We start from the raw sequence: 57,671 nt of genomic DNA, 5'->3' as shown, positions 1-57,671 counted from the left end.
GAAGTTCCACACCACCGCCTATTTCACACCGTCCCGCGACTTCAACGCCGACGACGTGGTGTTCACCTTCAACCGCATGCTCGATCCCGCGCAGCCGTTTCGCAAGGCCTACCCCACCGAGTTTCCGTACTTCAGCGGGATGAGCCTGAACAAGAACATTGCCAAGGTCGAAAAGACCGGGCCGCTGACCGTGGTCATGACCCTCAATTCGGTCGATGCCGCGTTCATCCAGAATATCGCCATGAGCTTCGCCGCGATTCTTTCCGCCGAATACGCCGACCAGTTGCTCGCCGCCGGCAGACCCAGCGAGATCAACCAGAAGCCCATCGGTACCGGACCGTACGTGTTCCAGCGTTATCAGAAAGACGCGCAGATCCGCTACGTGGCCAACAAGCAGTATTGGGACCCGGACAAGGTCCAGCTCGACCAGCTGATTTTCGCCATCAACACCGATGCCTCGGTGCGGGTGCAGAAACTCAAGCGCGGTGAATGCCAGATCACCCTGCACCCGCGCCCCGCCGATGTCGACGGGCTGAAGAAAGACCCCAAGCTGCAGGTCATCCAGAAGCCCGGTTTCAACCTCGGCTATATCGCCTACAACGTGCAGCACAAACCCTTCGACCAGCTCCAGGTCCGCCAGGCGCTGGACATGGCGGTGAACAAGCCGAGCATTCTCAATGCCGTCTACCAGGGCGCCGGGCAACTGGCGGTCAACGCCATGCCGCCGAGCCAGTGGTCCTACGACGAGAGCATCAAGGACGCGCCATACAATCCGGAAAAAGCCCGCCAGCTGCTCAAGGCCGCCGGCGTCAAGGAAGGCACCGAGATCACCCTCTGGGCCATGCCGGTGCAACGCCCGTACAACCCCAACGCCAAGCTGATGGCTGAAATGCTCCAGGCCGACTGGGCGAAGATCGGCCTGAAGGTGAAGATCGTCAGCTATGAATGGGGCGAGTACGTCAAACGGACCAAGAATGGCGAGCACGACATCAGCCTGATCGGCTGGACCGGCGACAATGGCGACCCGGACAACTGGCTCGGTACCCTCTACGGTTGCGACGCGATTGGCGGCAACAACTATTCAATGTGGTGCAACCCGCAATACGACAAGCTGATCAAACAGGCCAAACTCATCACCGACCACGATCAACGCGTGGCGCTCTACCAACAGGCCCAGCAGTTGCTCAAGCAACAGGTGCCGATTACACCCATCGCCCATTCGACGGTCAGCCAGCCGCTGAGCACCAGAGTCGAAGGTTTCAAGGTCAGTCCCTTTGGCCGGAACACATTCTCGGGCGTCAGTATCGAACAATAAAACCGTGACCCGCGCTGTGGGGGCGAATTTCGCCCCTACACAAACTTGCAGCCGAAATTCGGCAAAACTCTGCCAAGCAAACGATTGCGCAAGCAAATAATGTGTCCACCAAAAAAGCCGGACCAGCCTAGAAGGCCGGTATTAAAAAAAGAAAATAAGGAGCTTTAACCTTGAAACTCTCTCAAAAAGCGTTGTTGGCTTTAGCGATCAGCAGCGCCACCGTGATGGCCCACGCTGAAACCCAGAGTCAGGATTTCGTACCGACGAGCCTGAGTTCGACCAATGCCCAGGAACAGACCAAGGGCTTTTTCGAAGATCAGAGCCTGAGCGGCCTGACCCGCAACTGGTATGCCAACGAGCAACTCAAGCGTGGTGGCAAGTTCCACTACAACGACCATGGTGTATTGACCCCTACCGACCGTCGTATCAACTGGCTGCAAGGCACCATCGTCAAGTACAACTCCGGCTTCACCGAGGGTACTGTTGGGGTCAGCACTGAAGTGGCGGTGTATAACGTCGTCGCCCTGGAACGCGATACCGAACGCCTGGCTTCGGCCAATGGTGGCGCACCGATTCCAGGTGTCGGCGGCCTGGGCAACAACCGTACCTTGACCAAAGATGGCGGCGACGCGCAGGGCCAGTGGAGCAAGCTCGGCCTGGCCAACGTCAAGTTCCGCGTGTCGAACACCACCGTGACCGCCGGCCGGCAGAGCTACAGCACGCCGATCGTCGATGTGATGCCCAACCGCGTACTGCCCTCGAGCTTCGAAGGCGTGAGCATCCATAGCGAAGAGTTCAACAACCTGTCGTTCGACGCCGCCACCTTTGACCGGGTGTCGCCAAGAACCGAAGAGAGCCTGTCGAAATTCCGCTCCGAGTACACCAACATCGATGTCGAGACCGATCACGTCAACATGGCGGGGCTCAACTATCAGCCGTTCAAGAGCCTGAAAACCAGCCTCTACGTGTCCAACGTCGAAGACTTCTGGAACCAGTACTACTTCGGTGCCACCCATGAACTGGGCGACAGCTCGATCCTGGGCCTGACCACGGGCCTGAACTACTACAAGACCCTCGACACCGGCAAAAAGAAGATGGGTGAAATCAACAACGACGCCTACTCGCTGTCGTTCGGACTGACCCACCAGGCCCACAGCCTGACCTTCTCCTACCAGGAAATCGACGGTAACGAGTACTTCGACTACCTGCACGAAACCAACGGTATCTACCTGGCCAACTCCCTGCTGTCGGACTTCAACGGCCCGAACGAGAAGTCCTTCCAGATCGCCTACGGCCTGAACATGGCCGAGTACGGTGTTCCCGGGCTGAAGTTCAATATCTACCAGGCTCGTGGCTGGGGCATCGACGGGACTCACTACACCGGCACCGCTTACGCCGATGTGAAGAGCATGCATGACGAGAAGCACTACGAATATGGCATCGGCGCGTCCTATGCCATCCAGAGCGGCCCGCTCAAGGCCGCTTCGATCCGCGCCAACTACACCGCGCACCGTGCCACGGCCAACCAGGCCGACGGCAGCATCAACGAGTTCCGCCTGGTCACCACCATTCCATTCAACATTCTCTGACACCTGACTGCGCTGGGACCGATTCGACGAATCGGTCCCAGCGACTAATCTGGCTCAATCGATCAAGGAGGGTTTACATGAAGAAGCTTCCCCTGCGCGCCGCCATCGCGGCCGCCGTATTCAGCGTGGCTATCGGTGTTTCAGCCAAGCCCTTGGTGGTCTGTACCGAAGCCAGCCCGGAAGGTTTCGACCCGGTGCTCTACACCACCGCCGTCACCGCCGACGCCGCCGCTGAAACAATCTTCAACCGTCTGGTGGACTTCAAGCCCGGCACCACCGAGATCCAGCCGGCCCTGGCCGAAAGCTGGGAGATCAGCCCCGATGGCCTGCAATACACCTTTCACCTGAGAAAGGGTGTCAAGTTCCACACCACCGACTACTTCAAGCCGACCCGCGAGCTGAACGCCGACGACGTGGTCTGGAGCTTCCAGCGTCAACTGGACCCCAATAACCCATGGCACAAGGCGTCCACCGTCGGTTTTCCGTATTTCGAGAGCATGGACTTCCAGAACCTGCTCAAAAGCGTCGAGAAAGTCGACGACCTGACCGTGCGCTTCACCCTCAATCGTCCAGAGGCACCGTTCCTGTCCGACCTGGGCATGGCCTTCACCTCGATCCACTCCGCCGAATACGCCGACCAGTTGCTCAAGGCCGGCAAGCTCGACGAACTCAACAGCAAGCCGATCGGCACCGGCCCGTTCATCTTCCAGCGCTATGCCAAGGACGCCCAGGTCCGCTTCAAGGCCAACCCGGAGTATTTCCGTGGCAAGCCGCCGGCGGACAGCCTGATCCTGGCCATCACCGTCGACAACAACACCCGCCTGCAGAAGCTCAAGGCCAACGAGTGCCAGGTCGCCCTGTACCCCAAACCCGATGACGTGCCGAACATCAAGGCTGATCCGAACCTGAAGATCGATGAGATGGCGGCCATGGCCACCGGCTACGTGTCGATCAACACCGAACACAAGTACCTGAGCGATGTGCGGGTGCGCCAGGCCATCGAGCTGGCCCTGGACAAGCAGAACTACGTCGACACCCTGTACGGCAAGGGCAATGCCATCCCCGCAGTGAATCCCTACCCCTCGACCCTGCTGGGCTACAACAACAAGCTGAAGAACCCGGCCCAGGACCTGGACAAGGCTCGCGCCCTGCTCAAGGAAGCCGGCGTCCCCGAAGGCACGGTCTTTACCCTCTATACTCGCAACGGCGGCGGCCCGACCAACCCGAACCCGCAACTCGGCGCGCAACTGATGCAGGCCGACCTGGCCAAGGTCGGCATCAAGCTCGATATCCGCGTCATGGAGTGGGCCGAGATGCTCAAGCGGGCGAAAAAAGGCGAGCACGACATGGTCTCCGCCGGCTGGAGCGGGGACAACGGCGACCCGGATAATTTCCTCAGCCCGCTATTGAGTTGCGAAGCGGCGAAAAACGGCGAAAACTACAGCCGCTGGTGCAATCCTCAGTTCCAGGCGCTGATCGACCAGGCTCGCGCCAAGACTGAACCCGCCCAACGTGCCGCACTCTATGAACAGGCCCTGGAGATCCTGCACAACCAGGTCCTGTGGGTGAACGATGCCCATCCGAAGATGTTTACCGCTATGCGCAAGAACGTAGAGGGCTACCACATGAGCCCGCTATCCACGAATAACTTCGCCACCACCCAGGTGAAGTAGAACAACAAACGCTCGTCGGTACCCGACCCCGGGTACTGATGAGCACGCCTAACCGGCTGATGAGGTACACCACACGATGTTTAGTTTTATTGCCCGCCGACTGGGGTTGCTGATCCCCACGTTCTTCGGCATCACGTTGCTGACTTTCGCGTTGATTCGCATGATCCCGGGCGATCCCGTGGAAGTCATGATGGGCGAGCGCCGGGTCGACCCGGAAATGCACGCCCAGGCGATGGAACGCCTCGGTCTTAACAAGCCGCTTTACGCCCAGTACATCGACTACGTCGGCAAGCTCGCCCATGGCGACCTCGGCGAGTCCCTGCGTACCCGCACCAGCGTGTGGACCGAGTTCACCACGCTGTTCCCCGCCACCCTGGAACTGTCCATGGCCGCCCTGCTGTTCGCCGGGGTCCTCGGACTGCTCGCCGGGGTGATTGCGGCCCTCAAGCGAGGGTCCCTGTTCGACCATGGGGTGATGGGCATCTCCCTGGCCGGTTATTCGATGCCGATCTTCTGGTGGGGCCTGATCCTCATCATGTTCTTCTCCGTGAGCCTGGGCTGGACCCCGGTGTCCGGACGCATCGACCTGCTCTACGACATCGAGCCGAGAACCGGCTTCATGCTGATCGACACCTTGCTCAGCGACCAGCCCGACGCGTTCTGGGATGCGCTGCACCATCTGATCCTGCCGGCCATCGTGCTGGGCACCATCCCGCTGGCGGTGATCGCCCGGATGACCCGCTCCTCGATGCTCGAAGTATTGCGCGAAGACTACATCCGTACCGCCCGGGCCAAGGGCCTGTCGCCGGCTCGCGTGGTGTTCGTCCATGGCCTGCGCAACGCGCTGATTCCGGTGCTGACCGTGGTCGGCCTGCAAGTCGGCACCCTGCTGGCCGGCGCCGTGTTGACCGAAACCATCTTCTCCTGGCCCGGTATCGGCAAATGGCTGATCGAAGCCATCGGCGCCCGGGACTACCCCGTCGTACAAAACGGCATCCTGTTAATCGCCTGCCTGGTGATTGTGGTCAATTTCGTCGTGGACATCCTCTACGGCCTTGTCAATCCACGCATCCGCCACCAGCGCTGAGATCAAGATCATGAGTACTACTATTGCTTCGACCGCCGTCGATCAAAGCCTGCTGTACCCCTCTCCGTACAAGGAATTCTGGCAGCACTTCGCCAAGAACAAGGGCGCTGTCGCCGGCCTGCTGTTCATGTCGCTGGTGGTGTTCTGCGCGATCTTCGCCCCCTGGGTCGCCCCGCACGACCCGAGCGAACAGTTCCGCGACGCCCTGCTGACCCCGCCGTCGTGGCTTGCCAGCGGCCAGATCCAGTACCTGCTGGGCACCGACGAACTGGGCCGCGACCTGCTCTCGCGGCTGATCCACGGTTCGCGCCTGTCGTTGCTGATCGGCCTGTCCTCGGTGGTGATGTCGCTGATCCCGGGCATCTTCATGGGCCTGCTGGCCGGTTTCTTCCCGCGCATCCTCGGTCCGACCATCATGCGCCTGATGGACATCATGCTGGCCCTGCCCTCGCTGCTGCTGGCCGTGGCGATTGTCGCCATCCTCGGCCCTGGCCTGATCAACACCGTGATCGCCATTGCCATCGTCTCGCTGCCATCCTACGTGCGCCTGACCCGGGCCGCCGTCATGGGCGAACTGAACCGTGACTACGTGACCGCCGCACGCCTGGCCGGTGCCAGCCTGCCGCGCCTGATGTTCATCACCGTGCTGCCCAACTGCATGGCACCGCTGATCGTCCAGGCCACCCTGAGTTTCTCCTCGGCGATCCTCGATGCCGCCGCCCTGGGCTTCCTCGGTCTGGGCGTACAACCGCCCACCCCGGAGTGGGGCACCATGCTGGCCTCGGCCCGCGACTACATCGAGCGCGCCTGGTGGGTGGTCAGTCTGCCTGGCTTGACCATTTTGCTCAGCGTGCTGGCAATCAACCTGATGGGCGACGGCCTGCGCGATGCGCTGGACCCGAAACTCAAGAACGCCGCCTGAGGAGATTCCCATGTCACTGCTAGAAATCAAGAATCTCAACGTTCGCTTCGGCGACCAGACCGCCGTGCCGGTTGTCGACGGCCTCGACATAACAGTGGACAAAGGCGAAGTCCTGGCCATCGTTGGCGAGTCGGGCTCGGGTAAATCCGTGACCATGATGGCGCTGATGGGCCTGATCGAGCACCCTGGCATTGTCACCGCCGACGCCCTGCGCTTCGACGGCAAGGACATGCTCAAGCTCAGCGCCCGGCAACGTCGGCAGGTGGTCGGCAAGGACCTGGCGATGGTTTTCCAGGACCCGATGACCGCGCTGAACCCCAGCTACACAGTAGGTTTCCAGATCGAGGAAGTGCTGCGCCTGCACCTGAAGATGTCCGGCAAGGCGGCACGCAAGCGTGCCATCGAGCTGCTGGAAAAAGTCGAGATCCCGGGCGCCGCCAGCCGCATGGACGCCTACCCGCACCAATTGTCCGGCGGCATGAGCCAGCGCGTCGCGATCGCCATGGCGATTGCCGGCGAACCCAAGCTGCTGATCGCCGACGAACCGACCACCGCCCTGGACGTGACCATCCAGGCACAGATCATGGACCTGCTGCTCAGCCTGCAACAAGAGCAGAACATGGGCCTGGTGCTGATCACCCACGACCTCGCGGTCGTTGCCGAAACCGCCCAGCGGGTCTGCGTGATGTACGCCGGCCAGGCCGTGGAAGTCGGCATGGTGCCAGGCCTGTTCGATGTGCCGGCGCATCCCTACAGCGAAGCCCTGCTCAAGGCGATTCCAGAGCACAGCCTCGGGGCCGAGCGCCTGTCGACCTTGCCGGGCATCGTGCCCGGGCGTTATGACCGGCCGGTGGGTTGCCTGCTGTCGCCGCGCTGCCCCTACGTGCAGGAAAGCTGCCGGCAGCAGCGTCCGACCCTGGACCCGAAAGCCAAGAGCCTTGCCCGTTGCTTCTTCCCGCTGAACCAGGAGGTGGCGTAATGGCCGTCGTTCTCACCGCCCGCGACCTCACCCGTCACTACGAAGTCTCCCGTGGCCTGTTCAAGGGCCATGCGCTGGTGCGCGCCCTCAACGGCGTGTCGTTCGAGCTGGAAGCCGGCAAGACCCTCGCCGTGGTCGGCGAGTCGGGTTGCGGCAAATCCACCCTGGCCCGGGCCCTGACGCTGATCGAGGAGCCGTCGTCCGGCTCATTGAAAATCGCCGGGCAGGAAGTCGCCGGCGCCAACAAGGCCCAGCGCAAGCAACTGCGCAAAGACGTGCAGATGGTGTTCCAGAGCCCCTACGCGTCGCTCAACCCTCGGCAGAAGATCGGCGACCAGTTGGGTGAACCGCTGCTGATCAACACCCAGCTGTCCGCCGCCGAGCGTCGGGAAAAAGTCCAGGCGATGATGAAGCAGGTCGGCTTGCGCCCCGAGCACTATCATCGCTACCCGCATATGTTCTCCGGCGGCCAGCGCCAGCGTATCGCCCTGGCGCGGGCAATGATGCTGCAACCGAAAGTGCTGGTGGCGGACGAACCGACCTCGGCGCTGGACGTCTCGATCCAGGCCCAGGTACTGAACCTGTTCATGGACCTGCAGCAGCAGTTCAACACCGCCTACGTATTCATCTCCCACAACCTGGCGGTGGTCCGTCACGTCGCCGACCAGGTGCTGGTGATGTACCTCGGTCGACCGGTGGAAATGGGCCCGAAGGAGGACATCTACGCCCGCCCCCTGCACCCGTACACCCAGGCCCTGCTCTCGGCGACGCCGGCGATCCACCCGGATCCGTTGAAGCCGAAGATCAAGATCGCTGGTGAACTGCCCAACCCGCTCAACCCGCCGTCCGGCTGCGCCTTCCACAAGCGCTGCCCGTACGCCACCGAGCGTTGCAGCACGGAAGAGCCGGCCTTGCGCGAGCTCGACTCGCGTCAGGTGGCCTGCCATTACGCAGAGCAGTTCCTCGGCTGACGGGCAACAAAAAAGCGCTCTCCTGAATAAGCGAGAGCGCTGAAAACGGTAGTACGGCCTCTTTCGTCGAGCGCGTTATTCGCTGGGCGCAAGGGGCTTTTTCATTCGTGCGACTCAGCTATCGCTGTCAGAAGCATCGCCGTCGCTATCGTCCTGATCATCCTGATCCGGGGTTTTCTTTTCCGTGTCATCGGCGTAAAGCGCGTGCACCGCGGATTTCGAAGGAGAAACCGCTCCATGATCCGACACCGCATTACTGGCCCAGGCACTTGAAGCCCCCACCATCAACAACACCAGCACCTTGATCAGCAGCACGCTGCGTTGAAAAATTTTCATCGTCGCTTCCGTCCCTCTGTGGATAGATCACCAGCACCTTGCAGCCGACTTCAAGAAGCCAACGGCAACTTGTCTGAACCTAGACCCGTTGAACGGACTTTTCCATACTGGCTAGATGAAAACTGCTGGCTTGCCATAGAATTATTCCGAATGATAATTAGACTCAAAATGCATAAGTAGTTTTTCGATTGCCCTTCTCAGCGCTGCCCAAGCTATAGCAACGGTCGCTCGACACTCGATTGCCCGTAAATTTTTAGCGCCCTCCCGATCGCCTTCGCGGGCAAGCCCTGCTCCTACAGTGCGTCGTCGTTCACTGATCTTGTGTACGACACAATATTGTAGGAGCAGGGCTTGCCCGCGAAGAGGCCCTTGAGTCCTGCACTCCCCATACGAACGCCGCCGCCGACAAGCCGGCTCCCGCACGGGCAGCGCGCCAAACCTCGGTTTTCGCAACGACCATAAAAAAACCCGCGGCCTGGGCAGCGGGTTTTTTAAGAGTGCGACAAGTATGATCGCGGACGACGCCTTTCCTTTAGTGGTGCTCACGCGTCGCGCGGAATTTCACGTCCGGCCAGCGCTCTTCCATCAGCGCCAGGTTGACCCGGGTCGGCGCCAGGTAGGTCAGGTGACCGCCGCCGTCCAACGCGAGGTTTTCCACGGCCTTGACCCGAAGCTCGTCGAGCTTCTTCTTGTCGCTGCAATCAATCCAGCGCGCGGACCACACGGTGATCGGCTCATAGGAGCACTCGACCTTGTATTCCTCTTTCAAGCGGCTGGCGACCACATCGAACTGCAGCACACCGACGGCGCCGAGGATGATGTCGTTGCTGCGCTCGGGGAAGAACACCTGGGTCGCGCCCTCTTCCGCCAACTGCTGCAAACCCTGGCGCAGTTGCTTGGACTTGAGCGGGTCACGCAGGCGCACGCGACGGAACAGTTCCGGGGCGAAGTGCGGGATACCGGTAAAGCCCAGGGCCTCGCCTTCGGTAAAGGTATCGCCGATCTGGATGGTGCCGTGGTTGTGCAAGCCGATGATGTCGCCGGCATAGGCCTCTTCCAACTGCTCGCGCTCGGAGGAGAAGAAGGTCAGCGCATCACCGATCCGCACATCCTTGCCAGTCCGCACATGGCGCATTTTCATGCCCTTGTCGTACTTGCCTGAACAGATGCGCATAAAGGCGATCCGGTCGCGGTGCTTGGGGTCCATGTTCGCCTGGATCTTGAACACGAAACCGGCGAACTTCTCTTCCACCGGCTCCACGGTGCGTTCGTTGGCGACTCGAGCCAGAGGCATCGGCGCCCAATCAACGACGGCGTCCAGCACATGGTCAACACCGAAGTTGCCCAGGGCGGTGCCGAAGAACACCGGGGTCAGCTGACCGTCGAGGAACTCCTGCTGGTTGAACTCGTGGCAGGCGCCCTGCACCAGCTCCAACTGGTCGACAAAACGGTCGTACTCGTCACCCAGGTGGGCACGGGCTTCGTCGGAGTCGAGCTTCTCGATGATTTTCACATCGGTGCGTTCATGCCCGTGACCGGCGGTGTAGACAATGATGTAGTCGTCGGCCAGGTGGTACACGCCCTTGAAGTCGCGGTAGCAACCGATCGGCCAGGTGATCGGCGCGGCCTTGATTTTCAGGACGGCTTCGATCTCGTCGAGCAGTTCGATCGGATCACGGATATCCCGGTCGAGCTTGTTGATAAAGCTGACGATGGGCGTGTCCCGCAGACGGCAGACGTCCATCAGGGCGATGGTCCGTGGCTCGACGCCCTTACCGCCATCGAGGACCATCAGCGCCGAGTCGACCGCGGTCAGGGTGCGGTAGGTGTCTTCGGAGAAGTCTTCGTGGCCCGGGGTGTCGAGCAGGTTGATCATGTGATCGCGATACGGGAACTGCATGACCGACGTGGTAATCGAGATACCCCGTTGTTTTTCCATTTCCATCCAGTCGGAGGTGGCATGGCGGTCGGATTTACGGGATTTCACCGTGCCGGCCACCGCGATCGCCTTGCCCATCAGCAGGAGCTTCTCGGTGATGGTGGTTTTACCGGCATCGGGGTGGGAAATAATGGCGAAAGTGCGGCGTTTCGCGACTTCGGCGGCCTGGTGGGTCATGGGAAATCGCCTGGCAGGTGAGTCAAAAAAGGGCGGCGAGTATAGCGCAAACCGAGGCCCACGGACCACCGCTCACCCGTTTGCAGTGACTTCAAGGGTGGCTAAATACCGCCAACTATGGAACCTTTTAAAAGGTGGAGGCGTCCACTCCCCTGCTACCTGAATCGTACCGGGGGCTGAAATACCTGCAAGTCAGCCTGACGAGGCTGCGCTTATGGCTCGACCGCCTGCCGCTTTGCCGGCAGTGACGAGCTGCATTTCGCGAACATATTCGCCGACAGCCAGGAATGGCATTGCCGCTCGGGAATGTGCTCGCCGACTGAAATAAAGGAGTCCGCCTGTGGCTATTCGCTATGGCAAAGGGCTGATAGGAGGAGCGGTTGTCGTCGCTCTCCTGGCCCTGCTGGTCCACTGGATTGGCATCAACACGATCGAACTGTACCGCGACGATTTGCTGTTTTACCTGCAAGCTCATCTGATCCTGGTTCTTGTCTCCATGCTTGCCGCCCTGATCGTAGGGATTCCCGCCGGTATCCTGCTGAGCCGACCGAGCATGGTCGGGCGCGCGGAACGCTTCATGCAGATCTTCAATATCGGTAACACCGTCCCGCCCCTGGCCGTACTGGCCATCGCCCTCGGCGTGCTGGGCATCGGCAGCGGCCCGGCGATCTTTGCCCTGTTCCTCGCCTCCCTGCTGCCCATCGTGCGCAACACCTACGAAGGCCTGAAAAACGTCCAGGGTTCCCTGAAAGAAGCCGCTGTCGGCATCGGCATGACCCCGCGCCAGGTGCTCTTGCAGGTGGAACTGCCCAACGCCGTGCCGATCATCATCGGCGGTGTACGGGTGGCCCTGGCGATCAACGTCGGTACCGCGCCCCTGGCGTTCCTGATCGGCGCCAACAGCCTGGGCAGCCTGATCTTCCCCGGCATCGCCCTGAACAATCAGCCGCAACTGCTGCTCGGCGCCGCCTGTACCGCGCTGCTGGCCTTGCTGCTCGACGGCCTGGTGACCATGACCAGCCGCCTCTGGCTGGAACGCGGGTTGCGCCCGTCTTAAGGCTCGGCAAAGGAATCAACATGAAAAGACTGACTGCAATACTGGTCTGCGTCCTGCTGTGCGCAGGAATCGTACAAGCCGCTGAAAAACCGCTGATCCGCATCGGCGCCCGGGTCTTCACCGAACAGACCCTGCTGGCGGAAATCACCGCCCAGTACCTGCGCACCAAGGGCTACAACCCCCAGGTGACCGGCGGCCTGGGCAGCAACCTGGCGCGTAGCGCCCAGGAAAGCGGGCAACTGGACCTGATCTGGGAATACACCGGCGTGTCGCTGGTGGCCTACAACCATGTCGACGAAAAACTCGACAGCGAACAGTCCTACGTAAGGGTCAAGGAACTCGACGCGAAAAAAGGCCTGGTCTGGCTGGCGCCGTCAAAGTTCAGCAACACCTACGCCCTGGCCCTGCCGGAGAAGGTGGCCAAGCAATACCCGCGGATCAACAGCATCAGCGACCTGACCCAGGCCCTGGCCGAAGACAGCCAGGAAAACCGCCTGGTGGCCCTGGACACCGAATTCGCCAACCGTTCCGACGGCATGGTCGGCATGGTCAAGCTGTACCAGATGAACCTGACCCGCAAGAACACCCGGCAGATGGACGCCGGCCTGGTCTACACGGCGCTACGCAACGGCCAGGTATTTGCCGGCCTGGTCTACACCACCGACGGTCGCCTCAACGCCTTCAAATTGAAGCTGCTGGAAGACGACAAGCATTACTTCCCGGACTACACCGCCGCACCGGTGGTGCGCCAGGTCTATCTCGACGCCCATCCGCAACTGGCCGCCGATCTCAAGCCACTGGCGGCGCTGTTCGACAACGACACCATGCGCCAGTTGAATGCGCGGGTCGATGTCGACCATGAAAGCCCGTCCGCCGTGGCCGCCGATTTCCTGCGCCAACATCCGATCAACTGAGGAGAAGACATGGAATTTCTCAACGCCTTTTCCCATCTCGACTGGACACAGGTCCTGCATCTGACCTGGCAGCACATCACCCTGGTGGGCATCGCCGTGATTCTCGCGATTGTCGTCGGCGTCCCCCTGGGCGTGCTGATGACCCGCTTCCCCACCCTGGCCGGGCCACTGCAGGCCAGCGCCACCGTGCTACTGACCGTGCCGTCCATCGCCCTGTTCGGCCTGCTGCTGCCGTTCTACTCCAGGTTCGGCCAGGGCCTGGGACCGCTGCCGGCGATCACCGCCGTGTTTCTCTATTCCCTGCTGCCGATCATGCGCAACACCTACCTGGCCCTGACCGGTGTCGAGCCGGGTATCCGCGAAGCCGCGCGGGGCATCGGCATGACCTTCGGCCAGCGCCTGCGCATGGTCGAGCTGCCCATCGCGGTGCCGGTGATCCTCGCCGGTGTCCGCACCGCCGTGGTGATGAATATCGGTGTCATGACCATCGCCGCCACCATAGGTGCCGGTGGCCTGGGGGTACTGATTCTGGCCGCCATCAGCCGCAGTGACATGTCGATGCTGATCGTCGGTGCCGTCCTGGTCAGCCTCCTGGCCATAGCCGCCGACCTGCTCCTGCAATGGCTGCAACGCACGCTGACTCCAAAAGGACTGCTCAAATGATCGAACTTCAAAACCTGACCAAGACCTTTCAAAGCAACGGCAAGACCATCACCGCCGTTGATTCCGTGAGCCTGACCGTCAACGAAGGCGAGATCTGTGTATTCCTCGGCCCTTCGGGTTGCGGCAAGAGCACCACGCTGAAGATGATCAACCGCCTGATCAAGCCCACCTCGGGCAAGATCCTGATCAACGGCGAAGACACCACCGACCTCGACGAGGTGACCCTGCGGCGCAATATCGGTTATGTGATCCAGCAGATCGGCCTGTTCCCCAACATGACCATCGAGGAAAACATCGTGGTGGTGCCGAAACTGCTGGGCTGGGACAAGCAGAAATGCCACGACCGCGCCCGCGAGTTGATGAGCATGATCAAGTTGGAGCCCAAGCAGTACCTGCATCGCTACCCGCGTGAGTTGTCCGGTGGACAGCAACAGCGGATCGGCGTGATCCGCGCCCTGGCGGCCGATGCGCCATTGCTGCTGATGGATGAACCGTTCGGCGCGGTCGACCCGATCAACCGCGAGATGATCCAGAACGAGTTCTTCGAGATGCAGCGGGCGCTGAACAAGACCGTGATCATGGTCAGCCACGATATCGACGAAGCCATCAAGCTGGGTGACAAGATCGCCATCTTCCGCGCCGGCAAGCTGTTGCAGATCGACCACCCGGACACCCTGCTGGCCCACCCGGCCGACGATTTCGTCAGCAGTTTTGTCGGCCAGGACAGCACCCTCAAGCGCCTGCTGCTGGTGAAAGCCGAAGACGCGGCGGACAACGCGCCCTCGGTAAGCCCGCAGACCCCGGTGGCCGATGCCCTGGAACTGATGGACGAACATGACCGTCGCTACGTGGTGGTCACCGACGCCGGGAACAAGGCACTGGGTTATGTACGACGTCGCGACCTGCACCGTCAGACCGGGACCTGCGCGCAGTTCCTGCGCGAGTTCAACGCCACGGCGGCCTACGACGAGCACCTGCGCATCCTGTTGTCGCGGATGTACGAGTTCAATCGTTCGTGGCTGCCGGTGATGGACGCCGAGCGGGTGTTCCTTGGCGAAGTGACCCAGGAGTCGATTGCCGCCTACCTGAGTTCCGGGCGCTCGCGCGGGGCCAAGACCAGTATCGTCTCGCCTGCTGAAATGGCCATGGCCTGAGACCATCGGTCAGTGATCGGGAACATCAGACTGTCATCCGGGTCGGTTAAACAGGTGACTGATCCGGGCTACGCGACGGGCGCGTGTAAAAACGCGACATTTTTAGTTGATCTCAAGCCCTTCAAGTCCTAAAGTTCGCGCCGAACGTCCATGCTGGAAACGATCCATCCGGCTCAAGTACTGACGACGAGACAGCAAGGCCAAGGGAAGCGGTTGTTCCCATGGCCTTTTTGCTTTCGGCGACATGCCTTGGGAAGTAGGCGAACCAAAGTGGGGATACGGAGGACGTTCATTTGCACCCATTGATCAATCTAGTTTGCCAGTAGGAGTTCCCAGCATGTCGATTCAGGTCGAAGACTATTTCGCGCGCGCCACTTTTGACAAAATGAAGGCGTTCGCCGACCAGCAAGAAACCCCGTTCGTGGTGATCGACACCGCGATGATCAGCCAGGCCTACGATGACCTGCGCGCCGGTTTCGAATTCGCCAAGGTCTATTACGCCGTCAAGGCCAACCCGGCTGTCGAGATCATCGACCTGCTGAACAAGAAAGGCTCCAGCTTCGACATCGCGTCGATCTACGAGCTGGACAAGGTCCTGGGCCAGGGCGTCACCCCCGACCGTATCAGCTACGGCAACACCATCAAGAAATCCAAGGACATCCGCTACTTCTACGAGAAGGGCGTGCGTCTGTTTTCCACCGACTCCGAAGCCGACCTGCGCAATATCGCCAAGGCCGCCCCGGGCTCGAAAGTCTATGTGCGCATCCTCACCGAAGGCTCGACCACCGCTGACTGGCCTCTGTCGCGCAAGTTCGGCTGCCAGACCGACATGGCCATGGACCTGCTGATCCTCGCCCGCGACCTGGGCCTGGTGCCTTACGGCGTGTCCTTCCACGTCGGTTCGCAACAGCGCGATATCAGCGTCTGGGACGCGGCGATCGCCAAGGTCAAGGTGATCTTCGAACGCCTGAAGGAAGAAGACGGCATCCACCTGAAGCTGATCAACATGGGTGGCGGCTTCCCGGCCAACTACATCACCCGTACCAACAGCCTGGAAACCTACGCGGAAGAAATCATCCGTTTCCTCAAGGAAGACTTCGGCGACGACCTGCCGGAAATCATCCTGGAACCGGGCCGTTCGCTGATCGCCAACGCCGGCATCCTGGTCAGCGAAGTGGTACTGGTCGCGCGTAAATCCCGTACCGCCGTCGAGCGATGGGTGTACACCGACGTGGGCAAATTCTCCGGCCTGATCGAAACCATGGACGAGGCGATCAAGTTTCCGATCTGGACCGAGAAGAAAGGCGAGATGGAAGAAGTGGTCATCGCCGGCCCTACCTGCGACAGCGCCGACATCATGTATGAAAACTACAAGTATGGCCTGCCCCTGAACCTGGCCATCGGCGACCGCCTGTACTGGCTGTCCACCGGCGCCTACACCACCAGCTACAGCGCCGTGGAATTCAATGGCTTCCCGCCGCTGAAATCCTTCTACGTGTGATGCGCCGGGCCGCTGAAAGGCGGCCTTGCGGACACCGCGCGTTGCTCCCGAAAGGCCCGTGAACCCTCACGGGCCTTTTCTATTTCACATGCTGCAAAACCTTTCGAAGCGGTGTACTGTTGCCCTGTGGAAGTTGGTGGGTACAGTAACCACCAAACCCCAACGACAAGGAACGTCGTCTTGAATAGCCGACAGCTGATCAGGCTTATCGAAGCGGACGGTTGGTATCTGGTCAGGATCAAGGGCAGTCACCACCATTTCAAGCACCTGTACAAGCCAGGGCTGTTGACCATCCCCCATCCGAAGAAAGACCTACTGACCAAGACAGTCAACAGCATCCTGAAACAAGCACAGTTGCAAGCAGGAGACCATCATGCTTTTCCCCATTGCGATTCAACCCGGTGACGAGCAACACGCCTGGGGCGTAGAGGTTCCGGATATTCCGGGCTGCTTCTCGGCGGGCGAGGACCTGGACGATGCCCTGGCCATGGCCCGTGAAGCCATCGAGGGACACCTGGAAATTCTCGCCGAGGACGACGCGCCCATCCCTCGGGCGGGCACCGTGACCCAGCACGCGAAAAACCCGGACTACGCAGGTTGCATCTGGGCACTGGTGGACATCGATATCACCCAGTACCTGGGCAAGTCGGAAAAACTCAATATCACCTTGCCCGGTTACCTGTTGAGCCGTATCGACGCTTACGTGCGCAATCATCCCGAGCAGAAGAGTCGGTCGGGCTTCCTGGCCACGGCGGCCTTACGCATATTGCAAGGCGCCTGAGCCTTCAACCCACCCGCTCGTGCATCGACCCAAGCCCCGCTCCTGCCCAGGAACGGGGCTTTTGTCCGTTTTGTCACACGAAAAAAACGCCGTTAATATGAATTCGTCGCATTCTCACAAACACACGGCATAATGCGCGTCGTGAGAATCACTTCGAGAAAGCAAGGCGGTCGCCGTGTTGAAGAAAACACTGTTCCAATTGCACTGGCTGTTCGGCATTACTGCCGGGCTGGTGCTGGCTTTCATGGGCATTACCGGAGCCACGGTGTCGTTCCAGGACGAACTGCTAGGCCTGCTCAACCCCGACGTCCTGCAACTCGAAGTACCGGAGCACGCTGAAGCCCTGCCCCCCGCCGAACTGGTGCGCAGGCTCGAAGCCCGCGAAGGCAAGACCGTCGCCATGCTCTGGGTTTCCCCCCATGGCGACAACGCCGCGCGGGTCGCCTTCACACCTGCGCCCGGTGAACGCCGTGGGCAGATGCGCTATTTCGACCCCTACACCGGCGAGTACCAGGGTGAGGCGCAAGGCCAGGACTTCTTCGCCCTGGTATTGCAACTGCACCGCTTTCTCGCCCTGGGCGATACCGGCCGGCAGATCACCGGCGCGTGCACCCTGATGCTGCTGTTCTTCTGCCTCTCCGGGCTCTATCTGCGCTGGCCGCGCCAGGCCCTGAACTGGCGGGTCTGGCTGACCCTCGACCGGGCGAAAAAAGGTCGCGCCTTCAACTGGAACCTGCACGCGGTCGCCGGCACCTGGTGCCTGCTGCTCTACCTGCTGTCGGCGCTGACCGGCCTGTTCTGGTCCTACGAGTGGTACAGCGACGGGCTGAACAAACTGCTGGCCGACTCACCGATCCAGCATCGCGGCGGTGGGCAGCGCAAACCGGCACCCGGCGGCCCGGCGCCGAGCGCCGACTACGACGCGATCTGGGCCAGTATCCAGCGGGCCACGGGCCCCGACCTCAGCGCCTACAACATCCGCATGCCGGCGGTGGCCGGGCAACCGGCGACGGTCTACTACCTGCTCAAGGATTCGCCCCATGAGCGGGCCCTCAACCAGATCAACCTGGACCCGGCCACGGGTGTGATCAGCGACCAGTTGCGCTACGCCGACCAAAGCCTCAAGGCGCAGTTGCTGACCAGCCTCTACGCGCTGCACACCGGCAGCTACTTCGGGATTACCGGGCGAATCCTGCTGACCCTGTCGAGCCTGACCATGCCACTGTTCTTCGTCACCGGCTGGCTGCTGTACCTCGATCGGCGACGCAAGAAACGCCAGGTCAAGCAAGCCCGCCTGGAACTGGAGCCACAAGACGGCGAGACGTCCGCCTGGCTGATCGGTTTTGCCAGCCAGAGCGGTTTCGCCGAACAGATGGCCTGGCAGAGTGCCGGTCAGTTGCAGGCCGCCGGCGTGCCGGTGCGGGTCAGCCCGCTGGCCGACATCAATGAGCGGGACCTGCGCGAGTCGCAGCATGCGCTGTTTGTCGTCAGCACCTTCGGCGACGGCGAGGCACCGGACAGTGCGCGCGGTTTCGAACGCAAGGTACTCGGCCAGCCGCTGTCCCTCGGCACCCTGAACTATTCGGTACTGGCCCTGGGCGACCGGCAGTACCAACACTTCTGCGGTTTCGCCCGACGCCTGCATCGGTGGCTGGAAGCCCGTGGCGGCAATACCCTGTTCGCCCCGGTCGAAGTCGACAACGGCGATCCCTACGCCCTGCGCTATTGGCAACAGCAACTCAACCAACTGACCGGCGGCACGCCTCCGGTGGCCTGGCAGGCACCGGGTTTCGCCAACTGGACCTTGCGCCAGCGCGACCTGCTCAACCCGGGCAGCGCCGGTTCCGCCGTCTACCTGCTGGGCCTGACGGCCGAGACGGCGACCCCATGGCAAGCCGGTGACCTGGTGGAAATCCTCCCACGCCAGAGTGCCCTGGCAGTGGAACGCTTCCTCGCCGGACTCGGACTTGACGCCGACACTCCGGTACAACTCGACGGTTTGCAGGAAAGCCTCGCCCAGGCCCTGGGAGCACGCCAGTTGCCGGAGAACCGGGCTCATCTGGTCGGCCTGCATGCCCAGGCCCTGGTGGATGCGCTGATACCGTTGAGCCCGCGCGAATACTCCATCGCCTCCATTGAAAGCGATGGGCAACTGGAGTTGATCGTGCGCCAGGAGCGCCACGCCGATGGCAGCCTGGGCCTGGGTTCCGGGTGGTTGACCGAGCATGCGGCGCCGGGCGCCGGTATCAGCCTGCGGCTGCGGCGCAACAGTGGTTTCCATTTGCCGACGGCGCCGTGCCCGTTGATTCTGCTGGGCAACGGTACGGGCCTGGCGGGCTTGCGCAGCTTGCTCAAGGCGCGCATTGCCGATGGCCAGCGGGACAACTGGTTGTTGTTCGGCGAGCGCAATATCGCCCATGACTTCCACTGCGGGGAAGAACTGAAAGGCTGGCTGGCCAGCGGTGACCTGGCGCGCCTGGACCTGGCGTTTTCCCGTGACCAGGCAGAAAAGATCTATGTCCAGGATCGCCTGCGCGCAGCGGCGGATGAACTGCGCCAATGGCTGGCGAACGGTGCGGCGATCTATATCTGCGGCAGCTTGCAGGGGATGGCGACGGGGGTCGATCAGGTGCTGCTGGAGTTGCTCGGGGCCGAGGCCGTCGAGCAATTGATCGAGCAAGGGCGTTATCGGCGGGATGTGTACTGAGGCCCACTCGACGCCCCGGCTTGCCAGCGGTGAGGCCCTTGAGCCTCGCATCGTCAGATGCCGACGCTTTCGCGGGCGAGCCCAGCTCCTACAGTTTTGTGTCGTACACAAGGTCAGTGAACGACGACGTACTGTAGGAGCTGGGCTTGCCCGCGAAGAGGCCCTTGAGCCTTGCGCAGCTTATACGAACGCCATCGCCAGCAATCGTACGCAAGGTTTGCGCTCGGCCACATACTGCAGGAGCCGGCTTGCTGATGATCGCGGTGCAACTACCGCCGCGGATCTGAGGCCGAATGCAATCAAGCCCGCACCGGCTCCACCGCCAACTCGACGACTTCCGGCCGCTTGAGCACGGCATAGGCCAGCGCCGTCAGCAGGCTACCGGCGACAATCGCCAGCAGGTACAGCAATGTATGGTTGATCGCATTCGGGATCAGCATCACGAACAAACCGCCGTGGGGCGCCATCAGCTTGCAGCCGAAATACATCGACAAGGCCCCGGTCAGCGCACCACCGGCAATGCTTGCCGGAATCACCCGCAACGGGTCCTTGGCGGCAAACGGAATCGCCCCCTCGGAGATAAAGCACAGCCCCAGCACAAACGCCGCCTTGCCCGCCTCGCGCTCGCTCTGGGCAAACTTGTGCCGCGCAATCAGCGTGGCAATCCCCAGGCCGATCGGCGGCACCATGCCCGCCGCCATGGTCGCCGCCATCGGTGCATAACTCTGCGACGCCAGCAGCCCGACCGAGAATGCATAGGCCGCCTTGTTGATCGGTCCACCCAAGTCGACGCACATCATCCCGCCCAGCAACACCCCGAGCAGAATCGCGTTGGTGGTGCCCATGCTGTCGAGGAAATGGGTCAGCCCTTCGAGCATCCCCGCCACTGGTTTGCCCACCACGTAGATCATCACCAGACCGGTGAACAGGCTCGCCAGCAACGGAATGATCAGGATCGGCTTCAACGCCTCAAGACTGCTGGGCAGCCGCGCATAACGATTGATCGCCTTGGCGCTGTAGCCGGCAAGAAAACCGGCAACGATGCCGCCGATAAAACCCGCGCCCAGGGTGCTCGCCAACAGGCCGCCGATCATCCCCGGGGCCAAGCCCGGACGGTCGGCAATCGAATAGGCGATATAGCCGGCCAGCAACGGCACCATCAACTTGAACGCGCTCTCACCGCCGATCTGCATCAAGGCCGCCGCCAGCGTGCCGGGCTCCTTGAAGGCGGTGATGCCGAAGACGAACGACAAGGCGATCATCAGACCGCCCGCCACCACCATCGGCAACATGAACGAGACACCCGTCAGCAGGTGTTTGTAGACGCCGGTCTTTTCCTGCTTGGCCGGAGCACCGCCGCTGCCCGTCGCGACCTGTTCCGGCTGACCTTCGGCCAGGGCCTTGTCGAGGGTCGCGTCCGGCTGCTTCAAGGCGATGCCGGTACCGCAACGGTAGATTTTCTTGCCGGCGAAACGCTCGGTGGCGACTTCGATATCCGCCGCCAGCAACACCACATCGGCCTCGGCAATCGCCGCCGCGCTCAGCGGGTTGCGGGCGCCGACGGAACCCTGGGTTTCCACCTGCAACTCATAGCCCAGGCGCTTGGCCGACTGCTGCAAGGCTTCGGCGGCCATAAAGGTGTGGGCCACGCCGGTCGGGCAGGCGGTCACCGCCACCAGGCGCGGGGCGCGCTTGGGCGCCGCAACCGGTTCGGCCGCGACCGCAGGGGCGACCTTGGGCGCGACAAACACCTGGGCCTCTTCGGCACCGCGACGCAACACCGCCTCGACATCCTGCAACGCCTGGGCCGGAGTGCTTTGAAACACCCGCTTGCCGACAAACCGCGACATCTCCACCGGCACGCTGCTGACCAGCAGGACCCATTCGGCGGCATCGACCGTGGCCGCCGACAATTGGCGCTCCGGGTGCTGGCTGTCGTGGACTTCGACGCTGGTGCTCCAACCCTGGCGCTGGGCCGCCGCATCGAGCAGGCGGGCGCAGAGCACACTGGTGACCATGCCGTTCGGGCAGGCGGTAACAATGGCTAATTTCATCACTATCCCTCTTATTGTTCTGTCAGGGCGTGCACGCGGACGCCGCTTTCAAGCTGCGCCAACTGCGCCCGGTCGCTAATGCCGAAACCGATCTGGGTCACCGCCTGGGCGGCAATCGCGGTGGCGGTGCGCAGGGTCTGTTCGGCGGAGTGACCGCTGAGCAACCCGTGCAGCATGCCGGCCAGCAACGAGTCGCCGGCCCCCACCGTGCTGGCGACTTTTACCTTCGGCGGCAGGGCCTGCAAAGCCGGCGCGCCGGAAAACCAGTTCACCCCTTCGGCACCGTGGGAAATCACCACGTGCTCGATTCCCTGGGCTTGCAGTCGCGCGGCGGTTTCGGCCTGGCTTTGCAACGAGTTCACGGGAATCTGCAAGGCCTCGGCCAGTTCCTCGCCATTGGGCTTGATCAACCAGGGCGTCGCCGCGAGACCGGCGCGCAACGCCGCGCCGCTGGTGTCCAGGGCGACCTTCAGGCCGAGGCCTTTCAAGCGCAACAGCAGCGCCTGCAACCACTCGGGGCTCACCCCTTGCGGCAGGCTGCCGGCGACCACCACGGCGTCGTGCCCCGGGGCGATCAGGTCGAGTTTATCCAGCAAGGCTTGCCGCGCCTGTTCGTTGACCAAAGGACCGGGACCATTGAGATCGGTGATCCGCCCGTCATGCTCGGCCAGCTTGATATTGCTGCGGGTTTCCCCCGGTACCCGGACAAAGGCATCGACAAAACCGCGCCGCGCCATCAGGGCCTCGAACGCTTGCGGATTGCTGTCGCCGAGAAAGCCGCCCACGGTCAGTTGATGGCCCAGGTCCGCCAGCACCTGGGCGACATTCAGCCCTTTGCCGGCGGCATGGGTCTGCATCGCTTCGCTGCGGTTGACCTGGCCGGGCTCCAGCCGTGCCAACTGCACGGTCAGGTCCAGCGCCGGGTTCAGGGTCAGGGTCAGAATCCGCGCCATTACAAAGCCTCCACCAGGGCACGGACTTCATCGCCGCTGCCCACCGCCAGGGCGGCCTGGGCCAGCGCTTGGGCCTGGGGCAGGCTCAGTTCGCGGACCCGCGCCTTCACTTCGGGAATACTCCGTGCCGAAACGCTCAGCTCATCCACACCCAGCCCTACCAGCACCGGCACCGCCAAAGGATCAGCCGCCAGCTCGCCGCACACGCCGACCCATTTGCCATGGGCATGGGCCGCGCGCACGGTGATATCGATCAGTTGCAGCACGGCCGGGTGCAGGCCATCGGCCTGGGCCGAGAGCGTCGGGTGGCCACGGTCGATGGCCAGGGTGTACTGGGTCAGGTCGTTGGTGCCGACACTGAAGAAGTCCACTTCCTTGGCCAGCACCGGCGCCAGCAACGCCGCCGACGGCACCTCGATCATGATCCCCAGTTGCAGGTCGGCCACCGGGATTTCCAGCCGCAGACGTTCGGTCATCTCCCGCGCCTGGCGCCACTCGGAGACGCTGCCGACCATCGGGAACATGATCCGCAACGGACGGTTGTCGGCGGCCCGCAGCAAGGCACGCAACTGCCCTTCCATGATCTGCGGGCGTTGCAGGGTCAGGCGAATACCGCGCACACCGAGGAAGGGGTTTTCCTCCTTGGCGATCGGCCAGTACGGCAGCGGTTTGTCGCCGCCCACATCGAGGGTCCGCACCACTAGCGGCCGACCCGCCAGGCCATCGAGCACGCGACGGTATTCAGCTTCCTGGGTCGCCTCGTCCGGCGCCTGCTGATGGGCCATGAAAATCAGTTCGGTGCGCAACAGGCCGATGCCTTCGGCGCCCTGCTCCACAGCGCTGGCGACGCCGGCGCTTTCGCCGATATTGGCGAACACCTCGACCGCGTGACCATCGCGGGTCAGCGCCAGTTCGTGGCGTTGCTCCGAGGCCAGGCGCAGGCGTTGCTCGCGGGTGTCACGTTCCTGCAAGGCACGCTGCAGGGTCGCCTCATCCGGCGAGACATGCAGGCGGCCGCGCTGCCCGTCGATCAGCAACGGCGTACCGGGCGCCAGCAGCAGCACCGCCGCGCCGGCACCAACCAGGGCGGGGATGCCCAGGGCCCGGGCCACGATCGCGCTGTGGGCCGTGGCCCCGCCGCGGGCCGTGAGAATCCCGGCAACCCGTGCCGGGTCCAATCGCGCCACATCCGAAGGACCGACCTCATCCATCAGCAGCACATAAGGCTGGTCGGGCTCGGCCAGGGTCTCGACGCCACAGAGTTGCGCCAGCACACGCCGGCCGACATCCCGCAGATCCGCCGCGCGTTCGGCCAGCAAGGCATCCTGCAACGTCTCCTGCTGACGGGCCGCCGCCTCGATCACGGCCATCCAGCCGGCCTCGGCGCTTTCGCCCTGCTTGAGGCGGGCTTCGACGTCGTCGCTGAGTTCCGGGTCGTCGAGCATTTCCTGATGGGTAATGAAGATTTCCCGGATGGCCTTGGCCTTGCTGCGCTGGATCAGCCCTTCAATGTCCGCGCGCACCAGGTCCAGGGCCTGTTGCAGGCGCTGACGCTCAACCAGCGCGGACTCGCCACGCAACGGGTAATCGAACTGCGCCAGCACCTGGACATGGGCCGGGCCGATGGCGATGCCCGGTGCGGCGGCGATGGCCTGGAGTTGGCTGCCGGCGCTCGGCGCCACCAGGGGCACGAGTACTTCTTCCGGCACCGGGCTCGCGACACTGATCGCCGGCAAGGGCTCGACTTCCTCGCCGAGGCCTTCTTCCACTGCTGCCAGAAGCGCCGGCAAGGCATCGGCGGCAATGCTCGGCTCAGCGATAAATTCCAGCACCTGGGCACGCCGTGCGCCCAGGCTGAGCAACTTGCTCAGGCTTTTCACCGACACGGCACTGCCCGTGCCGTCGACGATGCGCACCCGGATATCACCTTCGAAATGCTTCGCCAGTTGCGCCAGGACTTTCGCCGGCCGGGCGTGCAAACCATGGGCATTGGCCAGGGCAATCCGCGCGCTCGGCCAATCGGCCGGCAGCTCACCACCGAGGACTTCGAGCACCGCACGGCTGCTGGTGGCGCGCCCCAGTTCCTGGCCACGGCCTTCGATCAACAGCGCACACAGGCGCTCGAGCAGAGCCTGGTGCGCTTCGCCGAGGCTGGCCAGGCAGAACAGGCCGCTCAGGGGCTGACCGAGGTAGCGGATCGGCTTGTTCGGGGTCACGAAAGCCAGGCCCGGACGCTTGACCGTCTGCTCGCTGTGCAGCCACCAGAGGCCATCGCCCAGGGGCAGGGCTTCGACCTGCTGCAACACGGCGGCAAAACCATTGCTGACGCAATCGGCCTGGCGCAGCAGGCGCGCACCGCGCCAAACCAGCTCTTCGAAATCGTCCGCGGCCACGCCCAGGCCGATCATCTGTGCATCCAGCGCCAGCTCCTGGGGCGCGCCCTGCAACAGCTTGAGCAGCGCTTCAGCGGAACTGGCACGACGCAGGGCCTGGCCCAGATCGGTTTCGCCGAGGGCCCGGGTCAGCAGTTGCAGCAGGCGCAAGTGCTCGTCGGAGCGTGCGGCGATACCGATGGCCAGATAGACGATCTGACCGTCGCCCCAGTCCACACCGTCGGGAAATTGCAGCAGGCGCACACCGGTGGCGAACACCTGGTCGCGGGTTTCCGGCGTGCCATGGGGAATCGCAATACCTTGACCGAGAAAGGTCGAGCCCTGGGCTTCACGCGCCTGCAAACCCGCCAGGTACCCCTCGGCCACCAGGCCGTCGGCCACCAGTCTGTTCGCGAGCAGTTGCAGGGCCGCAGACTTGTCCACGGCCGACTGGCCCATGGAAATCTGCTCTACGGTGAGCTCGAGCATGCCTTTCTCCTATTCAGCGTCATAGGGACGCTAGGTATTGTTTTGAATGAATCAGCTTAGGCGGGTGGCCCGAACAATGTGCAACGGTCTTCTGGCAGGACCATGACACGGGCCGAATGCCGCAAAAATACGCTTGCTGAAACGTTTAATCTAGAGTGTTGGTCACGTTACTCGATTATTGTTCGGTGTTGAAGCCCCAGGGCGTCTTGAAAAACCGCTGGACCATGGCGGGCTGTCGAAGCGTTTGACGGCCCAAAGGCTGCAACATGCGGGTTGTATACAGCCCGATATCTGAAGCTCCGTCGTCTTTTGACAACTGGACGACGAAGGTCGGCTGCCGGAATAGGATACGATCAGCGAAAATGCAGACCTGAACGCTGCAGCAAAATAAGGAACTCCCCGCTTGAAACTCAGTGATATCGCCCAACTGGCCGGTGTGTCCGTCACCACCGCCAGCTACGTGATCAACGGCAAGGCCGCGCAGCAGCGTATCAGCATCAGCACCGTGGAACGGGTGCGGGCGGTGGTCGAGCAACATGGCTTCACGCCCAACCCCCAGGCTGCCGGGCTGCGCAGTCGCAAGACGCGGACCCTGGGTTTCATTCTGCCGGACCTGGAAAACCCCAGTTACGCACGCATCGCCAAGCTGCTGGAGCAAGGCGCCCGCGCCCATGGCTATCAGTTGCTGATCGCCAGTTCCGACGACGCCCCCGACAGCGAGCGGCAACTGCTGCAACTGTTCCGCGCGCGGCGCTGCGATGCCCTGTTCGTCGCCAGTTGCCTGCCCGCCGCCGACGACAGCTATCGCGAGTTGCAGGCCCTGGGGACACCGGTGATTGCCATCGACCGGGAAATGGAACCGGCACACTTCTGCTCGGTGGTCAGCGACGACCGTCGGGCCAGCCTGCAACTGACCCGCAGCCTGCTGCAGCCGTTGCCACGGCATATCGCCCTGATCGGCGCCCGTGCCGAGTTGAGCATCAGCCGCCAGCGCGCCGCCGGATTCGAGGAAGCCTTGAAGGGCTTCAAGGGCGAGGTGCTGATCGAGCATGGCGAGGCCTTCAGCCGCGAGTGCGGGCGCCAGTTGATGGAAGGCCTGATCAAACGCCTGGGCCATCTGCCGGATGCCCTGATCACCACCTCCTATGTCCTGCTGCAAGGCGTGTTCGATGCCCTGCATGATCAGCCGCTCCAGGCGCAGCCGCTGCGCCTGGGCACCTTCGGCGACACCCAGTTGCTGGACTTCCTGCCGTTGCCGGTCAACGCCATGGCCCAACAACATCAGCTGATCGCCGAAAAAGCCCTGGAACTGGCCCTGGCCGCCATCGAGGACAAGAACTACCAGCCGGGCGTCCAGGCCATCGCCCGGACCTTCAAGCAGCGAATCCACGGGGTCTGAAAGTGGAGCTGATCGACACCCATACCCATCTCGACTTTGCCGATTTCGATAACGATCGCGACGAAGTCCTTGAGCGCAGCCGCGCCCTGGGTGTGGGGCGGATGGTGGTGTTGGGGGTTTATCAGAAAAACTGGCAGCGGGTCTGGGACCTGGTGCAAAGCGACTCGCGGTTGCACGCGGCGTTCGGCTTGCACCCGGTGTATCTGGATGAGCACCGCCCGGCCGATCTCAACGAACTGGGCGACTGGCTGACGCGTTGTGCCGGTCATCCGCAGTTGTGCGCGGTGGGCGAGTTCGGCCTGGATTATTTTTTGCCGCAGTTGGATCGTGAACGCCAACAAGCGCTGTTCGAAGCCCAACTGAAACTGGCGGTGGACTTCGCCCTGCCCGCGCTGCTGCATGTGCGCAGAAGCCACGCGGCGACCATTGCCACTCTCAAGCGTTTTCGCCCGGCACGCGGCGGCATCATCCACGCCTTTGCCGGCAGTCGCGAGGAAGCCCGGGAATACCTCAAGCTGGGATTCAAGTTGGGGCTGGGCGGTGCCGGCACCTGGCCGCAGGCCTTGCGCCTGAGCAAGGTCATCGCCGATCTGCCGCTGGACAGCGTGGTACTGGAGACCGATTCACCGGATATGGCGCCGGTGATGTTCGCCGGCCAGCGCAACAGCCCCGAGCATTTGCCGGCGATTTGTGCCGCGCTGGCCGGGCTGATGAGTGTGAACCCGAAGACGCTGGCGAGCGCCAGCACGGCCAATGCCTGTGCGCTGTTCAATTGGCCTGCAGCAACAGCGTGAGCGCCGGCAAGCCTCGCCTCAGACCCTGAACGCACCAATCAATTGCTTGAGTTCCACCACCTGTACCGAGAGCAGGCGGCTGGCACTTTCGGTCTGATGCGCGCCCTCCGCCGTACGCTCACCCGCGCGGTTGATCTCGACGATGTTCTGGTCGATATCGTGGGCCACGGCGGTTTGCTGTTCCACGGCGGCCGCGATCTGCTGGTTCTGGTCGACGATCATGCCCACCGCGCCGAGTATGTTTTCCAAAGCCTGCTGGACCTTTTCCGACTGGCTGACCGTACTGTTCGCCATCCCATGGCTGATGCCCATGGCCTTCACCGCCGCCCCCACGCCGCCATGGAGCCGGCTGATCATCTGCTCGATTTCCCCCGTCGACTGCTGGGTGCGCTTGGCCAGGGTCCGGACCTCGTCGGCCACCACCGCAAAGCCCCGCCCCTGCTCACCGGCCCGGGCCGCCTCGATGGCTGCGTTGAGGGCCAACAGGTTGGTCTGCTCGGCGATGCTCTTGATCACTTCCAGCACCCGGCTGATGGACTGGCTATCGGTGGCCAGTTGATTGATCACCTGCACCGACTGATCGATCTCGCCGGCCAACTGCACAATGCTGTTCTGTTGCGACTCGACCAGACCGCGGCCGCTGAGGGTTTCGCCATTCACGCTGTGGGCGCTGCTCACCGCCGCCGCCGCGCTGCGGGCCACCTCCTGGGCGGTGGCCGACATCTGATTCATGGCCGTCGCCACCTGTTCGATCTGGCTGCGCTGACCGGCCACCGCCAGGTTACTGCGAGCCGATACCGACTCGACCTGTCCGGCCTGGCGCTCGACCTCACTGACGGTCTGCCCGACCCGCTCGATCAGGTCATGGATCTTCGCCACGGTGCCATTGAAGACGCCGCCCAGTTCACCCAGTTCATCGCGGCTATGGGCGACGAAATTGACCGTCATGTCCCCGGCCGCGACCTTGTTCATCATTTCCCCCAGACGCCGCAAGGTGGTCCGGGTCGAAGCGTAGAAACCGCCATACAGATAGACGATGGAGAAAAACACCGCCGCCAGCGCGACCACCAGTGACAGCATATGCAGGCGATTTTGCCCCAGGCGCTGTTCAAGCTCCTGGCCGAGATAGGCCAGGGTCGCGTCATTGAGCTGGTAGGTTTGCGCCATCAGGGCGCTGACCTGATCGTAGAAAGCCGGCCAGGGCGCATCTAGGGTTTCGGCCATGACCACCTGCTCTTCGAACAGCTCGCTGCCTTTTTTCAACGACGCCTTGCTGGCGGCGGCCTGAGAGTCCAGGGCGGCATGGGCATTTTTACTGCCGCCCAGGGCATCCTGGAGTTTCAGGGCGTATTCGGCCTGCAACTTCTCGATCTGCTGCAACAGCTCGTCGAAGCGCGTGCTCGACGCCGAATTGAGAAAGCCCTGGCCCAGGGAATAAGCGCCCATGGAGCGGCCTTCGCCCAAGGTCTGGGTCACTTGCGGCGTGACACTGGTCACCAGTTCGCTCAACTGTCGCAGATCGCTTTGGTTATCACGGCTGAGCCCCGATTGACTGGCAATGATCTGGCTGAAAATCTGCGCCTTGGCCAACAGTTTGGCGATCAGTGCGCTTTTGCTTTGCAAGGAAGTTTCGGCCTGCTGGGCCTTGAAGGCGCTGATCATTTCATCGCGCTTGGCGTTGAAGGCGTCGGTCTGTTCCGGGTCGATCGTCACCGGTGCCAGGCCTTGCAGGCGGGCGAGCACGTTTTGTTCAAGGGCGTGGATCTTGCCTTCCAGGTCCCCCGCCTTGCCGGATTGCCCGAGGACCGCGTCGATCTGCACCTGGTTGTTCAGGGTTTCCAGGTCGCGCCGCAGGCTGAGGCTGCTGCCCAGCAGGGCGAGGCTTTGCAGCTCGATCTGGGTGCCGGAGAATTCGCGGTAGGAATCGTGCACCAGGTAGAAGTTGGTCACCAGCATCGGCACGAAGAACAGCACACTGATCAAACTGAACTTCTTCCCGAAGCTCAAGCGGTTCATCAGGGCGACGGCGGGATATAGCAAGCGCTTCACTGGAATGCTCCCTTTCGTATTATTTTTATAGAGGCAGGCACGGCAAGGCATAAAGCCAGTATCCGCAGCTACTGCTTGTATAACTTAATTTGAAAGGGTGTTTTGTAACTTAAGGTTAATGGCCATTGCCTGACGGTCTGACGACTGCATTGCTTTTGAAAACACCACAGACCTGTAGGAGCAGGGCTTGCCCGCGAAGGGGCCCTTGAGACCGCCAAAAGCTTCGCTGGCAAGCCAGGCTCCTACAGGTCCGCTGTGTTTGTGAGGGCCGTGTCCCCTCGAATCAGATCAGTACGGTCCACAGGGCAAACCCGGCATACCAGAGCACCGCCGCCCGTAGCAGCAGCTCCCACAGGCTGTCCAGGCTGGTGACGCCATCGGCGCCAACCACCGGCGCGGGGATTTCCCCGGCGACACGCCCCACCTTCTCCACCAGTTGCCGCGCCGTGATGTCCCAGTTGAGCAACTCATGCAGCATCACCCGGCTGACCCCGACGAAGTTGCCCACCAGCGCCAGGCTGGCCGCCAGCAAGCGCACCGGCAACCAGTCGAAGGCGTGCCGCAGCAAGGTCGCACGCTCCACCAGCGCCGGGTCCTGGCCACGTTCCGCCGCCAGCGCCAGCAGCCGATAACTCAGCGCCGCCACCGGACCCAGGAGGAAATACCAGAAAATCACCACAAAGAAACTCTGGTAGGCCTGCCACAACAGGTAGCCCTGGACCTGCTCCAGCAACTGTTCATCGCTGTCGGCGCACACATCCAGGTCACGCTTGGCCACATGCACCGCCGCCTGCACATCACCGCGCCGCCAGGCATCGCGAAACGGCCCGAGGGCCGCCAGCAGATCCCCACGGCCGAGGCTGTAAATCACCACCAGCAAATGCACCGGCAAGGCCAACAAACCATAGGCCAGCGGTTGCAGCGCCATCAACAGCAGACCGAGCACGACCACCGGCAACAGCACCAGCAGGATCAGTACCAGCCAGGGGTGCCCGGCGGTTCGCGGAGCGGCTTCCAGCCGGGCCAGCTCCCGCAGCCAGGCGCCGTCACGTTGGACCCGTTGGCGCAAGGCCGAGAACTTTTCGATCCAGACCGCCAGCAGCAACACCAGAAAACTCATTGTGACTCTCCTTTTTCCAGCACGGCGGCACGAAAGCGCGCCCAGTCAAACGCTGGTCCCGGATCGGTCTTGCGGCCCGGGGCGATATCGCTATGGCCGCAAATCCGTTGCGGGGTAATGGCCGGGTAAGCGGCCCGTAGCTGACGGGTCAAAGCAATCAACGCAGCGTACTGCGCCTCGGTGAAAGGCAGCTCATCGGTGCCCTCCAACTCGATACCCAGGGAAAAATCGTTACAGGTTTCCCGCCCCTCGAAAGACGAGACGCCGGCATGCCAGGCGCGCTCCAGACAAGAGACAAACTGAGTGACTATACCGTCACGCTCAATCAGAAAATGCGCAGACACGCGCAGGTCGGCGATGCCTTCAAAGTAGGCGTGTTCCGTGACATCCAGGCGATTCTGGAAGAACTCCTGCACCTTGCCCGTGGCGAACTGCCCCGGTGGCAGGCTGATGTTGTGGATCACCAGCAGGGAGATTTCTTCGGCTGGACGCTGGTTGAAGTTGGGCGAAGGACAGTGACGCACGTCCTGGCACCAACCGCTGGCGGGATCCAACTGCATACCGATTCCTTCGAAGACAAACACGACAGGCTCAGTATGCCGCGATAGGCACGTGGATGGGTCAGCAATCCGCGCTTATCGAAGAAATTTTCTTGAGCAATGCCCGACGCCAGGACAAGCGAGGCGCACTCAGCGCTTCTTCATCCGCCGCAGATTGCCGATGACCGAGGCCAGCGCCCGGTCGAACAACAAGGCGTCGTCGAGCAGGCGGACCGCGCCACGGCGAAACTCCACGGCCAGGGCCTGGGCCGTTCGCTCCAGCACTTTCATGCCGGTACGATTGACGAAGATGTACTTGCCGCCCGGCTCGATAATCGCCGTCAGCTTGCAGCGCAGGCTGTTCTCCTCGTCCTCGCGGATTTCCACCCACTGGCCGACGCGCAATTGCCGGATCCAGAGCAGCGCGGCGTCATCGGCCGGCAACTCGAAGGCCACGTCTTCGACCTGGGGCTCGTGGGGGGCACTGAGGACAATCTCCTCCACCACCTCGACCATCGCCGGGGCCTGGGCGCTCGCCACGGGTTCGGCATTCTTCCTGGCAAGCTGCTGGAGTACCTGCACATGCAGGCCTTCCAACTGGCTGAAAAACTCACTGGTGGCGAAGGGATCGAACGCGGCGCTGGTCAAGCCGTCGCGCAGGGACTTGAGCAACCCAGGGACCAGCTCCAGCAGCTTGAGCCGAGCATCCACCGGGTCCTGGGGTTCGACACTCCAGATCAAATCGTCCAGGGTCTGCAAGCCGGCCTGCCATTCGGCGGACGCTTCGCCCTGCTTGAGCCAGGTCAGCAACAACACCTTGCTCCAGGCCTCCTGGAGCAAACGCACCACCACTTCGGGCAAGGTCCGCCCCAATAACCGCTCGTTCAAGACTTCCTGAACCCGCTGACGCGCCTGCTCGGCCTTGGCCCGGCCTTCTTCGGCATCCCGGGTACGCTGTTCGAGCAATTCGCTACGGCGGCGTTCGTCGCTGGTAAAGGCGAGGAACTCCACCAGCAACTCGGCAAAGATCGCCGGATCGTCAACGAAATCATTCAACAGCCGCTGCACGATCTGCTCGATACGCACATACAGGGCATCACGGTGATAGTCGTCACGGGAACCCCAGCCCAGGGCGGCGGAGGCGATTTCATTCAACAGGCGGCGGGCCGGATGACTGCCGCGACTGAAGAAGCTCTTGTCCAGCACCGCCACTTTCAACATCGGGATCTGCAAGCGGCCGATCAACGCCTTCAGCGAATCCGGCAGGACCCGGTCATCGAGGATAAATTCGAAGAGCATGGCGATCAGGTTGATCACGTCTTCGTCCATGCCCCCGACCACCCGGGACTTGCCGCTTTTCACGCTGACCCGGGTCAACAGCTGTTCCAGCTGGTTGCGCAGGTCGAAGTCTTCCGCCGAGCTGGGCTCCGGCACATATTGCTGCAGATGCGAGAGCAGGCGCAGCAGATCGTTGGTGGAAATCGGCTGGACCTCGGAGCCGGCCTCAAGCTTGGGCGCGACGCTGCCACGCACATGCAGCAGCAGCTCCTGCAAGGCGGCGAACACTTCCTGCACGCTTTCATCCAGGGGCTTGGCGCTGGCGGCCGGCGCCTGATGGCCGCGGGTGCTGGCCGCCGCGCGATCGCTGGCGCGTCGTGCCGGGGCGGCCTTGAGCTCCGGCAACACACCGGTGGCGATCAGCAGCTGATTGGCTTCGGCATACAACTGGTCGGCGTCGCTGAGGACATATTTCTCGAACAGCTTGAGGATGATCAGCTTGACCTTGATCTCCACCCCGAGGTTGCGCCCGGCCTCGAGGAAATACTCACAGAGCATCGCCGGGCCCATGGGGTTGCTCGCGTCATCGACACGTCGGGTAATCAAGGCATTGAAGCGGGTGCTGAGTTGCCCCAGGGCAAAGCTGTCGCGGCTGAGGACCTTGGCGACCATGGCATCGAGGGCCACGGTGCGTTCGAGCTCATCGTTGGGCACGAGCGCCAGGGCTTCGTAGGACACCACCGAAGACAGTGTCGGCTCACTGATGTCGTACTGGCCAAGGCGGTCAAAGGCTTCGAAAAAGCGCTCGAGAAAACCACGCTCGATACTCTTGCGCTTGAGGCGCAGGTCGCGCATGGCTTCGAAAAAAGTGTTCTGGTCGACGTTGTTCTGGGCCTTGTCGGCCATTTCGAACAGGGTGTCGTCGGCATTATCGAAGAGCACCTGCAAGCCTTGCTTGAGCTGCAAGGCCGCCTTGTCACGGACCTGGACCAAAACCACGGGCAAACGGGCAAGCGGCGACGGCGTCGCTTGATCGTCGGCGGCCTTGTGCAAAGGCACGACCTTCCCGTCATTGTGCATCAAAGCCTCCTGCCGCAGCGGTTCTGTCAGTTCGGGTGAAAGATCGGTGTCTGCGGGGAGTGGGCAACAGGCTCACGACCGCTTCTCGGCGAACACCTCAGGCGCTCACCGGCTATCGATAATCGGGGAATCAGAGAGACGTCAAAGCTATGACGTCAATTACAAGGCAGATTATCTTGTAAAAGATGTCACTTTTACTAGTTCTCGGCAATTCCTTTTCAGATCGATATGAAAATAGACCGCCGATCGGGCAAAACGCTCACGGCAAGCGACCAAAGGCAAGGTCCGGGCGGCCAGTCTCGGCCACGCGCCTTGGGTTGGGCGGCGCCCTGCCCCTATAATCAAGATACTTTGTTTGTGGAGTCCGTTATGCCGAATCTACGCCTCGCCGACCTGACCGCCGAAATCGAAGCCAACGTGCGCCGTGCGTTGCTCGAAGACATCGGCAGTGGCGACATCACCGCCCAGTTGATCCCTGCCGAGCGCCTGGCCAAGGCCACCATCATTACCCGCGACGCGGCGACCATCGCCGGTACGGCCTGGGTCGATGCGGTGTTTCGCCAGCTCGACCCAAGGGTGGCCGTGCATTGGCAGGTACGCGACGGCGAACGGGTGCAGCCGAACCAGCCGCTGTTCCATCTGGAAGGCCCGGCGCGTTCGTTGCTCAGCGGCGAACGTTGCGCCCTGAATTTCCTCCAGTTGCTGTCCGGGGTCGCGACCCATGCTCGTTATTACGCCGACCAGGTCGCCGATACCGCGGTCAAGCTGCTGGATACCCGCAAGACCTTGCCGGGTTTGCGCCTGGCGCAGAAGTACGCGGTGACCTGTGGCGGCTGTCATAACCATCGGATTGGCTTGTACGACGCGTTCCTGATCAAGGAAAACCATATCGCCGCGTGCGGCGGGATCGCCCAGGCGATCAGCGCGGCGCACAAGATCGCCCCGGGTAAGCCGGTGGAGATCGAGGTGGAAAGTCTTTCCGAGCTCAAGGAAGCGCTGGCGGCGGGGGCGGATATCATCATGCTCGATGAGTTGAGCCTGGACGATATGCGCGAAGCGGTGCGCCTGAATGCCGGCAAGGCGAAGCTGGAAGCCAGCGGCGGGATCAATGAAAGCACCCTGCGGCCGATTGCCGAGACCGGCGTGGACTATATCTCCATTGGTGCGATGACCAAGGATGTGAAGGCGGTGGATCTGTCGATGCGTTTGAGTCTCTGAGAAGAGGCTCAACGCAACGAAAAGCGCCGCGACTCAAGCTCCAGCAACCATTGCTTGGCCGCCAGCCCGCCACCGAACCCGGTCAGGCTGCCGTTGCTGCCGATCACCCGATGACAAGGCACGATTACCGGCACCGGATTGCGCCCATTGGCCGCCCCGACTGCCCGTGACGCCTTGGGTCGATTGATCCGCTGGGAAATTTCGCCATAGCTGGTGGTCACGCCGTAAGGAATGGTCACCAGGGCTTGCCAGACATCTTTCTGGAAATCCGTGCCGAGCATATTGAGCTTCAGATCGAACTCGACGCGCTCACCGGCAAAGTACTCCTCCAACTGAATACGCACCTGTGCCAGTTTCTCCGGCGCATGTACCCAGCCGTCCAATGGCGTCTGCGGCCGATAGTCCAGCTCGAAGCGCAGCTCCCGCAGCCCGTCGTCGTCGGCCACCAGCATCATGGGCCCGATGGGCGAAGGGATGATGTCGTAGTAAATCGTGCTTGCTGTCATTTTTGACTCCTGCGTATCGATTCTGCCTCACTCGCCCCGCGCCACAGGTACATCACCGTATAGGCGCGCCACGGACGCCAGTCTTCGGCGAGCAGCTCCAGTGCCTTGGTACTCAAGGGCGGAATATCCCTGACCACTTCGCGACGCAGGATCAGGTCCGCCGCCGGAAAGGCGTCGGGATGATTGAGCGCACGCATGGCGATGTAGTGCGCGGTCCACTCGCCAATACCCGGTAAGGCGACCCAGCTTTTGACGAAATCATTGAGACGTTGTTCTGTACGAAAACTCACCCGACCATCGAGCAAGGCCCGGGCGATACCTTGAATGGTGGCGGTGCGCGTCCTGATCACGCCGATTGAGCCCAGGTCCGCGTCGACCATCTGTTCTGGAGACGGAAACAAGCGATCCAGGCCTGGTGCCGGCGGTGCCTCAAGGACAGTGCCGAAGCGGGTCAGCAGTCGGGATGCCAGGGTACGTGCCGCCGCCACACTGACCTGCTGCCCCAACACTGCCCGCACCGAAATCTCGAAACCATCCCAGCCGCCTGGCAGCCGCTGACCGGGATAACGCTCAACCAGAGGCGCCAGCACCGGGCTCGCGCCCAGGGTAGCGGCGATGGCCTGGGGGTCGGCGTCCAGGTCGAACATCCGGCGAATCCGCGTGACCACCGGTAGCATCTGGCTGGGCGGGACATTGAACAGTTCGAGCTTCAAGGCATGACCTCCATCGGGCCAGGCGCTGATCTGCAGCCAACTGGGCGATTCGTGGCTGCCGAAGACTCGCCGATAGCCTTGCTCGTCGACCACTTCGATACCCGGCAAGGCGCGACTGGCGAGGAACGCCAATACAGCCTTGAAATCGTAGGGAGGTCGATAACCCAGGCGCAGGACCAACGCGTTGTTGGCATTGGCCAAGGGCTTGCGGCGAAAATCCCGGGGCGGTGCATGGTTGGCTTCGGCAAAGGCCGAGTTGAAGCGACGCAGACTCTGGAAGCCCGAGGCCAGCGCCACTTCGGTGATCGGCAGCGCGGTTTCGGTCAGCAGTTGCTTGGCGAACAACAGGCGCTGGGTGGCATGGACCGCGATGGGCGGAGCGCCAAGGTGTTTGACGAACAGGCGACGCAATTGCCGGGCGCCGACATCAAGTCGGGCAGCCAAGTCGTCGAGGGACTGTTCAGCAAGAAAACCTTCGTGGATCAGCTTCAGGCCACGGCCGACCAGATGCTCGCCATGCAGCCAGATCGTGTTGCCCGGCGCGAGTTCAGGGCGGCAACGCAGGCAGGGGCGGAAGCCCAAGGCCTCGGCGGCGGCGGCACTGGGGTAATACTGCACATTCTCGACCTTGGGCGGACGCGCCGGGCAGACGGGGCGGCAGTAGATCCGGGTGCTGAGGACCGCCGTGAAAAAGACCCCGTCGAAGCGCGCATCGCGGCTCAGGCGGGCCTTTTCGCAGATATCGGCCGAGGGGAATGAGGAAGCAATCGTCATGTTCATGGGCAGAGACTAGCACCGGTGATGGGGCTGTTCTCGCCATTTTCGGACGTGGATGATGTGGTGCCGGAGATAGGAATCGAACCTACGACCTTCGCGTTACGAGTGCGCTGCTCTACCGACTGAGCTACACCGGCGTGGCGCTAAAGCTAGCATCCGATTCCTGAGCGGGCAAGCTACTCGGGCTTGATCGCGATCACGCCCTGGGTCCAGAAGCGCGGCTGGAAATAGCCGCCGTATTGCTGCTGGTAGAGTTTGTTGCGCTCGTCCAGATGGGGAACGTCGCGGATCACTACATAGACCAGGAACAGCACGGCGGCAGTACTGATGCCCATCCACAACCAGTGGATAAAGGCGTTGGGCTTGGCCGGCTCGCCTTTCCACACATGCAGTGCCATCAGCCAGCCGACTACCAGCGACAGCCAGAGCTGGGAGTACGGCATGACGATCACCCCGTCGACCATGGATTGGGTCAGGGCGCCGATCAGGCTGGCGAACAAGCAGAGGCGAAGCAGGTCGGTCGGGTCGTCGGAGGTTGAGCGCTCGCGGATCAAGCGGAAGGTTGCCCACAAGCCGCGTCCTACCAGCCACATGACCAGCAAGGTGGAAGGGATGCCCCATTCGCTGGCCCATTGCAGGATGGCCTGATGCGGGTGGGCGGCGATGGGGTTGTGGATATCGGCGAAATGCATGGGACCGAAGCCAAGCCAGGGGCGTTCGCGGATCATGTCCCAGGCTTGTTGCCAAATAGGGCCTCGACCTGACAAGGAGGTGGTCAGGCGATCACTGGCGAAGTTGCTCACTTCTATGCCGAGGTAGCCGGTGAGAACACTGAACAACAGCCAGTAAAGTGTCACTCCAACCATAACAGCGGGAAGTTGCCAGGAAATCCATCGTCTACCAGAGTGACCGCAAATGAACAGCGCACAGGCAGCCACGCTCATACCAAGCCAGGTACCGCGAGTGCCACCAGTCACAGCGATCAGCCACCAGAAACTCAGGAGCGAGAATACACAGACTGCAGTGGGGCGGTTGGTGTTGGAGAACAAAAGCGGGAGGGCTAAAAGTGGCAGGGTGAAGGTCTGAAATTGGCCGTAGAAGCGTTTGTTAGAAAAGCCTGAAATAAATTGATCTGTGTTTAACACCGTCGCATCAATAATAATTGCATTTCCCACCAAAACGGCGAATTGCAAAATTTTTAGACCACAAAGCAGCACAACAAACAAACAAAGCCGTTTATCAGCATATTTACCTTCAATTTTACGCACCATGCAAAAAAAACATGCAACGACACAGAGCGCAACAAGCAACGAGAACTCGACAAAACTCCATACCACTTGATGAGAACACAACGAAGACCAAAAACCCAACAACAAAAACAAAAAATATAAAACCCTTAACTGAACATCACCACCAAACACCTTAGGCAACTGAAAAATAAAAAACAAATAATAAAAAAGCCAAGCAAGCAGAATAATTATTACCTGAGAGAACCGTTGAAAATCATGCCCACTGAATATTGCAAGAATTGAAACAGCCATCAGAATAAAAACCGAACAACCCGCTATCCTCAAAAAAACCTCACATGAAAACCAAAACGAATCAGCCAACCAAAAAAAACCGCCACAATTAGAAATTGTGGCGGCCACTATATACTTAAAAAATACTCTAACACACGCAAAAATCAGTTAGCCTGAACATAACCACTGGTTACACAAGCGCCGCTATACGTCCAAGTAAGACTTGCAGCACCAGCACCTGGCGCAGTTGGAGTAAGAGTGCAAGTATCACCTGTAACAATCCCTTTGTACGCATTTGGCGTAGCAACAATAGCTGCTGTTGACGCGGTAATTGTAATGGTATGCAAAGCATTCGTGCCAGCTGTAGGAAGAACCACCCCAACCTTAACGTCTGCATCACAACTAGCTATAGCCGAGGTTGTCGCATAACAAACCCCAATAGCAGTTTTTATCGGATCCATCGCCGCAATAACTTCAGAATAAGCAGCTTTTTTAATGTAGTTCTGATACGCCGGCAATGCAACCGCTGCCAAAATACCGATAATCGCAACAACGATCATCAGTTCAATCAATGTAAAGCCTTTTTGAGCTTTCATGAAACGTCTCCAAACGCAGGGATAAAATTGCTCTGCCAAACGCACAAGCACAAACCGCGCCAACTTATGATCTAGCATTCACAGCTAGATGCATGTGTGAGAAACATCATGCCTTCAACTCCAGAACAGCAAAATCTGACATTTTTTGTCACCACCCCACTCCACATTTGGCAGCACCGGCCGACTACGCTATAAGACACCCACTGTTTGTGTTTGGTGCTCAAATGAACGATATCGCCCTCTCCGGCCTGGCTAAGCAACTGGTTGCGGCCGAGCTGATTACTGACAAAAACGCTCAGCAGGCGTATCTGCAAGCCCAACGCAACCGAATCTCCCTGGTCAGCTATCTGGTCCAGAACAAACTGGTCAAAAGTCGGCAAGTGGCGGAAATCGCCTCCGAGCACTTTGGCGTCGCCCTGCTCGACCTGACCTGTCTCGACAAAGAAAGCCAGCCCAAAGGCCTCGTCAGTGAAAAGCTGATCCGCCAGCACCACGTTCTGCCGCTATGGAGACGAGGTAACAAGCTGTTTGTCGGTATCTCCGACCCAAGCAATCACCAAGCTATTACCGATATTCAGTTCAGCACTGGCCTCACCACTGAGGCCATTCTGGTTGAGGACGATAAGCTCGGCGACGCTATCGACAAGTTTTTCGACAGTAACTCCAGCGGCTTCGAGGAGATGGGAGACGTCGACCTCGAAGGGTTGGATATCGAATCGGTCGACGACAAGAAGCAGGAACAGATTGCCGGCCAGGACGCCGACGATGCTCCCGTGGTGCGCTTCGTTAACAAAATGCTGCTGGACGCCATCAAAGGAGGATCGTCAGACCTGCACTTTGAACCCTACGAAAAGATTTACCGCGTTCGGTTGCGTACCGATGGCATATTAAAAGAAGTGGCCCGACCACCGATCCATCTGGCAACCCGGATTGCTGCTCGACTGAAGGTCATGGCCAACTTGGATATTTCCGAGCGGCGCAAACCTCAGGACGGGCGCATCAAAATGCGCATCTCGAAGACCAAGGCCATCGATTTCCGGGTCAACACCCTGCCAACGTTATGGGGTGAGAAAATCGTAATGCGGATTCTCGACCCCTCCAGCGCACAAATGGGCATCGATGCACTGGGCTACGAACCGGATCAGAAAGAGCTCTATATGGCGGCGTTAAAGCAGCCGCAGGGGATGATCCTGGTTACCGGCCCGACCGGCTCGGGTAAAACAGTCTCGCTCTACACCGGCCTGAATATCCTCAATACCGTGGATATCAACATTTCCACCGCCGAAGACCCGGTGGAAATCAATATGGAAGGTATCAACCAGGTCAACGTCAACCCCAAGCAAGGGTTGGACTTTGCCCAGGCTCTTCGCTCCTTCCTGCGGCAAGACCCGGACGTGATCATGGTCGGTGAAATCCGCGACCTGGAAACCGCCGAGATCGCCATCAAGGCCGCCCAAACCGGTCATATGGTGCTCTCTACCCTGCACACCAACAGCGCCGCCGAAACCCTGACCCGCCTACAGAACATGGGCATCGCCGGTTTCAACATCGCGACCTCGGTGAACCTGATCATCGCCCAGCGCCTGGCCCGCAAGCTGTGCAGCCGCTGCAAGAAGGAGATCGACATCCCCGAAGAGGCCCTGCTCAAGGAAGGTTTCCCAGCAGAGCTCATCGGTACGTTCAAAATTTATGAGCCGGTCGGCTGCGAGCAGTGCAACGGTGGTTATAAAGGTCGTGTCGGCATCTATGAGGTGGTGAAAAACACTCCGGCCCTGCAACACTTGATCATGGCCGAGGGCAACTCATTGGAAATCGCTGCGCAAATGCGTAAAGACGGCTTCAATGACCTGCGTACTTCGGGGCTGAAAAAAGCCATGCAAGGTGTCACCAGCCTGGAAGAAGTCAACCGAGTCACCAAGGATTAAACAATGGCAACCAAAACAGCAGTCAAGGTCAGCGTTTACTCTTGGGAGGGCACCGACAAAAGAGGTGCCAAGATGACCGGTGAACTGAGCGGTCACAACCCCGCACTGATCAAGGCACAGCTACGTAAACAAGGCATCAACCCCGGCAGGGTGCGTAGAAAGACTACCTCGATTTTCAGCAGGGGCAAACGCATCAAACCGCTGGATATTGCCCTGTTCACCCGCCAGATGGCAACCATGATGAAGGCCGGCGTACCGCTGCTGCAGTCCTTCGACATCATCGCCGAAGGTTTCGATAACCCGAACATGCGCAAGCTGGTGGATGACATCAAGCAGGAGGTCGCCGCCGGCAATAGCTTCGCCACTTCATTGCGCAAAAAACCTGAATATTTCGACGAGCTCTATTGCAACCTTGTGGATGCAGGTGAACAGGCGGGTGCCCTAGAAAGTCTGTTAGAGCGTGTAGCCACCTACAAAGAAAAAACAGAAGCACTGAAAGCTAAGATCAAAAAAGCCATGAACTACCCCATTGCTGTAGTCGTAGTAGCGATCATTGTTTCCGGGATTCTGTTGATCAAGGTTGTCCCTCAGTTCCAGAGCGTTTTCGCGAATTTCGGTGCCGAGCTGCCTGCCTTCACACTGATGGTGATCGGCATTTCAAAAATACTGCAGGAATGGTGGCTGATCTTTTTAGGGGCATTGATCGCAGCCATTTTTGGCTTCAAGCGCGCCTATAAAAACTCCGAACGTTTCCGTAACTGGCTTGATCGCGTCTTCTTGAAGCTCCCTATTATCGGTTCTCTTCTCTACAAATCCGCCGTCGCCCGCTACGCCCGCACCCTTTCCACAACCTTCGCGGCTGGCGTGCCACTGGTCGAAGCCCTCGACTCCGTAGCTGGTGCCACCGGCAATATCGTCTTCAAAAATGCCGTCAACCGCATCAAGCAAGACGTCTCCACCGGTATGCAGCTCAACTTCTCCATGCGCGCTACCGGTGTATTCCCAACCATGGCCATCCAGATGACTGCCATCGGCGAGGAGTCCGGTGCCCTGGACGATATGCTCGACAAAGTTGCGACCTACTATGAAGGTGAAGTCGATAATATGGTCGACGGCCTCACCAGCCTGATGGAACCTATCATCATGTCCGTACTTGGCGTACTCGTCGGCGGCCTGGTGATCGCCATGTACCTACCCATCTTCAAGCTTGGCCAAGTGGTTTAACCGATGCCCCTACCCGACTTCCTGGCCAGCCACCCGCTGGCCTTTATTTTTTTCGCCCTGCTCCTCGGCCTGATCGTCGGCAGTTTCCTCAACGTCGTGGTCTGGCGCCTGCCGAAAATGCTCCAACGCGACTGGCGCACCCAGGCCCACGAAGTCCTCGGCCTGCCTCAACCCGCTCCCGACCCGACCTACAACCTGCTACTGCCCCACTCCCATTGCCCGCACTGCAATCACCAGATCCGCGCCTGGGAAAACCTGCCGCTGGTCAGCTACCTGCTCCTGCGCGGCCAGTGCTCCCAATGCAAGGCCCCCATCAGCAAACGCTACCCGCTCACTGAAATGGCCTGCGGCCTGCTCTCGGCCTTTGTCGCCTGGCACTTCGGCTTCGGCTGGCCCGCCGGCCTGATGCTGATGCTGACCTGGGGCCTCTTGGCCATGAGCCTGATCGACGCCGATCACCAGCTCCTGCCTGACGCCCTGGTCCTGCCGCTGCTCTGGCTCGGCCTGATCGCCAACCACTTCGGTCTCTTCACCGACCTGGACGACGCCCTGTGGGGCGCCGTAGCCGGTTACCTGAGCCTATGGTCCGTCTACTGGCTGTTCAAGCTGCTCACCGGCAAGGAAGGCATGGGCCACGGCGACTTCAAGCTGCTGGCGATGCTCGGCGCCTGGGGCGGCTGGCAGATCCTGCCGTTGACCATCCTGCTCTCATCCCTGGTAGGCGCGGTGCTGGGCCTGATTCTGCTGCGCCTGCGCAACGCCCAGACCTCGACTCCGATCCCCTTCGGTCCCTATCTGGCAATTGCCGGCTGGATTGCCTTGCTCTGGGGTGGTCAAATAACCGCTTCCTATCTGCAGTTTGCCGGTTTCAAATGACCACAGCCGTTTCAACACCCTGGATTCTCGGCCTTACCGGCGGCATCGGTAGCGGCAAGAGCGCAGCGGCGCAACACTTTATCGACCTCGGCATCCACACCGTGGACGCCGATCACGCCGCCCGCTGGGTGGTGGAACCCGGTCGCCCGGCGCTGGCGAAGATCGCCGAGCACTTCGGCCCCAGCGTGCTGCAAGCCGACGGCCAACTGGACCGCGCCGCCCTGCGCACGCTGATCTTCGAAGCCCCGGAGCAACGGCGCTGGCTCGAAGCCCTGCTGCATCCGCTGATCGGCGAAGAGATCGCCAAGCACCTGGCCCGGGCACAATCGCCCTATGCGATCCTGGTCTCGCCGCTGCTGATCGAATCGGGACAATACAAGAACACCCAGCGCGTGCTGGTGATCGACGCCCCACAGGCGTTGCAGATCCAGCGCACCCAGCAACGGGACCAGACCAGCGAACAACAGGTGCAGGCCATCCTCAAGGTCCAGGCCAGCCGCGAAGAACGCCTGCGCCATGCCGACGATGTGCTGGTCAACGACCGCGACCAGGCCTGGCTACGGAGCGAGGTCGAGCGTCTGCATCACTTTTATCTGACTTTGCGTGGAGGCCACTCATGAGCCAACCCTTGACCGTTGAATGCCCGACCTGCGGCGCCCCCGTGGAATGGACCGCCGCCAATCCGCAGCGGCCGTTCTGCTCCGACCGCTGCAAACTGATCGACCTCGGCGCCTGGGCCTCGGAAGAACACAAGATTCCCGTCAGCCCCGATGCCGAGGACGACCTGTTCTCCGACGATCTGCCGCCTCGCGCCCACTGATCGAGAGAGAATCAGGGCCGCATAAAACCGTAGTCCTGCTCATCATCGAGGTTCTCGGCAAGAAATTGCAGTTCGTCCGCCAGATCCTCCGCACTGCGCAACGCCTTGCTCTGCTGCACCACCGCGCTGAGCAAGGCGCGCAGGCCCAGCCCCGGTTCGAATCCCTCCACTTGTGCATCTTCCAGACTGGCCTGCACCTGCTGACGCGCCCATTCGTACACACTCATGACCTTGCTCCCGGTTTTTTCCGCAGCATGGTCGTGGGGCGAACCTGCCGGCTTGACCCAGGTCAACGGGGCTCATTGTCCTTCCAGGGTGCCGACAGGTAGCGGGTGCGGTTGAAGGTTTCCAGCCACTCCGGACAGAACACCACCAGCGCGCTGACCACCATGCCGTTGATAAAGGCCTCGGGAAAAATGATCAGCCACAGGTAACCGACAAAATCCCCCAGCCACTCCGGCAGGGCGAAACGCCCGTCGAACCAGAGCAATCCAAGGCTCGCCAGCAGGCAGAGCAAAGCCGCCAGGGCGGCGGCGAAAAAGCCCGAGCAGAAGATATACACAAAGGGGTTACGCGGCTGCGCCCGCTCCACCAGGATCGCGCAGACCTCCGTCACCAGCACCGGCAGCAGGATCAGCAAGGTGCCGTTGACGCCGAGCGCGGCCAGGTCCTGGCGCCCCAGCAACACCAGGCCGAGCTGCGCCACCAGCCCGCCGACAATCGCCAGCGGCCAGTCCAGCAGCAGGGTCACCGCCGTCATACCGATAAAGTGATAGGACACCCCGGTATCGAAGTCACGTCGCACCAGCCAGAGCAGAAACAGGGCGAAGACCGTGCCGAACAGCAGGTGCTGGCGGCGACTGTCAGTGAACAGCTCGACCCAGGGCGAACGCCAGATCGCCCAGGCCACCACCGGCAGATAGATCAGCCAACCGATGACCAGGCTGGCGGGCGACAGCAGTTGCGCGCCGATCATAAAAACATCTCCACACTCCGCGGACTCGATAACACTTGCCGGCTTGAGTCCTGAAGTCTACACCGCCCGTTACGACGCATCGCGTCGACAAAAATTGCCCAGGACTTCCAGCCTTTGCAGTTTCGACGCTAAGCTTGGGCCATGGACGACTCGGATTTTCTACGCTTGCTGACCATCCAGGCGGAGCAAGCCAACACCTTTCTTTCCAATGCCCGCAAATGGGAGCGTGAGCGTTGGGTCTGCCAGCGCCTGCTGCAAGGACTGAACATTCCCTATCGCGCCGAAGACTTCCACCCCGCCCAGGAGCCGCCGGACGTGCTGTTTCGCGATGCCTGCTTCGAGGTGTTTTTCGTCCTCGACGAAGGCCGGCGGCTGAACGATGAGTGGCGCGAAGAGTTGCAGCGCCGGCGCAGCGCCTTTTCCCTGAGCCAGCTGGTGCGCCGCGAAGCCAAGCCCAGGCGCATTCCCGCCTCCGAGTTGTTGCAGCGGCTGGCCCCGACCCTGCGCAAGAAAGCCCACAATTACAAGGAGCGCGGGCTGGACCTGGGTGAGCTGGACATCATCGCCTTCGCCAGTCTCAAGCGCGAAGTGCTCGACCTCAACAGCCACTTCCCGCCGCCGACCGAATACCTGCGCCAGGGCTGGCGCTCGCTGTCGCTGGTGGGGCCGACCTTCGCCCGGGTGCTGTTCGCCCACCCCGATGCCCCGGACTTCCTGCGGGGCAATCTGGGGCGCAGCATTGTTTTCGACGTCGGCATCAGTTTGTAAGCCATGGCGTAATCACTGTACCAGTGATACAAAGCACCTTAGTGACGTCTACCTGACGAGGCTCCCATGACCAGCCGCCTGAACCCCGACGACCAGCAGCATGTCGATCAGTATCTGCAGCTTCCCCAACACCAAGTCGAGCGCCGGCCCTTTCGGCCGTGGATGCTCCTGGTGGTGGTGCTCGCCGTGGTCATCGGCCTGGGCCTGTTGAGCCGCTTCCTGAGTTACCTGGTGCTATGAGCTGCCTCGCGCTCGCCCGGATAACGCAGGCACAGATTTCCTTTAGCCTTGCGAGATATCCCCATGAACCATCGTATCGTGATCGTCGGCGGCGGCGCCGGCGGCCTGGAACTGGCGACCCGCCTGGGTAAGACCCTGGGCAGACGCGGCATTGCCAGCGTCATGCTGGTCGACGCGAACCTGACCCATATCTGGAAACCCCTGCTGCATGAGGTGGCGGCCGGCTCCCTCAACTCTTCGGCCGACGAGCTCAACTATGTCGCCCAGGCGAAATGGAACCACTTCGAGTTCCAGCTGGGGCGCATGAGCGGGCTCGACCGCGAGCAGAAAAAAATCCAGCTGGCCGCCACCTACGACGAACACGGCGTGGAGCTGCTGCCTGCCCGGGAACTGGGCTACGACTCGCTGGTGATCGCGGTGGGCAGCACCACCAACGATTTCGGCACCGAGGGCGCGGCGCAACACTGCCTGTTCCTCGACACCCGCAAACAGGCCGAGCGTTTCCACCAGCAGTTGCTCAACCACTACCTGCGCGCCCATGCCGGACAGACCGATACGGTCGAGCAGATCAGCGTGGCGATTGTCGGCGCCGGTGCCACGGGCGTGGAACTGGCGGCGGAGCTGCATAACGCCGCTCACGAGCTGGCGGCCTATGGCCTGGACCGGATCAAACCGGAAAACATGCACATCACCCTGATCGAGGCCGGTCCTCGGGTGTTGCCGGCCTTGCCGGAGCGTATCGGCGGACCGGTGCACAAGACCCTGGAAAAACTCGGGGTGCGGGTCATGACCAATGCGGCGGTGAGTGAAGTGACCGCGGACAACCTGGTGACCGCCGACGGCCAGGTGATTGCGGCGAGCCTCAAGGTCTGGGCGGCAGGGATTCGCGCGCCGGGCTTTCTCAAGGACATCGATGGCCTGGAAACCAACCGGATCAATCAGCTCCAGGTATTGCCGACGCTGCAGACCACCCGCGACGAGAATATCTTTGCCTTCGGTGATTGCGCGGCCTGTCCGCAGCCAGGGACCGACCGCAATGTACCGCCACGGGCACAGGCGGCCCACCAGCAGGCGTCATTGCTGGCCAAGTCGCTGAAACTGCGTATCGAAGGCAAGACCTTGCCGGAATATCGCTATACCGACTACGGCTCGCTGATTTCGTTGTCGAGGTTCTCCGCCGTCGGCAACCTGATGGGTAACCTGACCGGTAGCGTGATGCTGGAAGGCTGGCTGGCGCGGATGTTCTATGTGTCGCTGTACCGGATGCACCAGATGGCGCTGTATGGCACCTTCCGCACCCTGATGCTGATGCTGGGCAGCCGGATCGGACGCGGGACCGACCCACGGTTGAAGTTGCACTGACAGCGGGTGCCATAGTAGGAGCGAGCTTGCTCGCGATGGTCGTGAACAATAACGCGTGTTTAGCCGGTACACGCGGCGCTCTTGAGCCCATCGCGAGCAAGCTCGCTCCTACAGTCCAGGGCGATCAAAAGCCTTGAGTAAAATACAGGCAAAAAAAAGCACCCTTGCGGGTGCTTTTTTTCTGAAGATGGTCGGGGTAAGGGGATTCGAACTCCTGACATCCTGCTCCCAAAGCAGGCGCGCTACCGGACTGCGCTATACCCCGGTAAAAAAAAGGCACCCGTTAAAGGCGCCTTCTGCGATCAGCGCTTTTGGCCTCTGATCTTAAGATTCAATCCCAGCGAACTGGTTTCAAAAATGGTGGGTCGTGTGGGATTCGAACCTACGACCAATTGGTTAAAAGCCAACTGCTCTACCAACTGAGCTAACGACCCAAAAATGGTCGGGGTAAGGGGATTCGAACTCCTGACATCCTGCTCCCAAAGCAGGCGCGCTACCGGACTGCGCTATACCCCGATTTGAAATTGGCTCCGTGACCAGGACTCGAACCTGGGACCCAATGATTAACAGTCATTTGCTCTACCGACTGAGCTATCACGGAACTACATATTTCAAGTTACAACCTTTACCACAGACTTTCATCGCTGAAAGCTTCCTCAACCAGGCTTTTGCATCGCTGCGTTCGCTTGTCTGAGGCGCGCTATTCTACAACTCTGAAAACCTCTGTCAACCCCTTAAATTGCTTTCAAGACAATGATTTGCAATCTTTTTTCGAACTTCCCTTGTGGGAGAAATCCGAGGGGTGACGTACTGCGGGGCGCACTTTACAAGCCTTTGCCCCTGAGTTCAACGCCCTATCGAAAAAAACCTGCGAAATCGCAATACACTGTGTAGGAGCCGGCTTGCCGGCGATGAGGCCAGCAAGCCTTGCATCGACCTTGCGGACGCCATCGCCGGCAAACCGGCTCCTGCAAGGGGATCGCGTTGATCCCGGGTACTCAGGCAAACACGATCTCGTCGTTGACCACCGAGGCCGTCACGCTCGTTCCCGGCAGGAACCGCCCCGACAGGATCAACTGCGCCAACGGGTTCTCGATCCAGCGCTGGATCGCACGCTTGAGCGGCCGCGCGCCATAGACCGGGTCGTAGCCCACCGCGATCAACTTGTCCAAGGCCTCGCTGCTCAGTTCCAGCTTCAGCTCGCGCTCCACCAGGCGACTGCGCAGGCGACCCAACTGGATCTCGGTGATACCGGCGATCTGATCCCGGGCCAAAGGCTCGAAAATCACCACCTCGTCGATCCGGTTGATGAACTCCGGCCGGAAATGCGTACTCACCGCATCCATGACCGCTGCCCGCTGCGCCTCGCGATCCCCCACCAACTCCTGGATCTGCGCCGAGCCCAGGTTGGAGGTCATCACGATCACGGTATTGCGGAAGTCCACCGTACGACCATGGCTATCGGTCAGGCGACCGTCTTCCAGCACCTGCAGCAGGATGTTGAACACATCCGGGTGGGCCTTCTCGACCTCGTCCAGCAGGATCACCGAGTAAGGCTTGCGCCGTACGGCCTCGGTCAGGTAACCGCCTTCCTCATAGCCCACATAGCCCGGTGGCGCCCCGATCAGGCGCGCCACGGAGTGTTTCTCCATGAACTCCGACATATCGATGCGCACCATGGCCTCTTCGGTATCGAAAAGGAATTCGGCCAGGGCCTTGCACAGCTCGGTCTTGCCCACCCCGGTCGGGCCGAGGAACATGAAGGAGCCGCTCGGACGGTTCGGATCGGACAAGCCGGCCCGGGAACGGCGTACCGCGTTGGCCACCGCCACCACCGCCTCGTTCTGGCCGATCACGCGCTGGTGCAGCAGGCTTTCCATCTTCAACAGTTTGTCGCGCTCGCCTTCGAGCATCTTGGACACCGGGATACCGGTCCACTTCGACACCACTTCGGCGATTTCCTCTTCGGTCACCTTGCTGCGCAGCAGCTGGTTCTCGCTCTTGCCGTGCTGGTCGACCATCTGCAGGCTGCGTTCCAGATCCGGAATCACGCCATATTGCAGCTCGGCCATACGGTTGAGATCGCCTTTACGGCGTGCCGTTTCCAATTCCTGGCGCGACTGCTCGATTTTCTGCTGGATCTGCGCCGAGCCCTGTACTTCGGCTTTTTCCGAGGTCCAGATCTCTTCCAGGTCGGCGTACTCGCGCTCCAGGCGGACAATTTCTTCCTGGAGTTTTTCCAGGCGCTTTTTCGCCGCTTCGTCGTCTTCTTTCTTCAAGGCCTGGGATTCGACCTTGAGCTGGATCAGGCGACGCTCCAGACGGTCCAGCACTTCCGGCTTGGAGTCGATCTCCATGCGGATACGGCTGGCGGCCTCGTCGATCAGGTCGATGGCCTTGTCCGGCAACTGGCGGTCGGTGATATAACGATGACTGAGCTTGGCCGCCGCGATAATCGCACCGTCGGTGATCGCCACCTTGTGGTGCACTTCGTAACGCTCTTTCAGGCCACGGAGGATGGCAATGGTGTCCTCCTCGCTCGGCTCTTCCACCAGTACCTTCTGGAAGCGCCGCTCAAGGGCCGCATCCTTCTCTATATATTGGCGATATTCATTGAGCGTGGTCGCCCCGACGCAATGCAGCTCGCCACGGGCCAAGGCCGGTTTGAGCATGTTGCCCGCATCCATCGAGCCTTCGCCCTTGCCGGCGCCGACCATGGTGTGCAGTTCGTCGATAAACAGAATGATCTGCCCTTCCTGCTTCGACAGTTCGTTGAGCAGCGACTTCAGGCGCTCTTCGAACTCGCCGCGGTACTTGGCGCCGGCAATCAGCGCGCCCATGTCCAGGGACAGCAGGCGCTTGCCCTTCAGGCCATCCGGCACCTCGCCATTGATGATGCGCTGGGCCAGGCCCTCGGCAATGGCGGTCTTGCCCACGCCGGGCTCGCCAATCAGCACCGGGTTGTTCTTGGTCCGCCGTTGCAGCACCTGGATCGTGCGACGGATCTCGTCGTCACGGCCGATCACCGGGTCGAGCTTGCCTTCTTCGGCACGCTTGGTCAGGTCGACGGTGTACTTGTCCAGGGCCTGGCGCGCGCCCTCGGCGTTGGGGTCATTGACCGCCTCGCCGCCGCGCAGGTTGTTGATGGCATTCTCCAGGGCCTTCTTGCTCACACCCTGGCCGAGCAGCAACTTGCCCAGCTTGCTGTTCTCATCCATGGCGGCGAGCAGCACCAGCTCGCTGGAAATGAATTGGTCGCCCTTCTGCTGGGCCAGGCGATCGGCCTGGTTGAGCAGGCGCGCCAGATCCTGGGACATGTTCACGTCGCCGGTGGGATTCTGGATTTTCGGCAATTGATCGAGCTCTTTGCTCAATTCCTTGCGCAGGCTGTTGATGTCGAAACCGACCTGCAACAGCAGGGGTTTGATCGAGCCGCCCTGCTGTTCCAGCAGCGCCTGCATCAAGTGCGCAGGCTCGATGGCCGGATGATCGTGGCCGACCGCCAGGGATTGGGCGTCTGACAACGCCAACTGCAACTTGCTGGTTAAACGATCTATACGCATGAGTCACCTTCCTTTGGAGCAGGCCGGAGCAAAGGACGCACCTGAATAAAGAAACCTGCCAGATGCCCAAGTAGATGCGGCCTATTCTGAGAGATTCAAGCGTCACAAGCTTGACGAAGATCAGAAGAGTCTAGTCTTCCAGCCAGATCAGGGAGGCGAAGCGACCGGTACGCGGACTGCGCCGGTAGGAGAAAAAGCGCGGGTCGCTGACCGTACACAGCCCGCCACCATGGACGGCGGTGATTCCGCGGGCGGCCAGACGCAGGCGCGCCAGGGCATAAATATCGGCCATGAAGCGTCCGGCATTGACGCTGGGGACAAAGGCTTCGATTGTTTCAGGATGCGTAGAGAGAAAGGCTTCGCGCACTTCCGCCCCCACTTCGAAGGCACCGGGACCGATGGCCGGGCCGAGCCAGACGAGGATTTGCGAAGCCGGCACGTCCAGTCGATCGACCGTGGCTTCCAGCACGCCTGCGGCCAACCCACGCCAACCGGCATGGGCAGCGGCTACGCGGGTGCCAGCACGGTCGCAAAACAACACCGGCAGACAATCGGCGGTCATCGAGGTGCAGGCAATGCCCGGCGTACTCGTCCAACTGCCGTCAGCTTCGGCGGTCAGCGTCGGATCGGCCTCGACCACCCCGACACCGTGCACCTGGCGCAGCCAGGCGGGCTGAATAGCAAAGGTATCGGTGAGGCGACGGCGGTTTTCCGTGACGGCGAGGGGATCGTCGTCGACATGATCACCAAGGTTGAGACTGTCGAACGGCGCCAGGCTGAGGCCGCCCGCCCGCGTGGTCACGCAGGTCCTGACCCGCGCCGGCGCAGGCCAGTCGGGAATCAGGAAGTCACTCACCCGATGAACGCCTCGCGGTCCTGCTTGAGCAACGTCAACAACCAGACGAAATCGTCCGGCAGTGGCGACTCCCAGCTCATACGCTTACCGCTGGTCGGATGATCCAACTCGAGGAAACGTGCGTGCAGGGCCTGGCGCGGGAAGTTTTTCAGCGACTCGACCATGGTCACGCTGGCCGCCGGCGGAATACGGAAGCGACCGCCGTAGGCAGGATCGCCGACCAACGGAAAGTTGATGTGGGCCATGTGCACGCGAATCTGGTGGGTACGACCGGTTTCCAGCTTGACCCGGACATGGGTGTGGGAACGGAAGCGTTCCAGCACACGGTAGTGACTCACCGCCTGCTTGCCGCCTTCCATCACCGCCATGCGCTGGCGCTGCTGGCCGTGGCGACCGATGGGCGCATTGATCTTGCCGCCGGCGGTGACCACGCCGATCACGATGCATTCGTAGATCCGGCTGACGCTGCGGCTCTGCAATTGCGTGACCAGCTGCGTCTGGGCCTGGATGGTCTTGGCGACCACCATCAGACCGGTGGTGTCCTTGTCCAGGCGGTGCACGATGCCCGCGCGCGGCACATTGATAATGTCCGGCACGTGGTGCAGCAAGGCGTTGAGCAAGGTGCCATCGGCGTGACCGGCAGCCGGATGCACCACCAGGCCCGCGGGTTTGTTGATCACCAGGATATCGTCGTCTTCATAGACGATATCGAGTTCGATGTCTTGGGCGATCCATTCACCCTGAGCTTCCTGCTCGGCAATCAGTTCAAGAACAGCGCCACCATGGACGATGTCTCGCGGGCGGATAACCGCGCCATCCACAGTCAGGCGGCCGTCTTTGATCCAGGCGGAAAGGCGCGAGCGAGAGTGCTCAGCGAAGAGTTGGGCGGCGACTTGATCGAGGCGTTGGCCGCCCAGTTCGGACGGCACCTCTGCGCGAAGTTCAATTTTATCGGACATGCTCGGACTAGGCGTCGGCACAGCCTTTGGTTTCGGCTGCGCGCTTGTGGTTAAATACGGCGTCTTTTGCCCCGAGGCTATCAACGGGGCACTCATCATAACAGGACGGCCCCGCCCAAGACAGCGGCCGTCATAGGGACGCAAGCCGCCATGCAAGTGAGACACCTGCTGCTGATCGCCATCCTCGCACTGACTGCTGCTTGCTCGTCGAAGGAAGTCGTCGACGAAAACTTGAGCGAAGTCGAGCTGTACCAGCAGGCGCAGGCCGACCTGGACAACCACAGCTATACCAGCGCCACCGCCAAGCTCAAGGCTCTGGAGTCGCGTTATCCGTTCGGTCGCTACGCCGACCAGGCCCAGCTCGAACTGATCTACGCCAACTACAAGAATGGCGAACCTGAGGCTGCCAAGTCGGCCGCCGAGCGTTTCATTCGCCTGCACCCGCAACATCCGAACGTGGACTACGCCTACTACCTCAAGGGCCTGACCTCGTTCGACCAGGACGTCGGCCTGCTGTCGCGCTTCCTGCCGCTGGACATGACCAAGCGTGACCCGGGCGCGGCCCGTGACTCCTACAACGAGTTCGCCCAGCTCACCAGCCGCTACCCGAACAGCCGCTACGCGCCGGACGCCAAGCAGCGCATGATCTACCTGCGCAACCTGCTGGCGGCCTACGAGATCCACGTGGCCGACTACTACCTGACCCGTCAGGCCTATGTCGCCGCCGCCAACCGCGGTCGTTATGTCGTGGAAAACTTCCAGGAAACCCCTTCGGTCGGTGACGGCCTGGCGGTGATGGTCGAGTCGTACCAGCGTCTGCACCTGGACGAACTGGCGGCTTCGAGCCTCGAAGTGCTGAAAACCAACTACCCGAACCATCCGACGCTGGTGGACGGTCAGTTCGTGCCACGGGTCGCCGAGGCGGACAACCGTTCGTGGATGAGCAAGGTCACCCTGGGCCTGATCGAATCCCGTCCACCGCTGCCGCCGGGCGAAACCCGCGCCAACCAGGACGTGGTCAAACAGTTCCAGGACGCCAAGGATTCGATTCCGTCGGACCTGAAGCCGGAAGGCGGCGACGCGGCCCAGGAAGAGCAACACGAGGCCGAAGGCAGCAAAGGCAGCAGCAACCGCTCCTGGTTCAGCTACATGACCTTCGGCGTGTTCGACTGAGTCACAGCCCCGTGTAGGAGCCGGCTTGCCGGCGATGGCGGCAGCCCATTCAGCGCCGCCCTCTTCCCCTACCCGCCGCCGGCGTAAGAAAAGAGCCTTTGGAGGCTCTTTTTTTTGCCTTCGCCACGCCCCCTATCAAATGCGCTGTGCGCCCGGCATGTCCTTGGCTAAACTGCCGGATCATTTGCCAATAAGCGGGTTGCCATGGTTCGCCTACTGTTCTGGATTGCACTGATTGCGGCCGCCGTGTGGTTCTGGCGTAAATTCAATCGACCCACCGCCCCCAACCGCCCGGCAGACACACTGGAAGCCGCGCCCATGGTCCGTTGCGCCCATTGCGGCGTGCACCTGCCCCGTGACCGCGCCCTGAGCGTGCAACAGGACTGGTATTGCAGCCAGGCCCACCTCGAGCAAGGCCCGGGCCCTCGTGAGCGCTGAGACCTTCAGTCTCGGCGGCGCCCAGGCCCAGCGCCTGCTACGGCTTTATCATCTCTACCGTCTGAGCATCGGTATCGCCCTGGTCTTGCTGATCTCCAGCAAGATGGACGACAAACTGCTGGAACTGGCCGACGGCGAACTGTTCCGCACCGGTAGCTGGATCTACCTGATCCTGAATATCCTGGTGGTGGCCCTGCTGGAAAACCCCAGGCGCCAGGGCCAGGTCTTTATCCTGGCACTGGCGGATGCGGTGATGCTGTCCGGCCTGTTCTATGCCGCCGGCGGCGCACCGAGCGGCATCGGCAACCTGCTGATCGCCTCCGTGGCCATCAGCAACGTACTGCTGCGCGGCCGCATCGGCCTGCTGATCGCCGCCGTCTCGGCCATCGGCATCATTTACCTGACCTTCTACCTGAGCTTCAGCCGCCCGGCCGCCGCCGGCTATTACGTGCAGGCCGGTTTGCTGGGCATCTTGTGCTTCGCTGCCGCGGTTCTGGTCCAGGGTCTGACCCGGTTGCTGGCGGTGAGTGAAAACCTCGCCGAACAACGCGCCAGCGACGTCACCAATCTGGAAGAGCTCAACGCCCTGATCCTGCAGCGTATGCGCACCGGCATCCTGGTGCTTGACGAACAACACCGGGTGCAGCTCGCCAACCAGGGGGCGCAGACGCTGATGGGGGAGCAGGACCTGAACGGTCATGTGCTCGACGCCTATTCCCTGGAATTGGTCGAGCGCCTGCAAGTCTGGCAACGCAATCCGATACTGCGCCCGCAAAGCCTGAAGATCCTCGGCGCCGGTCCGATCCTGCAGCCCAGCTTTATCGCGCTCAAGCGCGGCGAGCAGACCCAGACACTGGTCTTCCTCGAAGACCTGTCGCAGATCGCCCAGCAGGCCCAGCAGCTCAAGCTCGCGGCCCTCGGGCGCCTGACCGCCGGGATTGCCCATGAGATCCGTAACCCATTGGGCGCCATCAGCCACGCCGCCCAACTGCTACAGGAGTCGGAGCAGATGCCGGAGGCGGACCGCCGTCTCACGCAGATCATCCAGGACCAGTCCAAACGCATGAACCTGGTGATCGAGAACGTGCTCCAACTGTCCCGGCGGCGCCAGACACAAGCGCAACTGCTCGACCTCAATAAGTGGCTGCAGGCCTTTGTCAACGAATGGCGCGAGCGTTCCCGGCCCAAACAGTGCCTGCACCTGCAGATCGACGACGCGTCCCTGCAGACCCGCGCCGATCCGCTGCAACTGACCCAGGTGCTGAACAACCTGCTGGAAAACGGCCTGCGCTACAGCGCCCAGTTGCATGAACTGGCGCAGGTCTGGCTGACCTTGGCAGTGGACCCGAACAACGGGCTGCCGACCCTGGAAGTCCTGGATAACGGCCCCGGCGTCGCCGCCGAGCAACGCCAGCACCTGTTCGAACCGTTCTTCACCACCGAGAGCCAGGGCACCGGCCTTGGCCTCTACCTGTCCCGCGAGCTATGCGAAAGCAACCAGGCGCGCCTAGACTACTCGGTACGCCAAGGCGGCAGTTGCTTTCGCATCACCTTCGCTCACGCACGTAAACAGAGTTGAACATGAGCCCACGGCAGAAGATCCTGATCGTCGACGATGAACCGGATATCCGCGAACTCCTGGAAATAACCCTGGGCCGGATGAAACTCGACACCAGCAGTGCGCGCAATGTGGCGCAAGCCCGGGAAAAGCTGGCCCAGGAAAATTTCGACCTGTGCCTGACCGATATGCGCCTGCCGGACGGCACCGGTCTTGAGCTGGTGCAGCATATCCAGCAACGTTATCCCCAACTGCCGGTGGCGATGATCACCGCCTATGGCAGCCTCGACACCGCGATCAACGCCCTGAAGTCCGGCGCCTTCGATTTCCTGACCAAGCCGGTGGACCTGGCCCGCCTGCGGGAACTGGTCGCCAGCGCCCTGCGTTTGCCCACCAGCGGTGGCAAGGCGCCGTCCATCGACAGCCGGCTGCTGGGGGATTCACTGCCCATGCGCGCCCTGCGCAAGCAGATCGACAAACTGGCCCGCAGCCAGGCACCGGTGTATATCAGCGGCGAGTCGGGCAGCGGCAAGGAGCTGGTGGCGCGGCTGATCCATGAACAGGGACCACGCGCCGAACGGCCGTTCGTACCGGTGAACTGTGGGGCGATTCCGGCCGAGCTGATGGAAAGCGAGTTTTTCGGCCATCGCAAAGGCAGTTTTACCGGCGCGGTGGAGGACAAACCGGGGCTGTTCCAGGCGGCCAATGGCGGCACGCTGTTTCTCGATGAAGTCGCCGATTTGCCGCTGGCGATGCAGGTCAAGCTGCTGCGCGCCATCCAGGAAAAGGCTGTGCGCAGTGTCGGCGGCCAGCAGGAGGAAATCGTCGATGTGCGCATCCTCTGCGCCACCCACAAGGACCTGAACGCTGAGGTCAGTGCCGAGCGTTTTCGCCAGGACCTCTACTATCGCTTGAATGTCATTGAATTACGGGTGCCATCCTTGCGTGAGCGCCGCGACGATATCGAGCCCCTGGCCACCAATGTTCTCAATCGGCTGGCCTCGGGCAGCGGCATGCCGGCGGCTCGCTTGCATCCGCTGGCGCTGGATACGCTCAAGGGCTACCGCTTTCCTGGCAACGTGCGGGAATTGGAGAACATGCTCGAGCGGGCCTACACCCTGTGTGAAAACGAACAGATCGAAGCCGGCGACCTGCGTCTGGCCGAGGGTGGCGGGAGCACCATGCAAGTCGGCGAACCGAGCCTGGCGCAGATCGACAATCTGGAAGATTATCTGGAGAGCATCGAGCGCAAGCTTATTCTCCAGGCCCTGGAGGAAACCCGCTGGAACCGCACGGCGGCGGCCCAGCGCTTGAACCTGTCGTTTCGTTCGATGCGCTATCGGCTCAAAAAGCTCGGGCTGGATTAAGCCTCAGATCCGGCCCTCGGGCGCATAAGGCGCCGGATCGATGATCGGCTCGCGTCCCAGCAACAGATCGGCAAACAGCTGGCAGGACGCCGGCGCCAGCACCAGTCCGTTGCGAAAATGCCCGCAGTTCAGCCATAGCCCCTCGAACCCCGGCACCCGGCCGATATAGGGAATCCCCTCGGGCGAACCCGGGCGCAATCCCGCCCAATGCCCGACCACCTCAGCCTGCGCCAACGCCGGAATCAACTCGACCGCCGAGGCCTTGAGGCTTTCCAGCGCCGACAGCGTCGGCGTCTTGTCGAAGCCTTCATGCTCCAGCGTGCTGCCCACCAGGATATGCCCGT

Annotated in this window: 49 protein-coding genes and 5 tRNA genes (2 of these 54 cut by a window edge); 30 read left to right on the top strand and 24 right to left on the bottom strand. The window is 61.5% G+C overall.

Annotated features, from left to right (window positions below):
* The 7 genes from M5C56_RS13425 to M5C56_RS13395 all read left to right on the top strand — a co-directional run.
* On the top strand, window positions 1-1,315 hold the 3' portion of the coding sequence (locus tag M5C56_RS13425; protein WP_103494721.1) for an ABC transporter substrate-binding protein. Its footprint begins 284 nt before the window's first position; only the last 1,315 of its 1,599 coding nucleotides appear in the window; its start codon lies beyond the left edge, outside the window; the stop codon is at window positions 1,313-1,315.
* A gap of 170 nt (window positions 1,316-1,485) precedes the next feature.
* Window positions 1,486-2,904: an OprD family porin gene (locus M5C56_RS13420; protein ID WP_103494720.1), complete on the top strand. Its 1,419-nt coding sequence runs from the start codon at window positions 1,486-1,488 to the stop codon at window positions 2,902-2,904.
* Window positions 2,905-2,981: 77 nt separating this feature from the next.
* On the top strand, window positions 2,982-4,577 hold the full coding sequence (locus M5C56_RS13415; protein WP_103494719.1) for an ABC transporter substrate-binding protein: 1,596 nt from the start codon (window positions 2,982-2,984) through the stop codon (window positions 4,575-4,577).
* A gap of 76 nt (window positions 4,578-4,653) precedes the next feature.
* Window positions 4,654-5,664 carry an ABC transporter permease subunit gene (locus tag M5C56_RS13410; RefSeq protein WP_100941231.1) on the top strand — a complete coding sequence of 337 codons (1,011 nt, stop codon included), beginning with the start codon at window positions 4,654-4,656 and terminating at the stop codon, window positions 5,662-5,664.
* A gap of 10 nt (window positions 5,665-5,674) precedes the next feature.
* On the top strand, window positions 5,675-6,586 hold the full coding sequence (locus M5C56_RS13405; protein ID WP_103494718.1) for an ABC transporter permease subunit: 912 nt from the start codon (window positions 5,675-5,677) through the stop codon (window positions 6,584-6,586).
* Window positions 6,587-6,596: 10 nt separating this feature from the next.
* On the top strand, window positions 6,597-7,565 hold the full coding sequence (locus M5C56_RS13400; RefSeq protein ID WP_103494717.1) for an ABC transporter ATP-binding protein: 969 nt from the start codon (window positions 6,597-6,599) through the stop codon (window positions 7,563-7,565).
* A complete protein-coding gene (locus M5C56_RS13395) occupies window positions 7,565-8,536 on the top strand; it encodes a peptide ABC transporter ATP-binding protein (RefSeq protein ID WP_103494716.1) in 972 nt (323 codons plus the stop codon). The genes M5C56_RS13400 and M5C56_RS13395 overlap by 1 nt, the downstream gene beginning before the upstream one ends.
* A 114-nt stretch (window positions 8,537-8,650) precedes the next feature.
* On the opposite strand, the gene M5C56_RS13390 is transcribed toward M5C56_RS13395, so the two are convergent.
* Entirely contained in the window at window positions 8,651-8,872 is a 222-nt protein-coding gene (locus M5C56_RS13390) for a hypothetical protein (RefSeq protein WP_103494715.1), read from the bottom strand.
* 532 nt (window positions 8,873-9,404) lie between these two features.
* Window positions 9,405-10,988 carry a peptide chain release factor 3 gene (locus tag M5C56_RS13385; protein WP_100941225.1) on the bottom strand — a complete coding sequence of 528 codons (1,584 nt, stop codon included), beginning with the start codon at window positions 10,986-10,988 and terminating at the stop codon, window positions 9,405-9,407.
* A 340-nt stretch (window positions 10,989-11,328) separates the two neighbouring features.
* Between M5C56_RS13385 and M5C56_RS13380 the strand changes: the two genes are divergently transcribed.
* The 8 genes from M5C56_RS13380 (at window position 11,329) to M5C56_RS13345 (ending at window position 19,765) form a co-directional block, all read left to right on the top strand.
* Window positions 11,329-12,045: an ABC transporter permease gene (locus tag M5C56_RS13380; RefSeq protein ID WP_103494714.1), complete on the top strand. Its 717-nt coding sequence runs from the start codon at window positions 11,329-11,331 to the stop codon at window positions 12,043-12,045.
* 20 nt (window positions 12,046-12,065) lie between these two features.
* Window positions 12,066-12,959 (top strand): glycine betaine ABC transporter substrate-binding protein, encoded by an 894-nt coding sequence (locus M5C56_RS13375; protein ID WP_103494713.1) that lies wholly within the window; start codon window positions 12,066-12,068, stop codon window positions 12,957-12,959.
* 9 nt (window positions 12,960-12,968) lie between these two features.
* A complete protein-coding gene (locus M5C56_RS13370) occupies window positions 12,969-13,622 on the top strand; it encodes an ABC transporter permease (protein ID WP_103494712.1) in 654 nt (217 codons plus the stop codon).
* Window positions 13,619-14,776, top strand: a complete 1,158-nt coding sequence (locus M5C56_RS13365) for a betaine/proline/choline family ABC transporter ATP-binding protein (protein ID WP_103494711.1) — start codon at window positions 13,619-13,621, stop codon at window positions 14,774-14,776. Before M5C56_RS13370 ends, M5C56_RS13365 begins: the two co-directional genes overlap by 4 nt.
* 337 nt (window positions 14,777-15,113) lie before the next feature.
* A complete protein-coding gene (locus M5C56_RS13360) occupies window positions 15,114-16,277 on the top strand; it encodes a type III PLP-dependent enzyme (protein ID WP_103494710.1) in 1,164 nt (387 codons plus the stop codon).
* A 180-nt stretch (window positions 16,278-16,457) separates the two neighbouring features.
* On the top strand, window positions 16,458-16,682 hold the full coding sequence (locus tag M5C56_RS13355; RefSeq protein WP_103494709.1) for a type II toxin-antitoxin system HicA family toxin: 225 nt from the start codon (window positions 16,458-16,460) through the stop codon (window positions 16,680-16,682).
* A complete protein-coding gene (locus M5C56_RS13350; RefSeq protein WP_100941218.1) occupies window positions 16,651-17,058 on the top strand; it encodes a type II toxin-antitoxin system HicB family antitoxin in 408 nt (135 codons plus the stop codon). The genes M5C56_RS13355 and M5C56_RS13350 overlap by 32 nt, the downstream gene beginning before the upstream one ends.
* Window positions 17,059-17,233: 175 nt before the next feature.
* Window positions 17,234-19,765: a sulfite reductase flavoprotein subunit alpha gene (locus M5C56_RS13345; protein WP_103494708.1), complete on the top strand. Its 2,532-nt coding sequence runs from the start codon at window positions 17,234-17,236 to the stop codon at window positions 19,763-19,765.
* A gap of 299 nt (window positions 19,766-20,064) precedes the next feature.
* Here the strand turns inward: M5C56_RS13345 and M5C56_RS13340 are convergent, their stop codons facing one another.
* Genes M5C56_RS13340 through ptsP form a run of 3 tightly spaced genes read right to left on the bottom strand, consistent with a single transcriptional unit; the run spans window position 20,065 to window position 25,633 of the window.
* A complete protein-coding gene (locus M5C56_RS13340; protein ID WP_103494707.1) occupies window positions 20,065-21,819 on the bottom strand; it encodes a PTS fructose-like transporter subunit IIB in 1,755 nt (584 codons plus the stop codon).
* 11 nt (window positions 21,820-21,830) lie between these two features.
* Window positions 21,831-22,772: a 1-phosphofructokinase gene (gene pfkB, locus M5C56_RS13335; protein ID WP_103494706.1), complete on the bottom strand. Its 942-nt coding sequence runs from the start codon at window positions 22,770-22,772 to the stop codon at window positions 21,831-21,833.
* A complete protein-coding gene (ptsP, locus tag M5C56_RS13330; protein WP_103494705.1) occupies window positions 22,772-25,633 on the bottom strand; it encodes a phosphoenolpyruvate--protein phosphotransferase in 2,862 nt (953 codons plus the stop codon). Before ptsP ends, pfkB begins: the two co-directional genes overlap by 1 nt.
* 403 nt (window positions 25,634-26,036) lie before the next feature.
* On the opposite strand from ptsP, the gene cra reads away from it, so the two are divergent.
* A complete protein-coding gene (cra, locus tag M5C56_RS13325; protein WP_103494704.1) occupies window positions 26,037-27,032 on the top strand; it encodes a catabolite repressor/activator in 996 nt (331 codons plus the stop codon).
* 2 nt (window positions 27,033-27,034) lie between these two features.
* Window positions 27,035-27,826 (top strand): TatD family hydrolase, encoded by a 792-nt coding sequence (locus tag M5C56_RS13320; RefSeq protein ID WP_103494703.1) that lies wholly within the window; start codon window positions 27,035-27,037, stop codon window positions 27,824-27,826.
* 18 nt (window positions 27,827-27,844) lie between these two features.
* On the opposite strand, the gene M5C56_RS13315 is transcribed toward M5C56_RS13320, so the two are convergent.
* The 4 genes from M5C56_RS13315 to M5C56_RS13300 form a co-directional block, all read right to left on the bottom strand.
* On the bottom strand, window positions 27,845-29,875 hold the full coding sequence (locus M5C56_RS13315) for a methyl-accepting chemotaxis protein (RefSeq protein WP_103494702.1): 2,031 nt from the start codon (window positions 29,873-29,875) through the stop codon (window positions 27,845-27,847).
* Between the two features lie 283 nt (window positions 29,876-30,158).
* Window positions 30,159-30,995 carry a regulatory signaling modulator protein AmpE gene (gene ampE / locus M5C56_RS13310; protein ID WP_103494701.1) on the bottom strand — a complete coding sequence of 279 codons (837 nt, stop codon included), beginning with the start codon at window positions 30,993-30,995 and terminating at the stop codon, window positions 30,159-30,161.
* Window positions 30,992-31,555, bottom strand: coding sequence for a 1,6-anhydro-N-acetylmuramyl-L-alanine amidase AmpD (gene ampD, locus M5C56_RS13305; RefSeq protein ID WP_103494700.1), 564 nt, complete (start codon window positions 31,553-31,555; stop codon window positions 30,992-30,994). The genes ampE and ampD overlap by 4 nt, the downstream gene beginning before the upstream one ends.
* 129 nt (window positions 31,556-31,684) lie before the next feature.
* A complete protein-coding gene (locus M5C56_RS13300) occupies window positions 31,685-33,892 on the bottom strand; it encodes a DUF1631 domain-containing protein (protein ID WP_103494699.1) in 2,208 nt (735 codons plus the stop codon).
* Between the two features lie 369 nt (window positions 33,893-34,261).
* On the opposite strand from M5C56_RS13300, the gene nadC reads away from it, so the two are divergent.
* Window positions 34,262-35,110 (top strand): carboxylating nicotinate-nucleotide diphosphorylase, encoded by an 849-nt coding sequence (gene nadC / locus M5C56_RS13295; RefSeq protein ID WP_103494698.1) that lies wholly within the window; start codon window positions 34,262-34,264, stop codon window positions 35,108-35,110.
* Between the two features lie 8 nt (window positions 35,111-35,118).
* Here nadC and M5C56_RS13290 read toward each other — a convergent pair whose 3' ends face one another.
* The 5 genes from M5C56_RS13290 to M5C56_RS13270 form a co-directional block, all read right to left on the bottom strand.
* Window positions 35,119-35,616, bottom strand: coding sequence for a methylated-DNA--[protein]-cysteine S-methyltransferase (locus M5C56_RS13290; protein ID WP_103494697.1), 498 nt, complete (start codon window positions 35,614-35,616; stop codon window positions 35,119-35,121).
* Window positions 35,613-37,109, bottom strand: coding sequence for a DNA-3-methyladenine glycosylase 2 (locus M5C56_RS13285; RefSeq protein WP_103494696.1), 1,497 nt, complete (start codon window positions 37,107-37,109; stop codon window positions 35,613-35,615). The genes M5C56_RS13290 and M5C56_RS13285 overlap by 4 nt, the downstream gene beginning before the upstream one ends.
* A 58-nt stretch (window positions 37,110-37,167) precedes the next feature.
* Window positions 37,168-37,243, bottom strand: a tRNA-Thr gene (locus M5C56_RS13280).
* Window positions 37,244-37,282: 39 nt separating this feature from the next.
* Window positions 37,283-38,647, bottom strand: a complete 1,365-nt coding sequence (locus M5C56_RS13275; protein WP_247263166.1) for an O-antigen ligase family protein — start codon at window positions 38,645-38,647, stop codon at window positions 37,283-37,285.
* Window positions 38,648-38,790: 143 nt separating this feature from the next.
* Entirely contained in the window at window positions 38,791-39,222 is a 432-nt protein-coding gene (locus tag M5C56_RS13270; protein ID WP_103494695.1) for a prepilin-type N-terminal cleavage/methylation domain-containing protein, read from the bottom strand.
* A 224-nt stretch (window positions 39,223-39,446) separates the two neighbouring features.
* On the opposite strand from M5C56_RS13270, the gene pilB reads away from it, so the two are divergent.
* Genes pilB through yacG form a run of 5 tightly spaced genes read left to right on the top strand, consistent with a single transcriptional unit; the run spans window position 39,447 to window position 44,067 of the window.
* On the top strand, window positions 39,447-41,147 hold the full coding sequence (gene pilB, locus M5C56_RS13265; protein ID WP_103494694.1) for a type IV-A pilus assembly ATPase PilB: 1,701 nt from the start codon (window positions 39,447-39,449) through the stop codon (window positions 41,145-41,147).
* A 3-nt stretch (window positions 41,148-41,150) separates the two neighbouring features.
* Window positions 41,151-42,371: a type II secretion system F family protein gene (locus tag M5C56_RS13260; RefSeq protein ID WP_103494693.1), complete on the top strand. Its 1,221-nt coding sequence runs from the start codon at window positions 41,151-41,153 to the stop codon at window positions 42,369-42,371.
* A gap of 3 nt (window positions 42,372-42,374) precedes the next feature.
* Window positions 42,375-43,247 (top strand): A24 family peptidase, encoded by an 873-nt coding sequence (locus M5C56_RS13255; RefSeq protein ID WP_103494692.1) that lies wholly within the window; start codon window positions 42,375-42,377, stop codon window positions 43,245-43,247.
* Entirely contained in the window at window positions 43,244-43,867 is a 624-nt protein-coding gene (gene coaE / locus M5C56_RS13250) for a dephospho-CoA kinase (protein WP_103494691.1), read from the top strand. Before M5C56_RS13255 ends, coaE begins: the two co-directional genes overlap by 4 nt.
* Window positions 43,864-44,067 carry a DNA gyrase inhibitor YacG gene (yacG, locus tag M5C56_RS13245; RefSeq protein WP_040071046.1) on the top strand — a complete coding sequence of 68 codons (204 nt, stop codon included), beginning with the start codon at window positions 43,864-43,866 and terminating at the stop codon, window positions 44,065-44,067. Before coaE ends, yacG begins: the two co-directional genes overlap by 4 nt.
* A gap of 11 nt (window positions 44,068-44,078) precedes the next feature.
* Here the strand turns inward: yacG and M5C56_RS13240 are convergent, their stop codons facing one another.
* Together M5C56_RS13240 and M5C56_RS13235 are read right to left on the bottom strand one after the other, a co-directional pair.
* Window positions 44,079-44,294 carry a hypothetical protein gene (locus M5C56_RS13240; RefSeq protein ID WP_103494742.1) on the bottom strand — a complete coding sequence of 72 codons (216 nt, stop codon included), beginning with the start codon at window positions 44,292-44,294 and terminating at the stop codon, window positions 44,079-44,081.
* Window positions 44,295-44,356: 62 nt separating this feature from the next.
* On the bottom strand, window positions 44,357-45,043 hold the full coding sequence (locus tag M5C56_RS13235) for an energy-coupling factor ABC transporter permease (RefSeq protein ID WP_103494690.1): 687 nt from the start codon (window positions 45,041-45,043) through the stop codon (window positions 44,357-44,359).
* 141 nt (window positions 45,044-45,184) lie between these two features.
* Between M5C56_RS13235 and M5C56_RS13230 the strand changes: the two genes are divergently transcribed.
* The 3 genes from M5C56_RS13230 (at window position 45,185) to M5C56_RS13220 (ending at window position 47,413) form a co-directional block, all read left to right on the top strand.
* Complete coding sequence (locus M5C56_RS13230; protein ID WP_103494689.1) at window positions 45,185-45,811, top strand: DUF1780 domain-containing protein; 627 nt, start codon at window positions 45,185-45,187, stop codon at window positions 45,809-45,811.
* A 66-nt stretch (window positions 45,812-45,877) separates the two neighbouring features.
* Window positions 45,878-46,051: a DUF3094 family protein gene (locus M5C56_RS13225; RefSeq protein WP_100941192.1), complete on the top strand. Its 174-nt coding sequence runs from the start codon at window positions 45,878-45,880 to the stop codon at window positions 46,049-46,051.
* Window positions 46,052-46,114: 63 nt separating this feature from the next.
* Window positions 46,115-47,413: an NAD(P)/FAD-dependent oxidoreductase gene (locus M5C56_RS13220; RefSeq protein ID WP_103494688.1), complete on the top strand. Its 1,299-nt coding sequence runs from the start codon at window positions 46,115-46,117 to the stop codon at window positions 47,411-47,413.
* Between the two features lie 188 nt (window positions 47,414-47,601).
* Here the strand turns inward: M5C56_RS13220 and M5C56_RS13215 are convergent.
* The 7 genes from M5C56_RS13215 to rluD form a co-directional block, all read right to left on the bottom strand.
* Window positions 47,602-47,678, bottom strand: a tRNA-Pro gene (locus tag M5C56_RS13215).
* A gap of 93 nt (window positions 47,679-47,771) precedes the next feature.
* Window positions 47,772-47,847 (bottom strand) — tRNA-Lys (locus M5C56_RS13210).
* Between the two features lie 5 nt (window positions 47,848-47,852).
* Window positions 47,853-47,929 (bottom strand) — tRNA-Pro (locus tag M5C56_RS13205).
* Between the two features lie 9 nt (window positions 47,930-47,938).
* Window positions 47,939-48,014: transfer RNA gene (locus tag M5C56_RS13200), tRNA-Asn, on the bottom strand.
* A gap of 397 nt (window positions 48,015-48,411) precedes the next feature.
* On the bottom strand, window positions 48,412-50,976 hold the full coding sequence (clpB, locus tag M5C56_RS13195) for an ATP-dependent chaperone ClpB (RefSeq protein ID WP_103498789.1): 2,565 nt from the start codon (window positions 50,974-50,976) through the stop codon (window positions 48,412-48,414).
* Window positions 50,977-51,106: 130 nt separating this feature from the next.
* Window positions 51,107-51,832: a peptidoglycan editing factor PgeF gene (gene pgeF / locus M5C56_RS13190; RefSeq protein WP_103498790.1), complete on the bottom strand. Its 726-nt coding sequence runs from the start codon at window positions 51,830-51,832 to the stop codon at window positions 51,107-51,109.
* The gene (rluD, locus tag M5C56_RS13185) at window positions 51,829-52,791 is read right to left on the bottom strand and encodes a 23S rRNA pseudouridine(1911/1915/1917) synthase RluD (RefSeq protein ID WP_103498791.1); all 963 of its coding nucleotides are present in this window, start codon (window positions 52,789-52,791) and stop codon (window positions 51,829-51,831) included. The genes pgeF and rluD overlap by 4 nt, the downstream gene beginning before the upstream one ends.
* 150 nt (window positions 52,792-52,941) lie before the next feature.
* Here rluD and M5C56_RS13180 point away from each other — a divergent pair, with 150 nt between their 5' ends.
* From M5C56_RS13180 to M5C56_RS13165, 4 genes are all read left to right on the top strand, one after another.
* On the top strand, window positions 52,942-53,964 hold the full coding sequence (locus M5C56_RS13180) for an outer membrane protein assembly factor BamD (protein WP_103498792.1): 1,023 nt from the start codon (window positions 52,942-52,944) through the stop codon (window positions 53,962-53,964).
* 204 nt (window positions 53,965-54,168) lie between these two features.
* Window positions 54,169-54,402, top strand: coding sequence for a PP0621 family protein (locus M5C56_RS13175; protein ID WP_103498793.1), 234 nt, complete (start codon window positions 54,169-54,171; stop codon window positions 54,400-54,402).
* The gene (locus tag M5C56_RS13170; RefSeq protein WP_103498794.1) at window positions 54,392-55,981 is read left to right on the top strand and encodes an ATP-binding protein; all 1,590 of its coding nucleotides are present in this window, start codon (window positions 54,392-54,394) and stop codon (window positions 55,979-55,981) included. Before M5C56_RS13175 ends, M5C56_RS13170 begins: the two co-directional genes overlap by 11 nt.
* Window positions 55,982-55,983: 2 nt before the next feature.
* Window positions 55,984-57,327 (top strand): sigma-54 dependent transcriptional regulator, encoded by a 1,344-nt coding sequence (locus M5C56_RS13165; RefSeq protein ID WP_103498795.1) that lies wholly within the window; start codon window positions 55,984-55,986, stop codon window positions 57,325-57,327.
* A 3-nt stretch (window positions 57,328-57,330) separates the two neighbouring features.
* On the opposite strand, the gene thiO is transcribed toward M5C56_RS13165, so the two are convergent.
* Window positions 57,331-57,671 carry the 3' end of a glycine oxidase ThiO gene (thiO, locus tag M5C56_RS13160; protein ID WP_103498796.1) on the bottom strand. Its footprint extends 760 nt past the window's final position, so the window shows 341 of its 1,101 coding nt (coding positions 761-1,101); its start codon lies beyond the right edge, outside the window; the stop codon is at window positions 57,331-57,333.

Origin of the sequence: Pseudomonas sp. MWU13-2862, assembly GCF_023242495.1 — a bacterium.
Lineage (GTDB): Bacteria > Pseudomonadota > Gammaproteobacteria > Pseudomonadales > Pseudomonadaceae > Aquipseudomonas > Aquipseudomonas gingeri_D.
The sequence above is the reverse complement of the archived record's forward strand: the minus strand, read 5'-3'. Positions and strand labels throughout refer to the sequence as shown.

What these genes read in the sequence shown, in the direction of transcription:
- M5C56_RS13290 (WP_103494697.1), bottom strand. Translation starts at nt 35,616, where the DNA reads ATGACAGCAAGCACGATTTACTACGACATCATCCCTTCGCCCATCGGG.
- ampE (WP_103494701.1), bottom strand. Translation starts at nt 30,995, where the DNA reads ATGAGTTTTCTGGTGTTGCTGCTGGCGGTCTGGATCGAAAAGTTCTCG.
- M5C56_RS13385 (WP_100941225.1), bottom strand. Translation starts at nt 10,988, where the DNA reads ATGACCCACCAGGCCGCCGAAGTCGCGAAACGCCGCACTTTCGCCATT.
- M5C56_RS13175 (WP_103498793.1), top strand. Translation starts at nt 54,169, where the DNA reads ATGGTTCGCCTACTGTTCTGGATTGCACTGATTGCGGCCGCCGTGTGG.
- M5C56_RS13300 (WP_103494699.1), bottom strand. Translation starts at nt 33,892, where the DNA reads ATGCACAATGACGGGAAGGTCGTGCCTTTGCACAAGGCCGCCGACGAT.
- ampD (WP_103494700.1), bottom strand. Translation starts at nt 31,555, where the DNA reads ATGCAGTTGGATCCCGCCAGCGGTTGGTGCCAGGACGTGCGTCACTGT.
- M5C56_RS13270 (WP_103494695.1), bottom strand. Translation starts at nt 39,222, where the DNA reads ATGAAAGCTCAAAAAGGCTTTACATTGATTGAACTGATGATCGTTGTT.
- M5C56_RS13235 (WP_103494690.1), bottom strand. Translation starts at nt 45,043, where the DNA reads ATGATCGGCGCGCAACTGCTGTCGCCCGCCAGCCTGGTCATCGGTTGG.
- M5C56_RS13360 (WP_103494710.1), top strand. Translation starts at nt 15,114, where the DNA reads ATGTCGATTCAGGTCGAAGACTATTTCGCGCGCGCCACTTTTGACAAA.
- M5C56_RS13220 (WP_103494688.1), top strand. Translation starts at nt 46,115, where the DNA reads ATGAACCATCGTATCGTGATCGTCGGCGGCGGCGCCGGCGGCCTGGAA.
- pfkB (WP_103494706.1), bottom strand. Translation starts at nt 22,772, where the DNA reads ATGGCGCGGATTCTGACCCTGACCCTGAACCCGGCGCTGGACCTGACC.
- yacG (WP_040071046.1), top strand. Translation starts at nt 43,864, where the DNA reads ATGAGCCAACCCTTGACCGTTGAATGCCCGACCTGCGGCGCCCCCGTG.
- ptsP (WP_103494705.1), bottom strand. Translation starts at nt 25,633, where the DNA reads ATGCTCGAGCTCACCGTAGAGCAGATTTCCATGGGCCAGTCGGCCGTG.
- M5C56_RS13415 (WP_103494719.1), top strand. Translation starts at nt 2,982, where the DNA reads ATGAAGAAGCTTCCCCTGCGCGCCGCCATCGCGGCCGCCGTATTCAGC.
- M5C56_RS13405 (WP_103494718.1), top strand. Translation starts at nt 5,675, where the DNA reads ATGAGTACTACTATTGCTTCGACCGCCGTCGATCAAAGCCTGCTGTAC.
- M5C56_RS13275 (WP_247263166.1), bottom strand. Translation starts at nt 38,647, where the DNA reads ATGGCTGTTTCAATTCTTGCAATATTCAGTGGGCATGATTTTCAACGG.
- M5C56_RS13225 (WP_100941192.1), top strand. Translation starts at nt 45,878, where the DNA reads ATGACCAGCCGCCTGAACCCCGACGACCAGCAGCATGTCGATCAGTAT.
- M5C56_RS13285 (WP_103494696.1), bottom strand. Translation starts at nt 37,109, where the DNA reads ATGAACATGACGATTGCTTCCTCATTCCCCTCGGCCGATATCTGCGAA.
- nadC (WP_103494698.1), top strand. Translation starts at nt 34,262, where the DNA reads ATGCCGAATCTACGCCTCGCCGACCTGACCGCCGAAATCGAAGCCAAC.
- M5C56_RS13230 (WP_103494689.1), top strand. Translation starts at nt 45,185, where the DNA reads ATGGACGACTCGGATTTTCTACGCTTGCTGACCATCCAGGCGGAGCAA.
- M5C56_RS13370 (WP_103494712.1), top strand. Translation starts at nt 12,969, where the DNA reads ATGGAATTTCTCAACGCCTTTTCCCATCTCGACTGGACACAGGTCCTG.
- M5C56_RS13365 (WP_103494711.1), top strand. Translation starts at nt 13,619, where the DNA reads ATGATCGAACTTCAAAACCTGACCAAGACCTTTCAAAGCAACGGCAAG.
- M5C56_RS13395 (WP_103494716.1), top strand. Translation starts at nt 7,565, where the DNA reads ATGGCCGTCGTTCTCACCGCCCGCGACCTCACCCGTCACTACGAAGTC.
- M5C56_RS13400 (WP_103494717.1), top strand. Translation starts at nt 6,597, where the DNA reads ATGTCACTGCTAGAAATCAAGAATCTCAACGTTCGCTTCGGCGACCAG.
- M5C56_RS13350 (WP_100941218.1), top strand. Translation starts at nt 16,651, where the DNA reads ATGCTTTTCCCCATTGCGATTCAACCCGGTGACGAGCAACACGCCTGG.
- coaE (WP_103494691.1), top strand. Translation starts at nt 43,244, where the DNA reads ATGACCACAGCCGTTTCAACACCCTGGATTCTCGGCCTTACCGGCGGC.
- clpB (WP_103498789.1), bottom strand. Translation starts at nt 50,976, where the DNA reads ATGCGTATAGATCGTTTAACCAGCAAGTTGCAGTTGGCGTTGTCAGAC.
- M5C56_RS13390 (WP_103494715.1), bottom strand. Translation starts at nt 8,872, where the DNA reads ATGAAAATTTTTCAACGCAGCGTGCTGCTGATCAAGGTGCTGGTGTTG.
- M5C56_RS13240 (WP_103494742.1), bottom strand. Translation starts at nt 44,294, where the DNA reads ATGAGTGTGTACGAATGGGCGCGTCAGCAGGTGCAGGCCAGTCTGGAA.
- pilB (WP_103494694.1), top strand. Translation starts at nt 39,447, where the DNA reads ATGAACGATATCGCCCTCTCCGGCCTGGCTAAGCAACTGGTTGCGGCC.
- rluD (WP_103498791.1), bottom strand. Translation starts at nt 52,791, where the DNA reads ATGTCCGATAAAATTGAACTTCGCGCAGAGGTGCCGTCCGAACTGGGC.
- M5C56_RS13180 (WP_103498792.1), top strand. Translation starts at nt 52,942, where the DNA reads ATGCAAGTGAGACACCTGCTGCTGATCGCCATCCTCGCACTGACTGCT.
- M5C56_RS13375 (WP_103494713.1), top strand. Translation starts at nt 12,066, where the DNA reads ATGAAAAGACTGACTGCAATACTGGTCTGCGTCCTGCTGTGCGCAGGA.
- M5C56_RS13165 (WP_103498795.1), top strand. Translation starts at nt 55,984, where the DNA reads ATGAGCCCACGGCAGAAGATCCTGATCGTCGACGATGAACCGGATATC.
- M5C56_RS13255 (WP_103494692.1), top strand. Translation starts at nt 42,375, where the DNA reads ATGCCCCTACCCGACTTCCTGGCCAGCCACCCGCTGGCCTTTATTTTT.
- M5C56_RS13410 (WP_100941231.1), top strand. Translation starts at nt 4,654, where the DNA reads ATGTTTAGTTTTATTGCCCGCCGACTGGGGTTGCTGATCCCCACGTTC.
- M5C56_RS13260 (WP_103494693.1), top strand. Translation starts at nt 41,151, where the DNA reads ATGGCAACCAAAACAGCAGTCAAGGTCAGCGTTTACTCTTGGGAGGGC.
- M5C56_RS13340 (WP_103494707.1), bottom strand. Translation starts at nt 21,819, where the DNA reads ATGAAATTAGCCATTGTTACCGCCTGCCCGAACGGCATGGTCACCAGT.